We start from the raw sequence: 57,671 nt of genomic DNA on the forward strand, positions 1-57,671 counted from the left end.
CGCTTGGACATACGTGGCGGGAACATTGCAGGCGGTACTCACGCTGCTCTATTACATCATGCGATTCTCCGGCAGCCGAGATTGATCGCCTCGTTTCGGAATCTGCTTGCATGGCAATTTGCGTCTCCCTCAGATCGGCAAGCACCATACCGATAGATTTCACCGGGCTTACACCTAAGTGGACGCAAGACAAATCACTTGGCGAAATCGAGAAGCGTAAAGTCCTCCACGGTCGGCACCAAATACGGCTTGCAGAAATCTGCAGAGTCTCTGGCGATCCGAGCGATGGTCGGATGGAATTCGACGGAGATTTTTCCCTCGCGCATGGCATCGGCGCTGCCATGACTCTTGGCAGCATCCATGTATCCAGTAATGCAGGATGCAATGTCGGACTCGGGATGCAAGGTGGCAAAATCCATGTGAAAGGTGCCGTCGGCGACTTCCTGGGCAGTGAAATGCGCGGTGGAACCATTCGTGTTGACGGCTCTGCGGGAAATTCGGTTGGAGGCGCCCAAAACGGTTCACGTCGCGGCATGACCGGCGGTACGATTCTGATACAGGGAAATGTTGGAGATCACGTCGGCCACCTCATGCGGCGCGGGTTGATTGCCGTCCGTGGCAATGCAGGCAAGTTCTTGGGATACAACATGCTCGCCGGCACGATCGTCGTGCTCGGGACATGTAATTCCTATGCCGGGGCAGGCATGAAGCGAGGCACCCTGATCCTACTGGGCAAGTCGCAACCGGTACTCCTCCCAACATTTCGCCTTGCAGGCAAAACCGCTTCGCCCGTGCTTCCACTTACTGGTCGTCATCTTAAGTCGGTTGGCTTCATCGAAAATACGGCACGGTTTGCCGAGCCATGCGAACTCCTGCACGGCGATTTTCTCGCCCTCGGCAAGGGAGAACTTTTTCTTTCAAATTAGCCATCGGCTAGCGTACGATATACTGATCGTTTGATTCCACTCGGTTCAACCTCGCGAGATTTGTGTGGCGAAAAAGTTCGACAACGTGACTTGTATTGCATGTGGCTGTCTGTGCGATGATTTGGTGTTGCACGTTGCCGATGACAAGATCATCGAAGCTGAACGGGCCTGTTCGCTGAGTGAACCGCTGTTCCGGGGGATCCCAAAAAAGGAATCAGGTGTTCCGGAAATCGAGGGCGAGGAAGTTTCCCTCGAAGCGGCCATCGAACGAGCCTCTGAGATTTTGGGAAGCAGTTCCGCTCCGCTCATCTGGGGTCTGGCGGACAGTACCATCCAAGCACAGAGATCTGCCATCAATCTGGCCGACCGTCTGGGAGCCACACTCGACCCGGCTTTGTCTCCCTTTCATCGCGATGCGCTCGTGGCCCTGCAATCGGTAGGAATATCCACCTGCACTCTGGGAGAGGTGAAACAACGGGCTGACTTGATTGTGTTTTGGGGCTGCGACCCAGTTACTACCCACCCACGTTTTTTTGAGCGATTTATCGATCCCCCTGGTCGTTTTGTGAGAGGGAATAGAAAGGTAATCGTTGTCTCTGGCGAACAGAATGCGACGGCCGAGATCGCGAACGAGTTTTTGCAGGTTCAACCAGGGTGCGATTTCGACGTCCTCTCCGCCCTGCGGGCATTGGTGCAAGAAGTTGCGATCGAAGGCAAATCGTTCGGTGGCATTTCATTGGATCAGCTCCAGAAATTGGCTGTTCAACTACAATCCGCCAACTATTGCGTCATTTGTTTCGGACCTGAAGTGACGTCACACGGTTCTACAATAGCAATGCTTGAGTCCCTCTTCTTGCTGGCAAGAAGTCTCAATGGCAATTCGCGATGCAGTGCGATTGGTCTGGGAGGGCCAATTGCCGAAAATGTCCTAACTTGGCAGACAGGCTATCCTTGTGGAGTAAATTTCGCCTCAGGCTATCCCCGCTACGACGCGGAGGGCTACTCGGCAAACCGATTGTTGAAAAACTGCGAGGTGGATGCCGTGCTGATGGTTGGCACAGTTGGACTTAAGTACTTATCAAAGTCAGCACGATATCGTCTCGGAGAATTACCTGTCGTACTCCTGGAATCAATTCAACGAGTCTCAAGCGACGAAACGCGATTATCCCCTACCGTGCAAATCCCCATATCCCAATCTGGTATGCACACCGGGGGTACTGTGTTTAGAATGGATGGCGTGCCATTGCCGCTTCGGCCTGTGATCGATTCCCAGCTACCCAGCGAGGAGAGTATCCTGGCTGCAATAATGGAAGGTGTACTAGCACAATGCTCTTGCTGAAGCATCCTGAAAGATTTTTCCTGATTCTCATCTGGGCTGCACTCAGTCCGCAGCAGTCGCTGCAAGCAGATGGCAAGCGAGGTTTGGCCAGCGAAGATCCTGGGGAAGCCATGCAATCAGTAAGCATCGAAGAGGGCTTCATGGTTCCCTATGCGTGTTCGATCCCTGGGACTGAAGCCACATTTACGATGATGCCCATCCCAGGTGGAGAGTTTCTGCTGGGCAGTCCTACGAACGAAGCCGACCGCAAAGAGGATGAAGGCCCCCAAGTGATCGTGAAAGTTGCTCCATTCTGGATGGGCAAGTGCGAAGTCAGCTGGGCTGAATACCGCGCGTTTATGGCGCAGTATGAAGCCTTTAAAAAGCTTGATAGCCTTCGCTTCGCAAGATCTCGAATGGAATCGGCTAAGAAAGAAGTCGAGGCTCTGCCGGAATTGAAAGAATACTTTGACAAACAGGCAACAGACGTAGACGCGGTGACCTGCCCCACTCCGCTCTACGACTCCAGTTTCACCTATGCCCCCGGCGAAGAACCAGAGCAACCAGCAGTGACCATGACCCAGTTCGCTGCCAAGCAATACACGAAGTGGCTCAGCGGCATTAGTGGCGAACAATATCGGCTCCCCACCGAAGCAGAGTGGGAGTACGCTGCTCGTGCAGGGACTACGTCGGCATATTCATTTGGAGACGACCCTGATTTGATCGAAGAGTTCGGCTGGTACGATGACAACTCTGACTACGAAACGCATGCCGTCGGATCCAAGCAGCCCAATGCCTGGGGACTTTATGACATGCACGGCAATGCTGCCGAATGGGTACTCGATGGCTACGAACCTGAGCAATACTCTCAACTTCAACCGAACGTCTTGGCCAACAATGCTATCGCCTGGCCAACCAAATTATTTCCGCGCGTGATTCGTGGAGGAAGTTGGCTCAGCCCTGCAAGTGATTGCCGCAGTGCGGCCCGTCAGCAGTCTCAGGATTCTGAGTGGAACCTCTCCGACCCCAACCTGCCCAAGAGTCCGTGGTGGTTTACCGAGGAGCAAGCCACTGGAGTCGGTTTCCGAATTATGAGACCGCTTGAACCGATGGATACCGCAATGCAGAAAAAGGTTTGGGATGCCGATATCAAGCGGATTCAGCAAGATGTCGCCGATCGGCTCGATGAGGGCCGGGGGGCACAAACGGCTGCCGATGAGCGTTTACCAGGGGCCGTCAGCGCGTTGAAATCATCCGGCAAGGTCGAATAACTCTCTAAAAAAACCTCGACTGGTTGGCAGTTTTAGCGATGTATGCGATAATTCTCAAGATAGCATTCGTCTTGTCCCTTATGCCTACTCTTGAATGGAGAATCCAGAAATGCCGTCCCCCAATTCTTCCGAATTCGGCCACTCGCGCCGTGAGTTCGTTAAGCAATCAACCGCTGCGGTTGCCGGTGGCATTGCGCTGTCGACTGGCTTGAGCAAGGTGCAGGCAGGGACTCCACTTGGTGATAAGCAAATCAAGATTGCACTCATTGGGTGTGGCGGACGGGGAACCCAGGCAGCCGCTCAAGCCCTTTCGACCAATGGCAAGGTGACCCTGTGGGCCATGGCTGATGCGTTTGACAAGCGAATTGAAGAATCACTCTCCAAGTTAAATCGTGCTTTGCAACAGAATTTGGGTGACGATGCGGAGGACCAAATCGCCGAGCGAATTCAAGTTCCCTTGGAACGGCAATTCGCCGGACTCGACGCCTATCAAAATGCTATCGATAGCGGCATCGATCTCGTGATTCTTGCCACTCCTCCAGGCTTTCGTCCCCCACAATTCGAAGCCGCGATCGAAGCCGGCAAACACGTCTTCACAGAGAAGCCACTCGCGGTGGATGCTCCGGGTGTTCGGCGAGTAATCGCCGCCGGCAAAAAAGCCGATGAGAAAGGGCTCTGCGTCGGAGTCGGCTTGCAGCGCCATCACGATCCTGGCTACCGGGAAACCGTCAAGCGATTACAGGACGGTGCCATCGGCGACATCCTACTCACCCGCGTCTATTGGAATAGCGGTCCCCTCTGGCTGCGAACCAAGACTGATTTCTACCAAAGCTATGGCCACGAGCCCACCGAGATGGAGTATCAAGTAAATAATTGGTACTACTTCAACTGGCTTTGCGGCGATCATATCGTCGAACAACACATTCACAATCTCGATGTGAGCAATTGGGTCAAACAAGCCCACCCTGTAATGGCTAAAGGAATGGGAGGTCGAGAGCGCCGAACAGGACCTGATTATGGGCAGATATTTGACCACCATGCTGTGGAATTCACCTATCCCGATGGGTCCACGATGCTCAGCGAATGCCGCCATATGGATGGCTGCTGGAATCAGGTCGCCGAGTTTGCCGCTGGTACCCAGGGAACGGCTGATATTAGCCGGGGTATGATTGTCACCCCCTCCGACAAATGGAAGTTCTCCGGGAAGCCTGCTGATCCCTACCAGCAAGAACACGACGATTTATTTGCTGCGATCCGTAGCGGGCAGCCCTATAACGAGATTCCCTACGGTGCTGATAGCACGATGACCGCCATTCTAGGCCGCATGGCCACTTACTCAGGCAAGCTTCTGGAATGGGATGAAGCGATCAATTCCGATATCGATCTGTCGCCGGCCGAGTACAGTTTCTCTGCTGCACCTCCTGTCGTGCCCGACAATAACGGGAACTACCCAGTGCCCGTCCCCGGTGTGACGAAGGTCGTGTGAGCATGATTCAGACGATCGACCATGTAAATCTGGTAGTTCGAGATCTGACAGGCATGACAGCGTTTTACCGCGACGTATTAGGATGCCAATTAACTAAAGAAGTCAGCATCTCTGGCCCATGGATCGACGAGGTGGTGGGACTCTCGGGCGTGGAGGGGGACGTTGTCTATCTCGATCTCCCCGAAGGCCCTCGGATCGAACTCATTGCTTATCGTAAACCACCCGGTGTCGAGCCTTCAGAGGAGAATGCACCCAACCTGTTTGGGCTGCGTCACATGGCGTTTCGAGTCACCGACATCGACAGATTGGTAGCTAAACTCCAAACAGCCGGAGTAAAGTTTCAGAGCGAAGTAAAATCTGTGCCCGACAGTCAGGTCACTTACGTGGGGGGCGTACGAAAACGACTCGTCTATTTTCGTGACCCAGAAGCCAATCTCCTGGAGTTCTGTGAATATCGGTGAACAGTCAATTCACCACATTCTGCGGTTTGCCCGCCAGGAAAGCGGCGACGTTCTCCACGAGGACTTGCATCAATCTTTTGCGGGCACTCAAGGTGGCCCACGCCAAATGGGGTGTGATGAAACAATTTGGAGCAGCCACAAGCGGGTGATCGACTGGTGGGGGTTCCGTAGAAAGCACGTCGAGTCCCGCCCCAGCAATTTCGCCGTTAGCTAATGCCTCAGCTAAGGCCTGTTCATCGATAAGTTGCCCGCGACTGGTGTTGATCAGAAAAGCCGAGCGCTTCATTTCTGCCAATCTCTCTGCGTTGACCAGGCCCTTGGTTTCAGGAGTAAGCGGACAATGCAAGCTCAACACATCTGCGGTGCGGAATAATTCGTCGACATCCACCATCTGCACATAGTCAGGATGCTTGCAGGATGAGCGTGTCGTGGCGATGACAGGCATACCAAATGCGTCTGCCAGTTTTGCCACTGCGCGGCCAATTTCGCCGAAACCCAGTATTCCCATCGTCAGGCCTTTGAGTTCAATGAGCGGTGTATCCCAAAAACACCAATCAGGGGCCTTCGACCAGCGACCCGCGCGAACCGCATCAGCATGATGTCCGACACGTTGAACAAGATTCAATAGATGCGCAATCGTCAGCTGCGCGACCGAGTCTGTCCCATAGCTGGGGACATTTGTAACAATGATGTCGTGTTCGCGAGCTGCGGAAAGATCGACGACATTGGTTCCCGTCGCCGTCACGCCGATGTATTTCAATTGCGGGAGTTTATTGATAGTATCTCCCGAGAATTTCACTTTATTGGTGAGAATGATATCCGCGTCGGCTGACCGAGAGAGTACTTCCGCTTCAGTAGACCTGTCGAAAACGGTACATTGGCCTAGCGATTCGAGAGCATTCCATGTGAGATCGCCGTGCGATAAGGTGTAGCCATCGATTACGACAATTTGAGGTGGTTTGTCCATGCGACTCATTCAAGAATACTCAGCCTGTGATTGCAACTATATTGATTTTTTTACCCGTCGGACTGGAGGAGTATAACATGAAATTATTACGCTATGGTGAGCCAGGGAAGGAACTCCCGGGAGTGTTAGACCCTGATGGCCAAATTCGTTCGCTCGCAAACGTCTTACCAGATCTGTCAGGAGAAGCACTCTGCGACGAATCGCTCCAGAGGCTCCGCAAACAGGATTTCTCCGCCCTTCCGTTGGTCGAACAAGGAATGCGACTGGGACCTTGCGTCGCAGGCACAAGCAAAATCATTGGCATTGGCCTGAATTACGCCGACCACGCAGCTGAAACAGGTGCCAAGGTGCCCACCGAGCCTGTCCTTTTCATGAAAGCCACGACTTCAATTTCTGGGCCGAATGACCCAATCGAAATTCCCCGCGATTCAGAGAAGACCGACTGGGAAGTGGAACTTGGAGTAATCATCGGCAAACGGGCCAAGTATGTGACCGAACAAGATGCGATATCCCATGTGGCTGGGTACTGTGTTGTGAACGACGTTTCCGAGCGTTCTTTCCAAAAAGACCGATGTGGTACCTGGGACAAAGGCAAAGGGTGCGACACATTCGCTCCATTGGGACCGTGGCTAGTTACTCGCGATGAGGTGCCCGATCCACAGGACTTGCTTCTGTGGCTAGAGGTCGATGGCCACCGCTATCAAAACGGTTCGACCAGCACAATGATTTTTGGAGTCAAGAGCCTCGTTAGCTACGTCAGCCAATTTATGACGCTCGTGCCAGGGGACATTATCACCACCGGCACTCCGCCCGGCGTCGGCATGGGTCAGCAGCCGAACGTGTTTCTCAGACCAGGGCAAACAGTACGCCTGGGAGTCGAAAGCCTCGGTGAACAAGATCATCAAACCGTCGCAGCAAAGTAACCTTCTTACAACGCCCGGGCGGTAAAGTAAAGACAGAGCCTATCCCTGGGCGATCAAGCAAAGACGTTGAGTACCCGCGGCAACACTTCCGCGGAAAATGGGGTGGTACCGGTCAATTCTCCGTCGAGATTCAATGTGTCACATGTTTCGGAGTCGATGCCAAAAGATCGCACCTGGTGATACTCTACAAACGGAAGCGACAAATGCGAGCCGTCGAAGATGGCTCGAAACAACTGGCTCATTTGCCACCGTGAGGCCCGGCGCAGTACGACGACATCAATCTTGCCATCGTCGATCTCGGCACGTGGAGCGATCATCATGCCCGTGCCTGTCTTCTTCGTGTTACAGGCAATCACCAGCAGAAACTCATCCTGGCTCATCATTCCATCGAGCGTAAGCTTTGCTTTGCGCAGTCTTGGTCGACAGATCTGACAAAGCGTTGCTGCCGAGTAGCGCAATTTACCCAGCGGTCGGAAACGCTCGGCAAGGCTAGCAATGTCGGAAATCGCTCCCCAACCAACTATGTTCACACAATACACGGGCTCTCCCTGAGTTGTCAGTCGTACGACGTCAATTGCTCTCGTCATGCCGCGAAGGATTGTCTTTGCGGCTTGCTCAGCGTCGCGTAATCCAAGATGATCGTGAAGCGTATTTCCAGTGCCCGCCGGGATGAAACCCAGATCGAATCGCGCCTGGTCTTCTCTGGCGAGTAGCCCATTGGCGACTTCGTGTACTGTGCCGTCGCCGCCGACGATGCAAATTGCGTCATGTGTGAGCGGATCAAGGGTCTGAGCCAGAACCCGCCCATGGCCTTGGTTCTCTGTTGCGTAGACAACTGTCTCTACCCCACTGTTGGCAAACAAGGGTGCAACCTGCTCCCAAACCGCCGAGGCGCGACCGTTCCCCCCATAGGGATTCATGATTACTGCGTATCTCTTGATAGTCATTCGGTCGGGATTCTCCTCATGCCGTTGGCAATAAGCACTGTACACTCATCACGATTGTGGACTCAACAAGATTTTTCTCAACATGTATTCTAGCCAGCAATGATTCTTTCCCACTCAAAGTTTGCTTGTCTGACAGACATTCAGGGCGTATCATCGAGCCATTGGATAGCATACTCTCTTCACAACGCTCGCCAAGAAAGACGCTATGAAAGCATTTGAAGCAGTTCAACATTACTTCGACCGGGCTGCCGACCAACTGGCTCTTACCGATAACATGCGGGTCCTGTTGATGACTCCAAAGCGGGAAGTGCAGGTGCAGATCGCCGTGGAAAGGGATAATGGCCAATTGCAGACCTTCATCGGCTACCGAGTTCAACACGACGATTCTCGCGGCCCTATGAAGGGGGGGCTGCGCTATCACCATGAGGTGGATCTTGACGAGGTCCGGAGCTTGGCATCCCTGATGACCTGGAAAACAGCCGTTGTTAATATTCCCTATGGCGGTGCCAAAGGCGGAATCGCAGTCGATGTCCACACCCTCAGCATGCGCGAGCGGGAACGCATCACTCGGAAATTCGTCGACGAAATTCACGACATCATTGGTCCCGATGTCGACATCCCCGCTCCGGATATGGGAACCGGGCCGGAAGAAATGGCCTGGATCATGAACCAACACAACAAATACCACGGATTCAATCCAGGCGTGGTCACCGGGAAGCCGGTCGAGTACTACGGTATACCGGGGCGAGAAGAGGCCACCGGGCGCGGAGTGGGAATTCTAGCTCTCAAGACACTAGGCCGACTCGGCCATAAAGCCGAAAAAACCCGAGTGGCGATTCAAGGATTTGGCAACGTCGGTTCTCATGCGGCCAAATTCTTGCACGAGTCCGCCTGCAAGGTCGTCGCGATCAGCGATCTGAGCGGCGGATACTATTGCGAGTCAGGCATCGACGTCGCTGCTGCGCTACACCATGCAAAAGTGAACGACCGGTCACTCGCCGGTTTCAGCGCCGCCGAGCACATCACCAACGAAGCACTGCTGGAACTCGACTGCGAAATGCTGATCCCTGCAGCCTTGGGAGGAGTCATCACGGCCGAAAATGCTCCGAATGTTCGTGCTCCACTGATTATCGAAGCGGCCAACGCCCCCGTGCGGCCTGATGCCGATGACATCCTCTCCGAGAGAGGCGTGAAAATCCTGCCCGACATCTTGGCCAATGCTGGTGGGGTGACCGTGAGCTACTTCGAGTGGGCCCAAAACAGACAGTATTACAATTGGAATCTCGACCGCGTACGACAGGAACTCGATCGCGTGTTGTCGGCTGCCTTTGAGGAGGTCTGGGAACTCGCTCACCAGCAAGACGTCAGTCTCCGCACAGCCGCCTTCATGCTGGGAATTAGCCGTGTGGGCCGAGCCACTGTGCTGGCAGGTATTACCTGAGATTGCTCAAATCACATTGCAGGATTACTGAGTTTTTCGTGACTCGGTTCTTGTCGTATAATTCATAAGCATTCAATCCATTTTTCTTGCCAATTTGCTGGCGAACTAGAATCGAGGAATCCTGAGACATGTCACACGACTCTCTCAACGGCTTAAAAATCTTCCAAGACCTTACAGAAACCGAGCGACAGGAGATTATGGCGCTCGCTCATCCTGTCGATGTAAAAAAGGGAGAGCAGATCATGACGCAAGGCCACCGCAAACAAAGCTTGTGGTTCATTCTCGAAGGCCGCTGCCAGATCACGCGTCGCACTGAGTCAGGTTGCCAATTGAATCTTGCCGAACTGGAGCCGTTCACTCATTTTGGTGAAATGTCGTTCTTCCATCCTGCCCCTCACTCGGCGGATGTAGTGGCCCTAACTGACATGAAGCTGCTCCGCCTAACACGTGAGGATTTCGACAAACTTGCTGCTACCGGTTGCGGTTCAGCCCTTAAACTGGTCATCAATTGCGTACAAGTGATGGCCGAAAGACTCCGCCGTACCGATCAATGGATTACCGAACTGGAATGCAAGGAAAATCACAAACCTACTCCGAGCGAATGGACCGTATTCCGTGATCTGATTTTTAAGGGTGGGTGATGCTTTCTATGAGCTGAGCACCTCTGCCACTTCTTCGCATTCCGCCATCGAAACATCCAAGTGCGTCACTGCGCGGACCTTTTGTCGACTGATCGGGTAGAGTCGTACTCCGCGCTCCAGTAGGGAATCGCAGTATTCTTTGGCGGTGCCTAACTCGGCGTCGACTTCAAAGATAACAATGTTCGAGTCGACTTGGTCACATTGCAAGGTAAGTCCCGGTGCCCTCCGGATTGCGTCTGCCAGGACTTGCGCCTTGGCATGATCTTCCGCCAGGCGGTCGATATGGTGCTCAAGAGCATAGAGTACCGCTGCCGCCAGGATGCCAATCTGACGCATTCCACCGCCAAGCATCTTACGGTACCTTCGAGCCCGCTTGACCAAATCTTTCGGTCCACACAACGCCGAACCAACCGGGGCACCCAGGCCCTTGCTGAAACAGACGCTCACCGTGTCAAAATGCCTCGCCCAATCAGCGGCAGAAATTCCAGACGCCACCACGGCATTGAACAGGCGAGCACCGTCCAAGTGGCGGGCTAAGTCCTGCTCTTTAGCCCACGTACAAACTTCAGCGACCGAATCGTAAGGCAAGATGCTCCCCGCCGCACGATTGTGGGTCTGTTCCAAGCATATAAGCCGCGTACGAGGTAAATGGTCATTGTCAGGGCGGACCATCTCCTGCAGTTGATCGACACGGATCAGACCTCGTTCGCCGGGGATGGGGCGAACGGCAATTCCTCCCACTTGGGCGTAACCGGCCTGCTCGTTGTTGAAAATGTGGCAGCCTGCCTCGCAGATGTATTCATCTCCCTTGCCACAATGTACCAACAGACCAATGAGGTTGCTCATCGTGCCCGAGGGCATGAACAAGGCGGCTTCTTTGCCCAGCATGGCCGATATGTGCTCCTCCAGGCGATTGACGGTAGGGTCTTCGCCAAATACGTCGTCTCCCACCTCTGCCGCTGACATGGCAGCCCGCATTTCAGGGGTGGGACGCGTGAGCGTATCGCTCAAGAGGTCAATTCGAGGGGGCAACAAGGCTTTCATTTTTCCGCTCTCCACGAAACAATAGTGATCCGCCGGTAATTATGATGTGTCTGTCCCTGATGGGCAATTCAGCCGACTTCACCCTCCACCGCTTGGGAACCCATGTCAGTTAATCTCCGCCGCATCGATACCAGCCAGCCCGGGGCGGCGGCTGAGCTTACCGCCCTACGGAACAAGCTTTCCGTCGACGGTGACATGGTATCAGAGGCCGGACGCCAGAAAACGCTCGAGGTGTTCGGCGAGCCGCTTACGCCCGCTCAAACAGTCGCTCGAATTTGTTCCGAAGTCCGTGAGCAAGGGCTCTCGGCCGTACTGGACTACACCCGCAAGCTCGATGGCAAAGAAATCACCGCAGACACCTTGCGGGTGTCGCCTGAGGAATTGGCCGCAGCACACGCCTTTGCCGATCCCAAGTTATTGGAAACCATCCACTCGATCCGCCAAGGCATCTTGAGTTTTCAACTCGCGATCCTGCATCAGGATACAAGGATCGATCTGGAAGAGGGGGGCTACCTGCGGCAACGCTATTTACCACTCAAGCGTGTGGGCATTTGTGTTCCTGGGGGTGCAGCTGCCTATCCCTCGACCGTCTTGATGACCGCCGTGCCAGCCCAGGCGGCAGGGGTCGAAGAACTCGTCGTGGTCGCGCCGCCGACTCCTTTTGGTTCGTACAACAACGATCTGCTGGCCACCTGCCACGAACTTGGAATTCGAGAGGTGTATCGCGTCGGAGGAGCCCAGGCGGTTGCCGCGATGGCGTATGGAGTAGAGGGACTGCCGCCGGTCGATAAAATCGTCGGGCCAGGAAACCTATTTGTCGCTCTTGCAAAGAAGCACGTTTACGGCACGGTCGACATCGACTCGATAGCCGGACCTAGCGAAGTGGTAGTGATCGCCGACGACACGACTCCAGCCGAGTATGTTGCCCTCGATCTGATTGCTCAGGCTGAGCACGCCCCCGGTTCGAGCATCCTCTTAACCTGGAGTGAAAAACTCTTGGATGAGGTTCAAGATGCCATAGCCCGGCAACTTGGCAGGCTTGAGCGGAGTGAATTGGCCAGCCAGTCACTTGCGGAATTCGGCGCCTTGGTGCTGGTCCGCGATCGAGATGAGGCGATCGAACTAGCCAATCTGCTTGCAACCGAACACCTCCATATCGCTTGCGACGATGCCGAAGAAATGGTCGGTGCGATCCGCTATGCAGGAGCGATTTTTGTTGGTCCCTACAGCCCTGTAGCACTCGGCGACTACGCTGCGGGGCCGTCGCATGTGTTGCCGACTGGCGCTACAGCACGTTTTGCCAGCGGGTTGAGCTCAAATAGTTTCCTCAGGTCGGGAAGTGTGATTTACTTCGATCAAGCAGGACTGGAATCTTTGGCCGAAGAAGTCTTGTTCATGGCAAACTTGGAAGGTCTCACAGCGCATGGTGCCGGCGTGGCCATCCGCCGCCCGCCAGAATTGGATTGACATGACAATGACCTACGTTCGAACAAACATTCAAGCGATGGAAGGTTACACCCCCGGTGAGCAACCGCAGGGAGGTAAGTTCATCAAGCTCAACACGAATGAGAATCCCTACCCTTGTTCTCCCAAGGTGAAGGCGGCGATTGGCCGTGTCTGCCAATCGGGACTGCAACGCTATCCCGATCCAACGGCTACAGCCTTTCGCATGCAACTCAGCGAAATGCTCTCAGATGAGCTCCCAGTTATCACTCCCGACTGGATACTCTGTGGTAACGGCAGCGACGATATTCTGACAATCATTACCCGTGTATTCGTCGATGCAGGCGACCTCATCCGGTACCCGAACCCCAGCTATGTGCTCTACAAATCGCTGGCGGAGATTCAAGGCGCCCGGGTCGATGTAGTTAATTTTCAGCCCGACTGGTCGCTGCCAAATGAGTTTTCCACACCCCAGGATCGACTAAAACTTGCCTTTCTTGCCAACCCTAACAGCCCCTCGGGGACCATTGTGCCATCAGCAGCAGTTGCGGAAATTGCTGCTGCACTCCCCTGCCCTTTAGTTGTTGACGAGGCCTATGTCGATTTTTCGGAAACCAATTGCCTCTCTCTGGTAGCCGAGAACGAGAAAATCCTGGTCACTCGGACTTTGAGCAAATCCTACGCCTTGGCCGGCCTCCGCTTTGGTTATGTGGTCGCCCAACCTCTGGTCATCCGCGAACTAGCCAAAGTGAAGGATTCCTACAACTGCGACGCACTCTCCATAGCGGGAGCCACCGCCGCCATCGAGGATCAGACTTGGCGCACAGAGAATTGCGCGACGATCCTTGCCACACGGAAACGACTCGTCAATGAACTCCGCGGGATGGGATTCGAGTGTGTCGATTCGCAGGCAAATTTCGTGTGGTGCAAACATCCCCGTCATGAGAGCGCAGAACTATATCGAGATCTGAAATCGGTCGGCGTACTGGTCCGCTACATGAACTACCCCAACTGGGGCGACGGTATACGTGTCACTGTGGGAACCGACGACCAAATAGAAGCCTTCTTGACGATCTTAAACCCCATGTTGCAATGAATCGCTAATATCTACTGGATGGAACCATGGAAGAACTGTTTACTACCCACTCGATGTTGTCGCTGGCAACTCTTACGATTTTAGAAATCGTACTGGGGATCGATAACATCGTGTTTCTGGCGATTTTGACGGGCAAGCTCCCTGAAAAGGAGCAGCCCCGCGCCCGCACGATCGGGCTCATGCTCGCTGCTTTGGGTAGAATCGCTCTGTTGTTTGCCATCACTTGGATCATCACGCTGGACAAGACCGTGCTGTTTGACTTGCCGTTCAATCTGAATTCAACGGACTCATCGCACGCGGGAGAATTGGGAGCAATGGCCGAAACCACTCCAATCACGATCAAGAGTCTCGTGCTGCTCTTAGGTGGGTTGTTCCTCGTCGGAAAAGCGACTTGGGAAATTGGTCACCAATTGGATCCACACGATGAACAATCTGGCCCCAAAGCCGCCTCGAGCCTTACTGCCGTGTTGGTGCAAATCTTCCTCATCGATCTGGTTTTTTCTCTCGACTCGGTTTTGACCGCCGTGGGAATGGTCCGCCCGGAAGATTACTCGGAGCATTGGGTACCGATGACAATCATGGTCACCGCGGTACTCGTCTCTATCGGGGTCATGTTGGCATTCAGCGGCCCCGTCTCACGCTTTGTCAATCAACACCCCAGCATAAAGATGCTAGCCTTGGCGTTCCTGATCTTGATCGGCGTAGTCCTAATAGCCGAAGGCTTGAACACGCACATTCCACGTGGCTACATCTATTCGCCAATGGCGTTCTCGCTCTTTGTGGAAATGCTCAACCTGCGTGCTTCGCGCCGAAGCAAGGAGCATTCAGTAGCCTGAATGTTTTAGCCACCTGTTCGAAAAAACAATTGCGCAGTGTGATATCATTGAAATCGCCAAAGAAAATGGCGCCGCTGCTATTCCTCCCGGGATTTTGAGACTGATTCAAGATACTCACCAGGAGTCATGTTGGTCATCCGTTTGAAAACCCTGTAGAAATGTGTGATATCGCTAAATCCTGCCGCCAAAGCAGCATACATAATCTGCCCCGTTTGCTTGAGCCTTTCTTGAGCATAAGTAATGCGACGTTCGCTCAGATATTGCACCACCGTCTTGCCAGTACGTTGTTTGAATAAGTCTGAGTAGCGACGGCTAGAAATCCCGCACATTTCTGCTAAGTCGTTTACAGCGATTGTTGTATGGAAAAAATGCTCGATGTAATCAAGAGTTCCATCGAGCGCTTGTTCACGAGAGATGCTTGCTGCCTTTCCCAATGGTTCGCTGCGCAAAAGATGCACGAGTAAATCAATGAGTCCTGCATGCAGGATTGCTTCAGCTTCGGCCCCACCGTGTGTTTGTTCTAGAAGCATGCGTTTGAAAATGTCACGCACCGCGCCTCGTCGATAACTATGCATTTGCACAATCGGATATGGCGATTGAAAACGAGACTTGAATTCAGGCATCAACAATTGTAAAGCCTTATTCTCATTGACAACTTTTTGAGAGAAAAAAGCGAACACGAGGGTCAGTGGAGCTGAATGATTGTCGACAAAACGGTGCTCATCCTCTGCCGGAATTAGTAGCAGCTCATCCTTACCTAATGGCAAGCGTGACGAACCGAACTCAAGAGCGCCTCGACCAACAGGGATCCAGCAAAGCTTGTAAAAGGGAAATCGTTTAAAATCCATCGAAAAAGTCGTCGAATGATGGCTTTCAAAGACAAGAATGCCACTTTCCGGCAGCGCAGGATAGGCGGGGCTGCTTCGACGCAGAACTGGTTCACGTCCTTTTTGATCGAGATTCATCCTAGATCTTCTTGTGAGAAGCGGTTGCGTGTTGTTGGATCAACATTGGAAATCCTGGTTTGGCAAAAGAATTCCGGATTAGCGAACGAGTGTCCATCGGGGCTATTCGAGCCAAGCACTTAGTTATATACCACGATTTAAGTAGCATTGGTAGCACAGGAAAACTGCTGGCGAGTTGAGCGAAGAGCAAGTTTCCGAAAATGCCAATATTGTCCGGCACTATTGGATTAAACTCCACGGTTAGTTCTTCGCAGGAGACAAGTGCAATTGGGTGGACAAGGATTCATGCGAGATTGCCGAGCGCCTTGGTTTCAAGCTGGGGCGAGAAATGTCATGAAATACCTTGTCGCATTATTAGTCCTCGTTTCGGCCACATATGGAAGGGCGGAAACAACAGCTTTGTGGCTCTTTGACGAGCCTACCAGTGCCTATCCGAGCAGCGTACTCGATTCATCCTCAATGAATGATTATCCCTTGGTGCTTGGGCAAGGTGCGAGACTTGTCTCGGGAAAGTTTGGCAATGCCCTGGCAATCATTGAACCACCCCCCCTCGATTATCCGACGGGAACTAATGCTTACGGCTTGAAAAGTCTCTGGCAAATGTTCTCTGGCGAAGATGATCGTATGTTCTGGCATAACAGCTTCTTTTCAGCATTGATGACCGCTGGCGAGAATCATTTACGAAAAGAAGTAGGTTTTTGTAATCCGGTTGATACGCGACTTAATCTAGGAGATTTCGATTGGACCGTTGAGTTCTGGTACCGAGCGGCTGAAGCAACCGAAGAGATGGGAATTGTATTCGAGCTTGGCTTACTTCCCAATTCTGGAAAGCATGCCACGACAAGTTTGGCACTTTCAGCAGATCGCCGGAATTTCATTTTCCGTAATGATCCTAGCGAGACGAAGCTAAGCTTGGCTACGGAGTTCTCGGATGAAACATGGCACCACTTTGCATTCGTGTTTTCTGCCAATGAAAGTCAAATGACGCACTATGTTGACGGAAAATTGCAACCCCTACCTGCAAAGTGCCAGCTAGAAAGTTTACCCGCCGAAACCCCCTCCTATCTTTCTCTTGGCCGAAATAATGACTGGCAGCAACCGCTTCCCGGATGCATGGATGAATTGCGATTCTCTGTCGGTCAAATCTATCGAGGATCTTTTCGCCCCCCAGCGAGCTTTGCTCCGCAACGCTTAAAGTTTAATTTGCAATCTGGTCCAGCTTTGCTGTTCGATAACAAAGTGGAATCCCAGGAACCAATTCGTCTAGGCAACCGAAAACATCTCTTCATCGACGATAGCCTATTGACTGAACTTGATAATGTCAAATTTGTCGTCAATCCGCCACGGCGAGCTGAATTGGTAATTGGGGATATCCGGGGCAGTTTCCGTAAACACTTGACGGTAGTAGACGATCCCCAAAAGTTGATTCGCATCTACAACAGTGTAGAGAAGGACCATCTGGCGGTGCGAGTCTCGCAGGATGGGATTCATTTTTCTGCTCCAGGCACTATGAATTCTCGCGAAGATTCAAGCAACCAGGCAAAGTCAAGCATCGTCATTGCTGAAATGGTTGGTGGCATGGGAAACCCTTTCATCGATCCAAATGGTCCGGCTGAAGAGCGCTGGAAGTATTTCAGCGATTACCATCGCCGCGGCATTTATCTCTATACATCCCCCGACGGTTATCAATGGCGGAGAAACAAAACCGCGACGTTGCCGTTCCGCTCGGGTACGCAATCTTGCACTTTTTATGATGATCAACGTCAGGTCTACGTTTCTTATCATCGATCGGGTATTCACCAGACGCCTGCAGGTGATACGGAGCGGAGTTCCGTGATGACCGAACACAAAGATTTGGCAGAACCTGTTGAATTCACTCCACTCTCCCAGGGAGAGTATCGGGAGCGGCAAGCCGAAGAAAGAATCCGCAATCCTCTTCCTTGGTACCTAGATAATGGCCCACTGACTCCAGGTGATTTTGGATTGGAGTTTCCCCATGCATTTCGACCAATAGCCGAGGATCCACCGGGCACTGACATCTATGTGACCAAGGCGCAAAAATACCCTTGGGCTCCAGATACCTATCTAGCATTTCCAATCGTCTATTTTCACTATTGGCCGGATGGACCAACTGCACGGCATGCCCTCGTCGACCCACTGCGAGGGCGAGGTTCGGGTTGCGTGGAGACCCAGCTTGCAGTGAGTCGCAATGGGACCGATTGGCAGCGCTATCCGCGACCTGCCTACGTAGGAATTGGTCGGCACGCTGACCGTAATGTGGTGAATGCCTATATCGCTCATGGAATGGTGCGCCGTGGTGATGAGATTTGGCAGTACTATTTCGGCGAGACTCAATATCATTCAGCTTACCGGCATGATCCTGCGGGGCGCGGTGTGTATCGACTCGTCCAAAGGTTAGATGGTTTCGTTTCGCTTGACAGCCCTTATGAAGGAGAGTCTATGGTCGTCACGAAACCATTGACTTTTGATGGAAATCGATTGACACTAAATATCGATACCGACGCCACTGGCTACGCGCAAATCGGACTCCTCGACTCACATGGTGCTCCAATCCCTGGTTTTTCCGTTGATGAATGCATCTATGTCAACGGCGACTTCATCGACACAGAAGTTGCCTGGCTGGAAAAGGGAAATGATCTTTCAGATCTCCAAGGCAAGACAATTCAACTCGTAATGCGGATGCGTGGAAGCAAACTTTTCGCCATGCAATTCGTGGACCGCTAATACATGTCTACTTGATACAAGTGGACCTTGTGAGAATCAACCGAAGGCTCTGATGAAACAATCGATACATTGGCTGGCAGTTATTGGATGTTCTTTCTCGTTTTGGTGTACCTCGGATTGGGTGGTGGCAGAGGAGCAGGCTATCGGCCCTCAGAGCACTCCCGTAGCAAGAGAAGACTTCGCTCACATCTGGTACGTGGCTCAGTCCACCGGGTCAGACTCTCAGGGGGATGGCTCTCAGTCAAAGCCTTGGAAATCTATCGAAAAGGCGTTGGCCGAGATGCCCAAAGCCTCTGCTGAGAAACGTTCGGCGGTTCTAGTAGCGGAAGGAAAATACCTTTGCAATGCACTTCAATTGCGTGAATACGTCGAACTTTTTGGAGGCTTCGACTCTGCTAACTGGGATCGAGACATCTTTCTATTTCAGACGATTCTAGTTTCAAAAGATCAGTGCCGGATCCTTCTCGGATCTAATCATGCCAGACTCGATGGCTTTGTGCTCAAAGGATCCCAACTGCGTGGTGAAGGAGCAGCGCTGTACTGCAAGGGAACCTCACCCATCGTGACAAACAACCGTTTTCAGAATAACCAAACTCTAGCTCCTCTGAGTTGGCAACCGAATTATCTCCATGAAAAGGCCCACGACGGGGGTGCGATCTGTGCCCTCGCTGGAGCGTCTCCCCTCATTTCGAACAACCTTTTTATAGAGAATCGTACCGAAATCGGGCGTGGCGCCGCCATTGCCTTTTACTCTCATTGCGGAGGGGTCATTAGCAATAACGTGTTTCTAGGAAACAGAACCGGTTTATCTGACCAGCATCGCAGCAGCGACGGGGGCGCTGTATCCATCTTTGAGTGGTCGAAGCCGCGAATTGAAAATAATCTCTTCATCGAGAACCAGGCACTGGCTGTAAACGATGGGGGTGCCTTGTTTGTTGCTTTGTGGAGTTCGCCGTCAATCGAGAGGAACGTTTTCGTGGGAAACAAGTCCTCGGACGACGGAGGGGCTCTATTTATTGGGGGGCAGGAACATCGCTACGACAGACCGCTCGATCCACTACCCGATGCTGAGGATTTTTCCATTCTTTTGTCGAACAACCTTTTTTTCGGAAATGCGAATCCTAAGAGCAACTCGGGGGGGATCCGCATGACGATGCAGTCGCGCGCCAGGCTTGTCAACAATATCTTGGGAGAGAAGGACCAGCTCTACGTCCAATCGAGCGAAGTCCATCTGACCAACAATACGTTTTTGGATACCATGACCTTGATCCAATTCAATGCCCAACTTGCTCCACGTCTTTTAGCGAATAACATAATGTGGGGTAAACTGAAATACGAAGGGGAAACACCGATTATCTCTTCTAATGTCCTCGGCGGATTTCCGGGCAAAGGAAATATGAATACTGAGCCCTTCTTGGACCAGGACTTGAAGAAACTGACTGTTCTCTCTGCAGATTTCGATTCTTGCAGGTTTGTGACCAACTTACAGATTGCAGACGCAGATTGGGAACCGAATTCTTTGGTCGGGCGAGTTATCGAATCTGACAGGCGTTGGAGCGTTGTCAAGTCAAACCATGCGAATCAGGTCGTGGTCTGGGGCAACCAGTCTCACGTTGCAAAAGTTAATCTGCTGCCGACTTATCGTCTCCAATCGCAATCTCCCTGCATCGATCGCGGATCCGACCAGCATGCGCCACTGACAGATATCGATGGGGACCGACGACCAGTTGGTCGCAGCGCTGACATAGGAGCTGATGAGTTCGTTCCTCAATAGACTGCCAACCAGAAACCTTTTTCAGGGCCAGCGATATTGATTGCTTGACCTAATAATTATTTTCTCTATCTCTAATGAGTTGGATTCATGACAATCATTTACCGTATGAGATTGACAATTCTCGTTCTACTATTGATCGCTGGGCATCGGCTATCTGCCGAGGAACGGGGTTCCGCCTCTCAACCGCTCCGAGTGAACAAATGCATTGAGTTACTCAAACAGAATCAACCCATCTACTACGATGATGTTTACGGCGGTTTCACTGAAGGGAAAGCAGCCGCGCAAACCTGGGCTGACTATATTATTTACAATATGGAGCATCAGCCACTTGATTTTGCGTTGCTGCGAGAATTCATGCGCGGTCTTGTTGCAGGAGGTCCGACTCCCAGTGGTCACCGAACACCCACGGTGATCGTCTCGCTACCGATGCTGGGTCTCGATGAAGAGGCCGTGAAAGTAAACGGTTGGATGGTTCAACAGGCACTTGCCCAGGGTGTACATGGAGTGCATCTGGCTCGGGCACGTGACCCTGAGGCGGTGAAAAGATTTGTGCAAGCGGCCCGCTATCCCCACCATAAAAAGGGCAGTGATGTATTGGACGAGGGACTTCGAGGCTGGGGAAGCCAGAAGTTTGCTGCTTCGATATGGGGTATCAGCCCAGAAGATTATCTCGCCAAGGCCGACGTTTGGCCGCTCAATCCTGACGGGGAAATCATGCTTGGCGTCAAAATTGAAGATCAAGAAGCGTTGGCAAACTGTGAGACTACTCTGGCAGTCCCCGGACTAGCATTTGCAGAACATGGTCCGCGTGATTTAGGTTTGTCGTTTGGTTATCTGGAAGGTCGCGCAGATCCGCCAGTGCCGCCCGAGGTCGATGCCGCGGGCCGTAAAGTTTTGGCAGCGTGCAAGAAGAACGGTCTCTTCTTTCTTGACAATGTGTTGCCCGACAACGTCGCTGCGAAGATCGACTCTGGCGTAATGATCGGTGCCGGTCGACGCGAGGATTCGGCTGAGGCGGGGCGAAAACACACGAATCGTGAAATGCCATGGTAAGTGAACACTGGCTCTTCAGTATCAGGTCCACAGCCTTTTTGTGGTTCTGCCTAACAGGCACTAACGCAATGGCCTATGAAGTAGAAGGTCCAATTTGGGCTGCTCATATTATCGATACTTCCTCCGACGGCGCGGATGGCGTCAAGTTGTGCGACGTGAATGGGGATGGCCTGCCCGATGTGGTCACCGGTTGGGAAGAAGGTGGCCTTACACGGATTTGCTTCCATCCCGGTAAGGAAACAGTCCGTGAGCCATGGCCAAGTGTTACCGTGGGAACCACGCCCAACGTAGAAGATGCTGTCGCGGTAGATCTGGACGAGGACGGCACGCTGGATGTCGTTAGTTGCTGCGAAGGGAAGCAGCGAAAGATGTTCGTGCATTGGGGACCCCAAGACAGCATGCAGCGTCTGAATCCGCGAGAATGGAAACAAGCCATGCTTCCTGCTTCAGAAGACCGCATGCAATGGATGTTTGCCTGGGGGATGCAGGTGGACGGCAAACATGGCATCGACATCATCGCGGGAGGGAAGAACGAGAACGCCCAATTGGGTTGGTTTGAGGCCCCGCCATCCCCACGCAATTTGGAAGGGTTTCAATGGCATGTGATCTCTCCTGTAGGGTGGCTGATGTCACTTTGGCAGCGCGATATGAATCAGGACGGTCACACCGATCTGGTTATCTCCGACCGCTATGGCGAGCTGCGTGCCTGTCGTTGGCTGCAAAATCCAGGACCAGGGCTTCCCCAGCAGCAACCTTGGCAGAACCACTTCATGGGAGGTCGTGACAAGGAGGTGCTCAGTATGTGTTTGGTCGATCTGGATCGAGACGGACTCGAAGATGCCATCGTCGCCGAAGTGGCGCCTCGACTGCTCTATCTTCGCCGCTTGGAAGCAACTGGAGACCGTTGGGAGTCGTACGAGATTCACGTTCGCGGCAATGTGGGTGATAGCCGGGCAGTAGCCGTTGGTGATATCAATAGCGATGGCCGCCAAGACTTAGCCTTGACTACCGCAAACAGCTCCGGGAAGCACGCGGTAGTTTGGCTCGAATACGAAGACTCACCTCTGAAAGACCAATGGCGCACTCACGCGATCAGCGGCAACGATGCAGGCGAGAAATATGATCGCCTCGAATTACTCGACCTGGATTTCGACGGCGATCTTGACCTCCTCACCTGCGAAGAACGTCAAGGAGGGCATGGCTTGGGCGTGGTGTGGTATGAGAATCCCCACAAGAGTGGCAACACCTACAAATGATCATAAAAATGTACTTTTCCTGCTCCGAGATGTCGAAATTTGAAGATTATCAGTCACTCATCTAGCGGCAACTTGTCAATCCGCTGTACTTAGCCTGAGCTGCCGCAAGTAGCGGCGGTCGATAAATCCTCTGTACATGGGGTGGTAGTGTGACAAAGCACCATTTAGAGTGAGGAAGCGGGGATGGGCTATCGCAGCTGAATTACCCCGTACCTTTGTGACACCATCCACGTTATTGACAATTCCTCGGTTGAAATGCTATGTTCGGGTGCTGAGCGTCGTGATCCAGTCTTTTCGGCATTTGATGTGGGAGTGTAGGCTAGCCCATGGCGTTGCATGTTTTCTATATCTGGTTCTGCTTCCAGCTTGCGGCGTTTATCTATCTGGGAATCGTCGTTTTTTTCTATCACGTTTTCGGCATGGAACCTGCTCACGGTTTGGCGTCCATGGGGATATTTTGCCTGTGGGGATTGTTGTACGCGTTGAGCTTTTTGCTTCCCGGCTGGCTCCGTGGACATGCCGGCGGAATAGACTCACGTTCGTCGAAAAGTAATGTTCTGCGTCTAGTAATTGTATTCGGAGTATTTGCCAGCCTACTAAGTATGCTTTGGCTCTTGGGAGGGGCGGGGATATACGGCTCTCCTGTAGGCACGGCTTTTAAATACGGCTCGACTAACAGCTTGAGTTCTGAGACTTGGTTGTTTCTGTACGTTACTTCTGGACCGATGGCTATCCTGCCATTGTCGTGTCTGGAATTGCATAAGCCTGGCTGGGGTGCGAGGGCAATGATTGCCGTGTCAATCGTTGGTCCGCTCGTTGCTGTGATTGTCACATCTCCTAATCCGTTTCAAAACCCAATACTCCTACCTGCATTCTGGTTCGTCCTTGCTTGCTTATTTGGGCCGCTTGCAGGCGTCGGTTTATTTCTTCTGCTCAGACGCCACCTGATAGCATGAGATTAGGATTGCAATTTCGGCCCAACAGAACACTCGGTAGAGTGCTTTGGAAATACAATCTCGCCCTGGCGAGATTAATGATGTTGCAGAATATCTAGCGACCGCTAGCGGCGGCGTGCCAAACCTCGGAACTTAGGAAAGGCCGCCGTTAGAAGCAGCGGACGATAAAAGCTAGGAAGCTTGAGGGCATCTCTCTTGAGAGGACAAATGGAAAGGAGTAATCATGCGATGAAGTGATCTGTTGTCTTCTCCTGTTCTACCTCAATAGCAATGACGATCACTCGAACGTTCATCGTCGACTATTTCACCGCTATTCCATACGCCTTCAATGCTCTGCAACCTGTAAGGCTGGCTCGCGTCGTAGTATTCCTTTTCAACGTCAACGCTGTTGACCATGACACCGGGCTTATCTGTCTCAAGGCGTTCGCGAATCAAGCCATCGGGGGTGATGAACATGCTGGCCCAACTGTGCTTTACACAGGAATTGTTCATAGACAGGAACATCCCATTCGTTGCAGCGCGCGCCTGGGCAGTAGGTGGCATGATCTTCGGGTGGATCGCATCGGGCTTCTGGCGAGCATTGTGAAAAGAGTGAAACATCAATCGCACACCACGTTTGCTATATTCGCGATAGAGCTCAGGGAACCGAATGTCATAGCAAATGAGTAGTCCGCAACGCACGCCACGAACCTCGAACGTTACAAAATGATCGCCAGGTGAAAAGTGGCGGAGATCACCTGACGTACAAAATCTCTTGTCGTAGCGGTCAATCACTTCGCCCTGGTCGTTAATTACATACAGTGAATTATGCGGCTTGTGACCTTCGCTCAGGCGATGCACGCTACCCAACACGACCCACACCTTAAGCTTCCTCGCCAATTCTAGAATGGATTTAAGTTCGATGGCGTGCAAATTCCAGTCGTAGTCACTCATGTCCGGTTGGTCCACGCCGGCGTAGCCTGAGAGTGCAGTTTCGGAAAAATGGATAATTTGGGCGTCTTGCTCAGCGGCCTCGCGCAGTTGTTTTCGGATCCAGGTCGCGTTTTCCGAGATATCGCTCGATACTGGGAACTGACATGTCGCTACATTCAATTGACCGGATTCACCGACGCTTGAAACATCTGTTCTTACCTCCCCCCAGACCATTCCAGGCGACCACGAGCAACCAAACAACACAAGTTGCATGGCTAGCAAGTTAATCTGGTATTGCTGACTTTGCATCAATGTCCCTTTCTTGATTTACAAACTTGAATTGTCGATCGAGCCATTGGAAGGCTTTGTCTTGCATTTCCACGTTGAAAACATGCGGCACGTCCCACAGCCGAGTCTCCAGAAGTTCCTCATGTCGTTGCGAACTCCACACGGAATGTAGCTTCCTATAAGCTTCCTCGACACTTGGCACTGGAAACAGGGAGTCTTGACGGCCATTGTAAAACAGCATCGGTTTGGGGCAGGCCAAGCTAGCGATATCCGGATAGTCTAACAGGTTCAACAATCCAGGATGCAACATCGTGTAAGCAGAGTGGCCCTTCGTCTGATTGTTGCCTGGCTGCATGAGTCCTTTGACGGTTGCCATCCAGCAAATCGCAACACCAGCGGCGATATGGTCCGACATTGCCGCCACCTGCCAGGCACGAAAGGAACCCATCGAGAGCCCGAGCGAAGCAACTCTGGCTGAATCGACCTCTGGCAGAGATGCGAGGAATTCAGCGGCGCGTAAGTCTTCGTGCGCAATCAAGCCTGCTAGCGACATGCCCATGTGCATCAAGTTACTTGCGAGCGCTTGCTGCCCTTCAAATCCTCCACCTCCCCGATCGGACCAATTGAGTGCATCAGTGGCCAGGCAAACATAACCCTGCTTGGCGAGTTCATCTCCCAGATATCGCCCGCCATAGTATTTTTCAACCCACTGCTCAGCGACACGCTGCTTCTCAGCAGAAATATCCCAAGCGTGAACAAGTTTTTCCTTGCCGATCCGGAATTCAGCACCATGATCATGCAGCAGCAACACTGCGGGAAAAGGCCCTTTTCCGTCAGGAATCAGCAAATAGGCGAGGACACGACTTTCGCCGCTCAGGTTGAATTCGATTTTTTGGGACGTGTAACCATCTTGTTTCTGGCTATCGAGCACCTTGGGATCAAAGTCAACAACTGACGGGGGGGTAAGAAATGCCTCGCGAACTCGGCGTCTCGCTTTTGTTTTCCATTCATCAAAGGTAGTCTTGGTGGCATTTTCCCAAGCAGAGGGAAACTCCAAAGAACTTTTCAAGTCCTGATAGAAGACTGGCAGTAGTTCATGAACTCCCTTTGTCTGGGTCTCAGTGGGGCTTTCCTTATCATTTGCCTGGAAATCGAACTTGGTATTCGCAGCAAGTAATTGACCCAAGGGGGTCTCCGCGCGGGGCGGTTCAAGCAATCGAACAACAGAGCGATGTGCCAGATAATATCTCAGGACTTTGGGGAAGTAGACCAGTGCTTCGGGTGAGGCAGACCCAAGTCGCAGATCGCCTTCTCGATAGTCACGCTTCGAATCGCGATCACCGGGAAATTGATAAAGATTGTAAATCTCTTTGGGATTGCCAATGGAACCGGTAGCCGTTTCCCAGCCCACGAGATTGTTTGCTATCGTGCCAGTTGCTTCCATGATCCAGACACGCTGCCTTAAAACACGCTCGATGGCGTCAAGATACTTTTCTTCAGGGCCAAGTAGCTGACAAGTTTCGACAAGTTGATTGGCATGTTCCATTGCCTGCCCCAATATTGTTCTGGATGATGCAGGATGTGGGTATCTCCATCCTCCCAGGGGGTCCTGGCTTTCGGTTAAAAAGTCGGCTATCGCTCGCACCATTTCTTGCAGGCCGGGTTCGTCGGGAAAATGCTTCGCTAGTCGCGGACACCCTGCCAACCCATAGCCAATGATATAGGGTTTTGAAAACCCAATCTTGAGCCCACGATCATCTTCGTCGATATACGGCGGGTTTTCTTCGAGGGGTTTGCCACCTTGGTCGAACAGATAATTCTGCGAGAGAAGGGGGCGAAGCTCGCGAAAAAGGCGCAAGCCATGCTCCAAGTATCGCTGCTCACCCGTTAATTCATACAGCCTGACGAAATCCGCCACGTCGCCAATATTGCGACATTCACCGTTATTTGTGTGGACCTCAGCGGTGGCATACGCCAACTGTGCGTCGAGTGCCTCGCGCATGCGGGGATCACCGGTCAGTTCATAGGCCAGCAAAAAAGAATCGTAGCCCTTCGTGCAAAAGTGATTGGATTCGTCTCCTCGCCACATGAAAGTGGTATCGTCGTCAGGTGTAGGATTGTCACCCGCTCGAAGATTGTTGTATCTTGTGCCACCGAACTTTTCAGGTCCCCACCAGATCGAGAGATCGTGAAAATTGTCGCACCAGGCTAGGGCAGTCTTCGTCAATTGGCGGTCTTGAGTCCGCATGGCCTCGAAGAATATTTCCGGTGCATGGTTCAAGCGATTCATGCCAAACATGTCCCCACGCTTAGCACCATCGGTAAATGAGGTTACATTTCCCCAATCGTTTCCAAGGGCGGCTGAACAAAGGATCGCCTGGCGATGATAATCAAGTGCCCGCGTGAGTATGGACAAACCTTTTACTTTGACAGGGGACCCCGAGTGGTAGTTCGCGTCCCAGTAGCGCGGATTGATCGACACTTGATGAGGAGAGCTTAAAAGAGAATTTGCAGGAGCAATTCCTACTGGAGAAAGAACGAATTCGGCTCGTCGCCAAGCGTACTCCTGCATCGGCACGCGCTCACCCGGAGTGGAACGCAAGTATTGAAAAGCGGCTGCACCTGAATCCAACCGTCTGCTAAAAACTGCGCCACGCTCTTTGCACGAAGCTGCCGGATGGGTAAGGCGAATTCGCCCCGGATCAATCAAGGTATCAAACGTACCCCCGGCAGCAAAGGAATGGATCAGTTTCCACAAGCGATCGTTTTTGCTGACAGAGGGGGAAACTTCTTTTACCTCGTCGGGGTCCTCCAATGGAGAGATCTCCCAACCAAATCTTGGAGCCCAGTCATTACTGTCGTCTTGACGCTGGAGATGGGCGACAGCTATGACTTGCCCGAGGTGGTTCCAGCGAAATTCAACGATTCGTTGCCAAATGCCACACTGTTGTCTCCAACGGTGCCAATTGAAATAGGCGTTCTGCTCGACGATCTCATGCTCCCAGGCCGAGATGGGTTCGGAATCTGGCCAAATGGGGTCTGCATGGAACGACTTTCCAATCAAATATTCAATGTCCCATCCACCGTGTCCGTTTAGCTTCACTTGGACTACTGGATCTAAACGTGGTAGTTGCAAATCTTTGTTCTCATCTATTCTAAATACGATTGGTGCAAGCGATTCGAACTCGCAGGAAAAAGTTACCATCGCTTGTCGCACAGTTTTTCGACCAGAAGTATCCATGTGCAAGCCCAGTGGCCTCATCGCAATGGGTATCTTCTGCGCTCCATCGTCCACAACAAGTTCAGTGTACGGCGACACATGACCCGCTTGAAAGGGAACCGACGTTCGTACCAACTGGCGACCGATTGAGGCGGGTGCAACGGAAAACTCCAGTTTAAGAGCGCTCTCCTCAACGGCAAAAGCAGCTTTGCTCAGTGAACCAATGGCGATCAGTGTGGTACCTAGTGCCATCAGAAGAACTGAGAGGTAACGATAAGATGCGGCCATCGAGTGGACTTTCCAATCAGGATAAATGCTTGCTTCGTCAGCGAGTAGTACCATAAGTGTGAACCTACAAAGAATTGATTGCAAGATTATGGCGATATCGTCAGTTGCGGCACGTGAAATTTCCTAATGCACAAATGCGATGTGCCGATTTCAGGAATCAAGATTCACGATCTTGGGCACAAACAGGGCATCACGGAGCGAATTCTGTTTGCGATCATACCAGTAATGGGGCACAATAGATCTACAATGCATTCTTGGTAGGACAAGTAGTTATATCAGGATGGATCTTGCAGATTTTAGGAGATCGCAATGGAAAAAGTTTTGTTAGTCATTGGTGATGGTGCCGAAGTGATCGATACGATGGTACCGCTTTACCGACTGGGTGAAGATTTTCAGGTCGTGAAGGCGGCTCCTGAAGTGCGCACCTACCATCTCGTGCAGCATCATCACGACCCGAGCTGGGATGTTACGATCGAAACGCCCGGTTATGAGTTGAACTCAGATATTGCGTTTCGCGATGTGGATCCAAGCGAATATCTCGCACTGGTGCTTCCCGGAGGCCGAGCGCCGGAATTCTTGCGCTACGACCAGGAGCTGTTGGGAATCACACGGCACTTCTTCGAACATGCCAAGCCGGTGGCTTCGATCTGCCATGGCATTGAAATCCTGGCGGCGGCCGACGTCATTCGTGGGCGGCAAGTAACGACGATTCCCCGCTGTCGTTTGGATGCCGAGTTCTCTGGTGCGACTTATGTCGCGGAGCCATTGGTCGTAGATGGCAATCTCTACTGCTGTCGGTACAAGCGAGAATGCTCTGGCTGGATGAAAGCCTTTGTAACGGAACTCACTTCGAGAACTCATCAGTGCACTTGAAGATGCTTCTCTTTATCGAGTCCGGTGCATCTGCAGTTTAATGGACCATCCACAGGAAGCTCACAACAAGCCCGGCAACTGCCAACCAACCGGCAAGAAAACCTGCGACAGAAGTCTTGGAGGGCATAGGAATCTCCAGTCCCCAGGCGGTACAGAGCATCTGACGATCTGCGGGTTTCACGTTATGAGGCAGAGTACACGGCTCTTCGATGACTTCACCCGGCACGATGGGAGTCCGTGTAAGGGTGTAGAAAGTATCTAGCTTTTGTGAGTCGACCGGCTTTGTAAGCAAACTGACGACAATGCATGCCACGCCTGCGGCGAGTGTATAACACAAGATTACCCAAGGCTCGTAGATTGCCGGCGGCTTGCCCTCAGTTTGCACCACCATGCGAAGCGTGTCTGCCATGGGCAACCGGCTGGCCCAACCAATAACAGCTTCTTGCGTCATGAGCCACCAGACTCCAAATCCGGCTATCGTCGTAGCCCAAGCTCCGGCCGCCGTCGCCCGTCGCCAGAATAAACCGATCCAAAAGGCAATTCCAACCATTGGAGCGATTCGAAACCAGATATTTAACGCACTAACGACATTCGGAACCCAGTAGGCAAAAAACAGCCCTCCCGCGACGACAAAAAGCGATGTTCCCCTACCGACCGTCAGATAATGTTTATCTGACTTGCCGGGAACTAGAGGCTTGTAAATGTTCTTGGTAAACAGCGCGGAGGAAGAAACCATAAAAGCATCACACGAACTCATCACTGATGCTAACAGCGAAGCAAGGAACACTCCCAGCAAACCGGGCATGATCGCGGGCAGGAACGCCCTGGCCACGTCGCCATAGACGTGATCTGGCTTTACGTCAGCAAGATCGACTCCGCGCTGGATGTACCATGCAATTGCTGCCAGGGAGGTAATACACCATGCCATTGTGCAAAACCGCTTGACGATATTTCCGACCATGAAACCAACGCGGCCGTCCATCTCGGTCCTGCCTGCCGAACAAACGCCCATGATAAAAGGCTGGCCTACGATTCCCGCTAGAGCCTGCAAGGAAAACATGATGATGAAGAACACACCGATTTCGCCTGGATTGACCAACTGCAATAGTGCAGGGTCATTGATGGTTTCTCGGACACCTGACATGCCTCCGACTTCATGAAGAACAAAGGGAAGCAACGCGAAGGAAAAAATGATCGTTAGAATGCCTTGGAAAAAATCTGTCATAATGGCCGCTGACAACCCCCCGGCCATTCCATAAAGCACAAAGAGAACAGTAATTAAAGGTATCGCCAATTCGGCTTGCAGCCCCCCAGCAGTAGAGGCTTCGATCAACTCACCAGCCCCTTTGAGCATCAAGCCGATTTTGACGGACAGACCGACGATACCCACCACAGCAAACAAGGATGCCACGCTGGAATCGTATCGAAGCTTATACACATCGGCAGTAGTAATCGCTCGTAGTCTTCTCATGATCGGAGCAAGCAACCAATAGAAGGGGGTTACAGGCAGCCAGATCCATTGCCACCAAATACCGGACAACCCGTTGCGAAAGGTTGCTGCCGCAACAATCACTGCTTGGTCCGAGGCCGTGCCCGTACCAAAGGCATTTGTGATCATCATTGCCTTACCAAAATGGCGTGGCATGAAATAATCATTCATGTTCTTGATACCGCGGGCAGTCCAGACACCCAAGATCGTAATCCCTATCAAGTAGGCAATGACAACTGCAATATCGAGGGGATGCAATCCGACCATGAATTTCCTTAAGAAGAGGGTGCACTAAGAGAACAGCGGGCGCAATACCAGACCAACCAAATTGGCTAATCCGCTACCTCGACATAGTTGGCGTATTCTTCGGCCAGGTTAGGAGACTCGCCTTCAGGCGACGCGTGGACGAATACACCATAGCGCAGGCGTAACTTTTCTCCTGGCTTAACATCCACTTGGCTCTTCTCCCCTTTGCCAAACGCCTCTCGGCCAAACGGGTTTGCCTCTAAGAGTCCATAATCGCGGGCATGAAACCAACTGGGGCGGAAATTGTCGGGATGACAAAACAAGGTCATTCCGACCTGCTGTCCATCGAGCGTGCCACTGTAGTCGCACCAATCGGCGGTGTTGCCCCAGATTTCGTCACCATTGACGTGGCCTTCGGAGTCGACCATTTTCCCGTTTCCAGGCGGTATATTCCCTGCCGCTTCCGTCTCCACACGGATTGGTGTGGCTACGCGAAAACCGATACCCATCTCTTCTTGATCGCCGAAATAAAATTCTTTGTCAGAAGAAAATGTACTGTCCCAGAGTAGTAAATAACCCTCTGGCCGAGGGATTACGGTATAAGTGCACTCCTCATCGCAAACCGCCTGGCTGGGATCATCTTGATCCAAATAGCGATTGTTGACCGTGAATGAATTCTTCTCTGGAGCTGCTTTCATGGCTATTTGCTTAACCGGCGCTGCGAGTCGCCAGTAATCGTTTCCACTAATGTCGCCAAACGACATCCACAACCCCGGATGAAAGGTGCCATGGTCCGCCCGATCCTTGCCTTCGATAGGCGGATAATTGCGCGAAATCTGCGGCGAATCCGGGGTTCGCAGATGTGCAAAATAGGGCCGCGAGATATCATCGTCTTGATAGACGTATTGAGCGACTTGCTCACCATCAATCTTGACAACTACCTTGCCGTCTTTGCTCGTGTCGAATTCAACATTCCCCTCAGAAGCCTGAGTAGTCGCATGAATTCCGCAACTAACGAGAAACGCAACATAGAATAATGGCAACAAACGTTTCAAGGACATCGTGTATTATACTCCCGTAGGTTTTGCCCAATGGCCTCCATCACGATACTGGCGTGATAGCAAACCGTTGGCTGAATTGTCATTGGTAATCTGCTCAGTTGTCGAATCGAAATCCAACGAGTGGCCCGTTCGCAAGGCAATGTTTGCCAGGTGGATCAGGGCTACACTGCGAAATCCTTCCAAGATATCGGCGCTCGGCTTGCGGCCTGAACGAATAGCATCGACAAAGTTCTCGAAATGCAACAAGGGAGGTTCTTTTTCGCCTCGTTTCTCTTCAACTACTTTGTTTTGCTCATCATAAATAAGCATTTTGCCGCGTTTGCTCAAGAACATCTTCCCAGCAGTTCCAAAATATTCGACTCCACTGTCGCAATTGAGTGGATAATTCTTCGTCCAGAGAAGCATCTCGAAAACAATCTGGCGAGGAGTGCGGCCATCTTCGCCAGCGTACTCAAAGATACAGGTTGCTGTGTCGGGAAACTGTTGGGCGTCGTCGTAAAAGTATTTACCTCCTAAGGCAACAACCTTCGAGGGCAAAGCATCGATACCCAATCCCCAGCGTGCATAGTCTATATCGTGGGCACCATCGTTTCCAATGTCTCCCGTGCCGAAGTTATACCACCAATGCCAATCACTGTGGAAGCGGTTCGTTTGAAAGGGGATCATCTCGGCGGGACCCACCCACATATCATAGTCAACCTCCGCAGGGACCGGAGTAGGCTCAGCGAACCCAATGTTATCACGATGCTGGATATTCCACGCCTTAGCAACCAAGACGTCGCCGATCACCCCTTCGTGTAGTTTCTGGATGGCCTCGATCGTAAAGGGTGTGCTCCGCTGCTGGGTGCCGTGTTGCACGACGACGTTGTTTTCTCGAGCTGCTTTCAGGAGCAATTGGGCCTCGCGGAAATTGTGGCTGCACGGTTTCTCGACATAGACATGCTTACCCGCCTCACATGCCAGAATTGCTGCCGGGGCATGCCAATGATCGGGAGTCGCAATCACTACTGCATCGATTGCCGGGTCGTCGAGGATGCGACGCAGATCGGTGACGGCATGCGCCGCGTCGACACCCGATTTTTCGGCGGCAACTGCAAGCCGACTCTTGTCGGGATCGCAAACATAGTCAGCACCCTCGAAAAACCAACGGCCACGCTGTCCACAGCCGATGAGTCCCCACCTAACTCGTTCATTGGCCCCAGCTGCCTGAAGTCGAGGAGTCAAACCGGCCACGGCAGCGCCGACGCCCATTTTTTTAAGAAAAGACCTGCGAGTAGTATTTGGCACGATTGCTCCTTCGAGATTTGGGAAAAGATGGCGGCTTGCCGGAACTCATGTGACTCGTTCCGACCTGCAATCACTCAACTCGTAATTTCTGCCTGCAGACGAACCGCCTCTTCGATCGCCTTGATGATGATACAGTTGTCACGATCACCGAATCCGAGAGCCTCGGCTTGCTCCAGCAGCTGCAAATGTAAATTCGACAAAGGGAGCGTGATTCCTGCGCGTTCAGATTCAGTCAACATCAGCCGCACATCCTTGGTATGCTGCGAGAGTTTGGCCTGGGTCGAGAAATCGCTATCGACCATCTTTTGTCCTTTTACGTCCATGACGATGGAATAGGCATTGCCATCTTTTAACACGTCCAACGCATTTTGCATGGGTACGCCGATAGCCTCTGCGAAGAGCAAGCCCTCGGCCAGTGCCACCCGATTGAGACCTAATACCAGGTTATTGACCAATTTCATTTTGGCAGCAGAACCCCACGGCCCCACAAAGTGTGACTTGCCAGCCAGACAATCGAAGAGATCGCGGCAGGCATGGTAGGCTTCTTCGGGCCCAGCAACAATTGCCAAGGCTTCCCCTTGCCGGGTTTGTTCGCTCGAGGCGGCAATCGGAGATTCAAGGTAGTGGACATCGCTTTTCGCCAGTCGCTTGCCCAATGCCAAGGTCTCAGTTGGATCGCCGGTGGTGGTGTCAATAATTATCTGTCCGGCTCGCAACCCAGGTTCCAGTTTGTCGAGCACCGCATCGACGATGTCTGAGGTATACAGACTGACTACCACTCGATCACACTCAATAAATGGATTGTCTGACCAATGGGCTCCAAGTTCGATCAGCGGAATCGCTTTCTCTTGGGTACGGTTATAGACAAACACCGGGTAGCCAGCAGCTAGCAGCCGCTCGCAGAGAGCCGTGCCGAGCAATCCTAGACCGATCACACCGACTGGCTCTAATGGGGAACCATTGCGCGAATTGACAATTCGAAGTGAATCTGCGTTTCGAGTCATGATAGGTCTTGTGGGTAGGCGTCTACGAAAAGGCAACAGACAAAAGCAGTCTCTCAGTCTAATGCAAAATACCGGCTCGATCAGCAGCCAATCCTTAAGATTCCCTGGAACGTCTGAGAATGCCAAGCGCGAACTGCCATTTCCTAATATGCAAATATGATTCATGCAGAATCAACCAAGGCGGAGAGCGTTTTCTAAATTTTTTACTTGCAATCGCTAGAGAATCGCTACAACATAGAACATAGTGAAGCTGAGTGACTCAAGTTGCATTGGCAATCGACAACTGAAACTCTTCCATGTTATCTAATTTCAAACTCTTTTAGGAAAGATCGAAACGACTGTGTGATTTTTACTGGCTTCAATCCAATCTTGATTTGAAGCAAGCTACTGTGTTGTGACTAACCCTTTTCGAAACTCTGGAGGAATGACTAATGACGAAGAAATTTTGGTTCGCACTTTTTGCGGCAGGACTGCTGGTTGCCCCTGTTGCTCGGGCAACAACGAGCATTTCTTATTTTCAGGCACAAGATCCTGCTGTGGCGACGCACATCGACAAGACGGACTACAGCGCTGCTGGCTTGAATATCGGACAAGATGGCTACCTATTCTTTAATTTTGGAGCGACAACTCCTAATACGAATAGTCCGGTCGGCCAAGACGCCGCTAATACTTTGCCATCGTGGCTTTCTGTAGACTTCGATCCTCTTAGTCCAGACTATTCATTCGGCGATGACCCTGGATTTGAAGCGTTTTCTGAAGGCGGTAATACCCCGTGGAATTTTCTGACGCTACCGGATGGTCTCAATGGCCTCTCTGGCGCGTTAGTTGACCCCAAAGCAGCGAACAACTCCAATAATGCGATTAAGAATATCGGTGTTGTGGGGAATCCCCCTCCTGCATTTTGGTTGCACGTTGTCGCAGATAACACGAATGGGCAGTACAACTCTCAGGATCGAATCCGTGCCCGCGAGGACGTAAGTGGGGCAAGTGTCAATCTACGCAATCTTACCTTCAATGGAATTGCGGATGTTTACTCTTATTACTATCAAGGAGTTGCAGCTGGAGACATAATTAAATTGCAGCTCAATTCAGGTGTTGCAGGTGTCAACGCTTCGATCGCTGGCATCATGGTTGACGCAGTCCCCGAACCATCCAGCATCGCTCTGCTTGGGTTGGCTATGGGCCTGGCTTGCCTCCGGCGGAGGTAGGCGAACGTCCCTTCGAAATTAACGAGACCTTAACAGACACCTCGGCTACGCGATGTAGTCGAGGTGTTCTTGTTTGCGCATTCGGCAAATGTTGCGTTGCCGAAAACGTATAGCGAAATAGTGGGGTTCGGAGTTTCGGCAACTGCTGGTAGTCTCTTAAGCAATCGTCGCAATAGCCGTTACGAAAACTTGACTGGCAACTTTCAAATGGTTAACTTATAAGTGGGGCGTAGATGCCCACTTATCAGTTCATAGGAGGGTCTCGGGGAAGCTTACCAATTCTTCTCTCGGCCCGCGATTGAGCCTTATCACTCTACTAAATCGGGGAGGTTGTGCCGTGGCCAGACACACAAAACGTGGATTTACGTTGGTTGAGTTGTTAGTGGTAATTGCCATCATTGGGGTCCTGGTGGCCCTTCTGCTGCCAGCGATTCAGGCGGCCCGTGAATCGGCCCGCCGGGCACAGTGCACCAATCATTTGAAGAATATCGGGTTGGCAATTCAAAACCATCACGATACCTACAAGCGGATACCCAACTCGCGGAGGCAGTTCGACTATATCACTTGGGCGGCTGAGTTGTGGCCATTCTTAGAGGCGGGGAACATCTCTCAAACTTGGAATCGAACAAAGACTTATTACCATCAGACCGATGCGGCTCGTACGGCTCAGGTGTCAGTCTATTTTTGTCCCTCTCGGCGAGCACCTCCCCAGGTAAGCATTACGGGGGACAATGATGAAGGGAACGCGGGCGGTACCAACGTCCCAGGTGGCTTAGCTGATTTTGCTTGTAACACGGGTGATACCTCTCCAGATGCCTCGGACAACGACAATACCTACGAAAGAAGTGATGGATCCTTGAAAGAACCCACAGGGCCTTTTCGCTTCTCAGGCCACGGGGGTGATGCTGAAGGAGCCAGCAAGAATGATAACAATGATGTCGATCTCAGCAAAATTAGCTTGGAATACAAGGTTACATTTGCCCAGATCACGGATGGACTTTCTAATACAGTATTTGTCGGTGAAAAACATGTCCCCACGGATGGACCCAATGGAAGTTGGTTTGGACACATAGCAGCCAAGGACAACTCAATTTACAACCCCGACTTCTGGAGCAGCATTGGTCGCAAGGGAGGGCACTTGGCTCCGATTGCCAGTCCCAATGATGGCTCGGAGGGAGGTCAAGCAATGTCAGAATGGAATAAGAATTTTGGCAGTTGGCACCCAGGCATCTGCCAGTTTGTCTTTGGTGATGGAAGCGTCCGTTCAGTCAATGTTGACATCGACCTCTATATGCTGGGTCAGATATGCAATAAGTCGGACGGAAAGATTGTGGACCTCTATGGAAAGGGAGAACCTTTTCCAGAAACACAATATTGATAGTGGTTTTGCTTATTTATCCGTAAGAGTTTGATCCTCTTACTCTGAGGTTCTTAGGAATTGGGAGAACGCAAAGTTTGTCAAAGAGGCATTGTCTGTCAACGTTTTACTTCGGAATGGTTCTTAGCGGAACTTGCTTCCTCATGAGCTGTGGAAAGTCCCATGTGGCTACTTACCCAGTCAGAGGCGATGTCGTATTCAAAGATGGATCAACCCTTGAAAGGGGAGGCCGTGTCGTATTTCAACTTGTCGGATCAGATCCGATGATTACTGCCAAAGGCTACTTTGAATCAGACGGCAAGTTTGAACTAACAACCTATTCGAAAGGCGACGGCGCTCCGGCGGGTGAATATGAGGTAATGGTCGTTCCAACGGTTCCTGATGACAAAGGAGAAATGTCTGAACGCGAATACCTGAAAGCAATGAATCCAATTGATATCCGTTTCAAGAACGCAAAGAGTTCTGGCCTCAAGTTTACCGTTTCCCCCGAGACTTCTCCTCACGAGTTTCGTATCGAAGTAACTCGCCCTAGGAAACGTTAAAGCTACTTTAGTTGTTATCAATCCCTTCGACGCTTTTCCATGATTTTGTTTTGTATCGACCTCAGCAGTACTATTCACCATAGAGGCAACATTTGAAATGACTCGGCAACAATCTTTGATTACATACGCAAGTTCGATCGCAATCTGTTTTGCATGGGCTATTCCTGGGGTTTTCGCAGGGGTTAGCTATCTCAACCCTGCAGGGGGTTGGCGATACACCTACGATGGAACTTTCAATCCAGGTGTGACAGACGGAGTAGCAGGGACCGGTGACGACAAGTTCATTGGCGATTTCGGTCCGGCTGGCTTCGGTGGAAAGGATTTTTCAACGAATCCGTCCGGGGAAGATGTGTATGGTCTCGACGGTACTTGGTATCACGATCAGGGTGACAAGTGGGACGGCACGGCTCCCGGGGATCCGCTGTCAGATCCCTCCGTCTCTGCCAGCCCGCCTGTTTCACTCACTGGCAAGCAAGGAACTTCACCCGGTGGAGCAGGATCATTTACCGAAGGCTCCACCAATTACATCCGAGTTCAAGATGCCGGTAACCCTGAACCCCATGGCTGGATTCAAGGTCTCTCGGATCCCAATTTGACCTACCCCACAGATCCTACCCCTCCCCACGAGCCGATCAACAGCAACCGCCGGGTCTATTTCGGCCACGACATGACTCAGGATTCTCAAGATCCCATGAATGAGTTGGTCTTAACCGCCACAGGAATCACTGTCTCATTCCGCATGAGGATTCCCAATAGCGGGCCACTGGATGACATCTATTTGGAGGTCGATGGCGATGATCCAGATACCGATCCCGATGTAGTACCCTGGTTTCAGGATGCTCCTAATGGGCATGGCACCCCAATGACAAATGGGAGAGGAACGCTTAATATCTCACAGAATTCCCCCACGAATGAGGATACTTCGGTGGGGTTTTCATTGGTAAACAGTACTGATATCACGACATTCTGTGGAGCAAATACTGGCTCCCTCTGCACTGGAACTGGCAGTGGCGGTTTGATCATGAATAATCTCAATGGAGACGCCCCATCCAATTTTATCGATTCCGAAAGTGGCGGCGCGCTTAATATTTTGGAAATCGATGACAATCAACTCAATGAATGGAATGAATTCTGGATCACCATGGAGAACAATGCTGGGCTCCCTGGAAACATTCAAGTCAAGGTTTACATGAATGGTTCTTTGACGCCTAGCACTTTTCAAGTGACATTGGCGGCGAATAACAACTCCGTATATGCCCAAGAAGACAATCCATTTCTTGAATTCGGAATCAGCACCAACGACGGCTTTGGTTCCCTTGACATGGATTTTCTGTCCTACCAAATCGGCGTGATTGCTCCCTTGGCTGCACCGGTCGAGAACGCAGACTTCGATGGCGACGGCGACGTTGATGGGAGAGACTTCTTGATCTGGCAGCGCGGCTATAACATTGGAACGACTGCTGCTCAAGGCGATGCTAATGGCGACAATATGGTAAACGCCGCCGATCTAGCAATCTGGAAAACCCAATACGGCACCCCACCCTTGAGCGCTACATTTGCCAGCGTACCGGAGCCTAGCGCGATGGTGCTTGTTTTCGTCTCGGCGTTCTCGTGTGCTTTCTCTCGGCGACGGCGTCCATAATTAGCGGTATTGTGGGCATTGCTCACGCTACTACTTTACAGGTACTTCGACCTCATACACCTGGGCGAAGCCCTGTTGATCCGATGTGAATATTACGCGCCGTCCCTCCGGCGAGAAGTTCGGGTGGGGATGAGTATGCTGCGGGGCATAAGCCTCGACGGGGCCGTCGTCGTAGGGGCAGTGGTCGTTTCGCCAATGGTCGCCCACATTACTAGCATTCGACGCGCATAAGCTCTCGATGGGGCCACATTCTTGGCGAGGATCGCAGAGAATCAAGCCGACATCCGGGTTGGTTGTGTCGGCCACCAACTGGGTGCCCGCACGGTTGACCATCGGATGCCAGGCATTCGTGCGGACAATCCAGCGAACGTCGCCACTGTCGATGTTGATGGCCATGACTCCGTGGGGCCAGTTGGTCGTGACTATTTCGCGCGTGCCTGTGAGCCAAGTCTCGTGGACGATCCATTCCTTGCGAGCAGCATCGCGATGATAGACGAGCCGATTCTCGCTGCCATCGCGGCGGATAGTCCAGATACGCTCTTCATGGGGACCGGCATAGCGTAAGAGGGACGCGTCATCGGGATGGAACTGAGGATGAGCAATTGTGGCGCGTTCCAGTATCACCGTGTCTTCACCAGTTTGAACGTCGATAACATGCAGCCGAAACTTGTTCTCAACCTTGACGTACACACACCACCAGCGGTTGTCGGTGCTAAGGCTAGTGGTTCCCATGGAGGCGCCGACCATGCCTGGCTGTCGAATTGGTGTTTCTCCTAAGGTGGCGACCTGTTCTTCTCGCATAGCTTCCAGGTCGACTCGCCAAGCGGCATTGCCTGCGGTGTAGTAGGCGTGTCGACCGTTCCACGCGGGATGGCAGGACCACTCGTTGAGGTCAGGACGATCTGAGATCTGAACGATTGCACCTCCTGGACGATCCTCAAAGTATAGCTGTGGTAATCCTGTACGATGTGAGACAAAAAAAAGCCGCTCCCCTGAGTCGTCGTAGGCAGGAATATAATAGAAGGGATGATGGTGGATCGCTGAAAAGGAAGTGACCTGCCTGATCGCGACCCCCGTGCGAGAATCGCGAACCATGTGACTTTCACTAGGATAGGTGGAACCTAGGGGCATCGTTCAGCACTCAGTTGTCATTCAATTGGAACAGGCGTTGGGCATTTTCCACAAGGATCGACCGTCGTTCGGCCGCTGTGAGCGGCATGGCGTCGATTGCGGCGAGTGTCGAGCGGATGTAGTCAGGCCCTCCTCCTGGATCAAAGGGCATATCGCTGGCAAACAAGAGTCGCTCAGCTCCGAAAAAAGCCTTTCCACATTCGAGGGCTGCCATTGAGCCGAACGAGGCCGTATCCGCGTAGAAACGCGCACATGCATTAAGCACAGGCTCCTGAAGGGTCGTCTTGACATACTCCTCTGTGCCCGGCGGATTGCGTGTACCAAGTAGCTCCATTCCGGGACCAAGTCGGCCAGCCAACATGGGAAGATACCCCCCCACATGGTGGGCGATGATTTTCAAATCCGGCAGCCGATCAAAAATTCCCGATAGCGCTAGTCGGGTAAGAGCCAAGGTCGTTTCATAAGGCCAACCGATTGCCCACCATAGATCGAACTTCGAGAATTTTTCGCCTGGATAGTCAGATACGGACATCGAGCGCGTCGGATGTAAGAGAATCGGCAGGTCTCGTGCGGCCATGAACTCAAAGAGCGGCTGAAATTGAGGAAGGTCCAACGGTTGGCCCAGCACACTCGTGAAAACCTGTACGCCTACTGCGCCGTATTCGTCGATGGCTCGCTGGGCTTCGTGGATGCATGCGCTGACATCGTTGAGCGGAAGTGACGCGGCGAATCCGCGAATCCACTTCCCGCCGGCATCGACGGCGCCGGCTAATTCGTCATTGGCTAGCCGGGAAAGTTCGACCGATTTGTGCGGAGCTAACACCTCAATGGGCGGTGACGAGAGGCTGATGATTTGGCTATATCCGGGAAACTCTTCGAGAATCTCTAGCCTGGCTTTCAAATCAACTATGGCACGTATCTGCTGCGCCCGTTCGAACATCTTCAACGGCTTGTCAGATGCTTCTTGTACCGCCGCAATGTACTTGCGAGGTAAGAAATGGCAGAAAACGTCAATGCTTTCCATGGGAATCGCGAGGAGGAAGGAGGTTAAGAGTTTGATCGGTGCGGGTAGTTTCAAAGGGAAGGGTTGATTTTGGCAAGCTCCCTGCGAATCTTTTCTACTTCAGTTGCGGGTAAAGGGTTCACTGGACGACGAAAATGAGGACTAGGGAACTTGCCCAGCAGCCAACGTGCAACTTTCATCCGCTGATGGGCTCCACACCCCGGCTCTCCGAAATCGTAGATCAAGTGAGCCAATGGAGCGACCGTTCGCTGAGCATTCTTGGCCCTTTGAAAATCTCCGTCAAGCGCTGCGTGGACGAGTTCCACCATCAAATGCGGTGCAAAGCCAGCGAACCCTATCAGAGCCCCATCCGCCGCTTCGAAAAGCGTTGGCAAGAGAAATTCGTCGTGGCACGTGACCACCGTTGTGTCGGGTGAGGATTCCTTTAGACTCTCAAAGTCGTAAAGCCATCGGGACATGTCTCGGGTGCCCATTTTGATCATCACAACACGGGGATGTTTGGCAATTCTGAGCATTTCGTCGAGCGAGTAGCCCGCCTTCGTCCACGCCGGATATTGGTGGAGGATGACGTCGATCCCCGCTGCATCGGCAACGTCGGTGCAGAAATCAATTGCGGTTGCCGTGGTGCGTCCGAAACGGAGCCAGTGGTGCGGCGGCATGAGTAGAATTGCATGCGCTCCCGCTTCCTTGGCTGCGATTGCGTGTTCCGTGGCTTCCAGCGTACCCTCAGCCATTACTCCTGAGGCGACTTTCACATCCCGTGTGGATTTCGCGACAGACTTTGCGAGAATCGCAGTTACTTGCGCTCGTTCTCGGGGCAGCAGCGACATGACTTCGCCCGTATGGCCGTTGCACACCACGCCTTGAATCCCGTCCACCGAGGCAAGGTCGTAGATGTATTCGCCGAGCCCCTCTTCGTCGATCGATTGATCTTCTCGAAAAGCACAGAGCGTCGCGGCAAAGACACCGGTCCATGGCTTATGGTTCCAAGTCATAGTATTTTGCACCCAAAGATAAAGCGCTGAAGCGACATCTGAATCAGTTCCTCAAAAGAGACCGGATTATTCTACCATGACCGAAGTGAAAAAAAATGTATCCCTAAGTCGCGAGTGGCGATTTCCGAAATCACTAATAATTGGTGTGAAACTGTACTAAGGGCATGGCAACAGTCAACTCAGCCAAAAAGATGCCGCCTCAACTGGTCAATTATTGAATATGGCGTGATAATGGGCGCATATTCGGGAAGTCGAAGCACAAATTTCACTCGAGCTAGATGCATGGAAAGAACTCAAAATATGATGCAAAGCAATTCAGTCTTCTTGTTGGTTTGTTTTGGCTGCCTGCCACTAAGAGTTCATGCGTGTGAGGATGAGCATCCCCCGGCAGTAGTTCAACCCGTTGTTGAGCGCACACTCTTGGACAGTGATGGTCAAGCAGTGGTGGAAATGAAATTTGACCCTCGAGGATTGAGTGGCTTACATACCTCGGACGCACCGACACAGTCTTGGATGCGCGGCGGGGATGACGATTCGCGGGTCTGGGACTATCGCGAGTGGCAGTGGTGGAAAGGGCATCCCTGGGGTGATAGTTGTCGTCCCAGGTATTGGACGACTGCCGATTTTTCTCCGGGCGAGCGGCAGCTCGATATTCATTTTGAAATCGATGGCTTTGATTGCATCCAGAAGTTCCTCCTCCCAGAAGTTGTGGACAAGGCTCGACCGCATTGGGATGTTGTCACATCGATCCGCAATATTTCTGGTTCTGATGTGAAAGAGTACGGACAGTTTTTCGCATGCTACACAAAATTTAACGAGCCGAATTCCTGTTGGTTTTGGGAGGCAGGCAATCGGCTGACCAGATTTTTAGAACACGGAGTCGATCATCTCGATGGTTACGTCGTTCACCCCGACGCCTACTTTGCCGCCAGCGGTGCTATCCCGCATTGCCCGCGTGGCGGGGGAAAGATTGTCTCCACTTGGCATCGGCCGGTGCTTGTCTCTCACCCTTCACCTGCCGGTTGGCGGTCGGTTATTCTTATCGAAGCCGAGTACGCCGCCGCACTGGCACAAGGAATTCGCGGAGCGGCCATGGATTACATCGTGTTTCCTGGTCCCAACATGGAAGTATTCGAAGATCAAGCGTTATTCTCTGTGCAAATTCGACACTATTTGATCAAGTCTCCAGAGTTGCCCACAACCGACACCTTGGAGAACTTGTGGACACAATTCGAAGCGTCTCACGAGGCTATTCATAAGTTGGCCAGTGGAAACAATTAGTACAGGAACTTTCTTCATGGGAAATCGTAGCAACGTGCGCGTTTTGGACTCGCTTACTGCTCTCACTACATTATTCCTCGCATTACAATGGCCCACCTCTGTTGTAGCAGCCAAGCCAGTGAGTTTCGAATCAACAGGGCCTGAAATATTGGACGAATATTTGGCAAAGCCCGAGCCAGAGTATTCCTGGCAAATCGTTCGCAACGTTGAAACCGAACAGGTTAGCTCGTATGTCATCGATCTCACTTCTCTTGAATGGCTTAATCCAGAAGAGGTTGACCGCACCGAGTGGCACCATTGGCTGATCGTGACCAAGCCCAAGGACTTGCATCACGCAACGGCGATCATGATCGTCGGCGGCGGGAATAACGGAGAAGATGCACCACGGGGTCCAAGTCAGCGAGCGATGAAACTTGCGAAGCAACTTTGCGCAGTCGTCGTCGAATTGCAGCAGGTCCCCAACGAACCCCTAAAATTTCGCCAAGATGGGAAGAAGCGAAAAGAGGACGACTTGTTGGCATACGCTGGTGACCAATTCCTGAAAACTGGGGATACTCGCTGGATTGCTCGCTTGCCAATGGTCAAATCAGTCGTGAAGGCCATGGATACTGTGCAAGAACTTGCCGAGGAAAAGTTTCCTGAAACTGAGCCGATTTCAAATTTTATCGTTGTGGGTGCCTCAAAGCGTGGATGGACCTCTTGGTTGGTCGCAGGTGCCGATCCGCGTGTGATTGCGGTAGCCCCCTTGGTGATTGATTGTTTGAACATCCAAAAATCGATGCTCCACCATATTGCCGCTTACGGCTTCTGGGCTCCTGCCGTAGGCGACTACGAACGTCATGGTTTGCTCAACCATTTGAAACAACCCGAGTACCAAAGACTCATCCAGATCGACGATCCTTACTTCCACCGCCAGCGCGTGACAATGCCGAAATTCATCGTCAACTCTGCCGGCGATCAGTATTTCTTGCCTGATTCGTCGCAGTTCTATTTCGATTCACTCGTGGGTGAAAAACACTTGCGCTACGTACCGAACAGCGATCACTCGCTAAAAGACTCTGATGCCGAGGAAAGCATCGCTGCGTTTTGCAATTCGATCTTGTTAGAAAAAGAGCGACCCAGGTATGACTGGAATTTTTCCCCGGACGGATCTATTGAGGTGACTTGTGAGACGAAGCCGACAGCAGTCAGATTGTGGCAAGCAAACAATCCAGACGCGCGAGACTTTCGCCTCGAAACGCTTGGCCCCGCGTACCGCTCGGAAGAGCTAAATGCGACGGCTGATGGCAAGTATGTCGTGACTGCTCCGAAAGTCGAGCGAGGGTGGACAGCTTATTTCGTCGAGATGGAGTTCCCTACTTCGATGGGTCCTCCTATGAAATTTACTACGGGGGTGAGGGTCGCGCCGGACGTGCTTCCGCACTTGGATCTGATCAACCCTCAGCCTGAGTCGGTGGGGGCTGCTGCCGATTGATTTGGTCCCCTATCAGCAACATTGCTTTAGCCCCCGGGTTCATGGATCAACGGAAGATCCGGTCGCTATCGCGAAGTAGCTGAAGAACTACTACTCTTGCTATCCAAGCGTCGTTGCTGTTCCAGCCAGTGCAGTGCGGCCTGCGGAATCAACTCATGGGCGCCATCAAATAAGGTGACCCGTACATTCTGGGACTGACGACGAAAGAGAGGCTGCTTGTCGCCATAACTGGAATCAGAAACTTCACGCACAAGGAGAGAGGGAACCTTGGCTTCATTGACGAAATATTTTATTTCATCTTCCGAGAGTCGATCCTGCAGGTCGGCGATCTTGTTGAAGGCACGCAGCGAGTGGCTCACTGGCACACTTCCTTCATGTCCGTCTCGAATACCAGCGTTGATGTCGACGTTGATGCCTCGAGCTCCTTCTAACCAGGTAATCGGTGATCTGAGTTCATACTGGCGGTCTACTACTTCACTGGTCCCAGGTGGGCCTCCGCACGAGTTCGCGATTTCACGCCAGTGCTTGTCGCCATCTCCTTTGTTCTCGTGATACCAATGTTCTAGATCCACGATTGGTACCCAGGCAGAGACACCAGCCCATATCTCGGGTCGTCGGCCCGCCATCAAAAGTGCAGTATATCCACCACCAGAGGTTCCTACCAAATAGATTCGCGATGGGTCTACCTCGGCATGGTGGGAAGCAAACTCAACCGCATCCACGATGTCTTGCACAACCAAATCGGAGCCAGTCGCTTCCGGATTACGATTGGGGCCACGAAAATTCGGATGAATATAAACCCACCCCTTCTGTTGGCACCATTCGGCACAAGCCTGATGATCATCCTGCTGGTAGTCGCCTGACCAAGTGTGCAGTGCGACTAACAAGGGTGCGGGCTTATCACTTATAGGAGCGTAGAACATGGCGGGTTGCACGGTGTCGTCAGCCGAACTGCGATACTGAATTTCCCGCTGTTTAGAGCCGGGAACACCCGTCTCCTCAAGAAAGTCTAGATACACGCGATTCACCTTGGCAGATTTGTTATCTCCTTGATGAAAATACATGCCATAACGTAATTGGAGTGAGGCTTCAGCTGGTAGCGTCACCGGCTGAGCGGGCAGTCGTCCCTTGGTATAGTCACGCTCGCCGAAGGGGTTTATCGTAAACAGCCCATAGTCTCGCACATGGTAGCGACCGCGACGGAAATTGAGCGGACGGTCGAAAATCGCGACGCCAAATGTTCTTCCTTCGACTTCGCCTGAGTAATCTACCCAATCACTTTGCCTGCCCCAACAGCCTTTGGCAGAATGCAGGCCGTCAGCATTGGTGACTTCGCCCGTGTTTTCCTCACACATCGAATCGGCCATGCGAAATGCAAAAAAGCCTTCTTCTGTATCGCCAAAGGTGACTGGTTTTTCTCCTGCGGTGAAACGGATGTCGTAAATCAGCAGTCTGTTTTCGTAGATGCTTATCTTAGTGCGCTCTCTCAGTACAACTTTGCCATCTTGATCGAGCCATTCGTTCTTAACTTTAAGGATCGCAGGATTCGAGCCGGTTCGCACGACTTCTACTGATCGATTCTTAATGCGTCCCTGCTGGTGCCAAAAAGCTATATCGTTAACTTTGTCGATGGCAATCCAGATGCCAGTGTGATGCGGATGGTCACCGCCTGGAGGAGAAATTGGGCGAGATAGAATTGTGCCATCTGCAGCTCTTACTTCGCGAAAGAATGGGCGGGAATGTTCTTTTCCTGTCTCGTATTCAGCAAATTCCTGGTCGTCAATCGTGACAAGAAAGTTATCACCACGTTCGTTGATCTCGACCGCCATCAACAATTGCGAAAACCTGACGATCAAGATAAAAGTTGAGAAAAAGACCGTTTGAATTCGCAAAGTGATGCTCACTACTTTCTGTGTTGTGCCTTGGTCAAGATTTCAATAAGCCATGCATTACATTGCCGGCGACATCCGTCAAACGATGTCGGCGTCCTTGGTACTTGAATGTCAACCGCTCGTGGTCGATTCCCAGGCAATGGAGCATCGTGGCGTGCAGGTCATGCACATGCACCGGCTTGTCGACAATGTTGTAGCTGTAGTCGTCCGTCTCGCCGTAGGTGATCCCAGGGCGGAAGCCGCCGCCGGCCATCCACATCGTGAAGCAACGGGGGTGGTGATCACGTCCGTAGTCTGTGGGAGTAAGCTTGCCTTGGCAATACACCGTACGCCCGAACTCGCCGCCCCAAACGACAAGGGTTTCGTCCAGCATGCCGCGCTGCTTGAGGTCAGTAATTAGCGCTGCCGCCGCCTGATCGGTCGATTTACAGAACCTTGGCAATTCGGCGGGTAGTTTATTGTGGTGGTCCCAACCTCGTTGAAAAAGCTCGATGAAACGCACTCCCCGTTCTGCCATTCGGCGAGCTAACAGGCAATTGTGGGCGAAGGTTCCAGGCTGCTGGCATTCAGGACCATACAGATCAAGAACATGCTGTGGTTCGCTGGACAGGTCGGTTAGCTCGGGCACCGAAGTCTGCATCCGGAAGGCCATCTCATACTGGTCGATCCTCGTCGCTATTTCTTCGTCGGCGTACTCAGCTAGCTGCATTTCGTTGAGTTGCGCTAGCCCATCAAGTACACCTCGCCGAGTACTGCGATCCATGCCGGGGGGATCAGAGAGGTACAGCACAGGATCACCAACCGACCGAAACTTAACCCCCTGGTATGTCGAGGGCAAGAAACCGCTACTCCACAAGCGATCATACAAGGGCTGACCTTCTCTGCCTGATAACAGGACGACAAAAGCCGGTAGATCTTCCGCATCGTTTCCTAACCCATAAGCTAACCAGGCCCCCATACTTGGCCGACCGGGCTGTTGCGAACCCGTTTGAAGAAATGTGATAGCCGGGTCGTGATTGATCGCATCGGTGTGCATCGAGCGCACAATACACAAGTCCTCAACTACCTTGGCAGTGTGAGGCAAGAGTTCACTTACCCAGGTTCCGTTCTGACCATGTTGAGCAAAAGAAAACTGCGATGGAACAATGGGGAGTCCGCCCTGCCCCGAGCTCATTGTGGTAATGCGCTGGCCTTGGCGAATCGATTCCGGAAGTTCGGTGGCACGCAAGCGAGCCAAGTTTGGCTTGTGGTCAAATAGCTCAATCTGGGACGGACCACCCGACTGAAACAAGTAAATGACTCGTTTGGCGGTGGGTGCAAAATTCGGAAAATCAAACGCAGAGCTACTTTGCTGAGTAGCAGACACCGGAGTATTGCCCAGGGTGGACAAAGCTGCGGAAGCCAGCCCAAAGCCAGCACGCCCCAAGAAATTGCGGCGATTGAAGGAACATTTAATTTGTTGAAGAGTGTCCATGACGTTTTGTACGACTCTATACACTGTCCTAAATAATTGCCAAGACAGGTGCAGGCGGCGATCATAAAAGGTCAGTACTCATCATACAACCGAATAGCTATTCTACCAATTCTTTTTGGGAAGTCCTGGCGGAATATCAAGACTACAAATTCACTCTAATACTTTTCACAAACCCCATAGTTGGATCTTAGCGAGTTGAATTGTTCGATAGATTTCTGGATTGACCAACATCTCTTTTCTGCTTTGGCGCCGCATTACTTTCGCTCTAACAAAGCCAGTTCTTGCTAGTGACTCCGTTCATGTGTACTTTGAATACAGTCGCAGTCCATGATTTGACATAACGCTCATCAGGTTGAATATGACGCCACCACAGAAAATGACCTGGCTGGACCTGCCTATGCTGGTTATTCTCGCCACGTGTCATTTCACTGTGGGGTCTAGCCCTTATTTATTTGCTGAGGATAATTTGCCGAGTTTCACTGTCGCGGCAATGCGTGTACAACCTGAGCGTTGGAATAAAGAGCATAATTGTCGTCTCCTTGAGCAGTACGCTGCTGAGGCTGCTAAGCGAGATGCCAAACTGGTCGTGACTTGCGAGGGTTTTCTCGATGGCTATACCAGCAATGCAAAATTGACTCCCGGACTTACTCGCGAACAATTATTGCAAATCGGTGAAGCCTTAGACGGCCCTTTTATGAGTCGCATCGCGGCACTAGCTAGGAAGCTGAAGATTTATCTCTCTGTTGGGTTTGCCGAGCGTCGTGGCCAACAGATGTTTAACTCGGTTGCAGTCTATTCTCCACTAGGCGAGTTGGTGCTGCACTACAGCAAGACCCACACCAAGGGCGAAGTCTTCAACACCCCCGGCACAAACTTCCCAGTGGCGAAAACCGATGTTGGTACGCTGGGGGCACTCATCTGTTACGATCGCCGCTTTCCCGAAGTGTCGCGAATTCTCGCACTGAAAGGCGCCCAAATACTCATCTTGCCAGCATACGGCACCGACGGCGAGCGAAACGAAGCCTTGTTACGCACTCGTGCCTGGGAAAACAGCGTCTGGGTGGTCTATGCGAAACAGAATCAGGCATTAATTATTAACCCGAGCGGCAAGATAGTTGCCCGTGATGAGGGCGACCACGATCAGTTGGTATTTGCAAAAATCTCAATCGATGACCAGGTAGGGACCGGTGATATTCTGGAGCGCCGTTCGCCTGAATTCTATCATGAAATCATAGAACTACAGCTTCAAGGAGAATAGAAAATGGGTTTCAGAGGTATGAGACATTGTGAGCGACGAATTCTTGCATTCTTCATAAGTGTCCTGACTCTGGTCGATATAACTTCTTTTGTCATAGCGAGGGAAGATACTCAACCGAATATCCTTCTGATTTTGGCCGACGACGTCGGATCGGAAGTTCCTCAATGCTACGGCGGAGAGAGTTATGCAACCCCTCGCATCGACCAGTTGGCGCAAGAGGGCATGCGATTCGAGCACGCATATGCCATGGCCGTATGTCATCCGACTCGAATCTGTCTCCTCAGCGGACAGTATCCGTTTCGGATGGGCAATCCAAAGTGGGGAAGTTATCCGGAATCAGCTGAAGCCAATACGATTGCCCAGGTGCTCAAGAACGCTGGTTACGCAACGGCCGTCGCAGGTAAGTGGCAGATCGGCATGCTAGGCGAGGATCTATCGCAGCCGAACCGACTCGGATTTGACGAATACTGTTTGTTTGGATGGCATGAGGGACCGCGGTATTACCAGCCGCTGATCTGGCAAAATGGGAAGAATCGAGAAGATGTAAAGGAAAAGTATGGTCCCGATGTCTATTGTGATTTTCTCATCGACTTTATCCAGCGCCACCGTGAAAAACCGTTTTTTGCCTACTACCCCATGGCACTATGCCATGCAGTGACCAATGATTTGGACAAACCTGTTCCAGTTGGCCCTAATGGCCGCTATCAGACCTTCGGCGAAATGGTCGAAGCCATGGACGAACGCGTCGGACGAATGGTCGATGCCGTTGATCAGGCAGGACTTCGAGATAACACTCTAGTTGTCTTTCTCACCGATAATGGTTCACCAGCCAAAAACATTGATGGCGTCCGTAATGGAGAACTCATATATACTCCAGTGTCTTCGATTCGAAATGGGACTGTGATTCCAGGAGGAAAGGCCCAGTTGACTGATGCTGGCACCCGTGTGCCAATGATCGTGCGTTGGCCAGGAAAAATCCCAGCCGACTCAAAGTGCGATGACCTGATAGATGTGAGCGACTTTCTTCCTACACTAGCAGAAGTTGCCGGCGGGGAATTGCCCAGTGGGATTACACTCGATGGACGTTCCTTTGCAAATCGACTCGAGGGAGAAGGATCTGGACCAAGAGAGTGGGTGTTTGCCGAGCATAAGGAAAACGCCTTCGTAAAAGATCGCCGCTGGAAGCTCTTTAGCGACGGTCGACTCTACGATGTCCAGGAGGACTCAAATGAACAATCTCCTCTGAAAATAGGTGACGTTCCACACGCCGATTCACGAGCCGCAAGTCAACTTAATGAAGCGATACATGAGCTATTTGCTGCGGGCCTGCCGCGCCGAGACTCGCAATTGCAAGAATAACTTTTAGAATGCGTTTAGAAATTCAGTTTTCGTGCCTTGCCAACCTTTGGGACATCAGCTTGATCATTGCGATGTAGCTGACCTCCTCAGTTGAGGCCTCTGTTTTTTCACCGTCTTTTCCGTGTCGACGAGGTCTCTAACCAAAAGATATGTTCTATGAGGTGAGAAAAAAGCGGCGTATCCTGCTGATGTCAATCAAAACCTCAGCGGCCCAGAGCGAGCATCAGGAGTAAGCCATGCGTCAGTCGACGCAAAAGTCGCGGTCTGACGTACGGCAAGAGGAGTCTTGTCGTGTCCATTTTGCCGAAAACTTTTTTTCAAAAACAAAACCCTCTCTTTTTCTGCTAGTCCCGATCGCTTCAACTCATTTGCAGGCCGACACTTACGTTGCATCCGACTCTTTAGATTGTTATGAGTTTTGTAAAACAAAACTCGACTTCCCCGCGACGAAAGCCATGTGCATCAAGTCCTCAAAGTTCTGGCGGCAATCGACGGATCTCAAGCCCGGACTACCCATCAGCCGTCCCGGCCCGCCAGGACGGCTGATTGAACAGACTGCTGTTTCAAGATTCAGTTTCCAAAGATCCGCGCAGCACAACGACGCACAACAAAGAGAGTTTGTACCACAAGCCTCATTTTCACAAATCGTGTGGCCAAAATCCACAATGATTTTTTGGGCCAGACAGTCTTAAATGCAGCAGCCATCCTGGCTGTCGCAATTGAATACAGGCTAAAAGCATTCGCCAATGAATCTGACGGTTGAGTGATCCCACGCATTTTCGATATTGCGTCACTTCAACTTGAGTAAGGACGATTCTAATCAATCGCGCGACCAAGAGCTTGCGCAAAGTTACGACAAACTGCCGGAGCAGAAAAAACCGGCAAAAACTCACGAAGTCGAGCACTTTGTTCGGAAGACCGTTGTCGAAGCCGCATGGCCACCCAGAATGCGATTCCTGACCAGAAATTTTTCTCGTCTTGGCCTAAAGGCGGAATTCCCATCAGATCGTCTGCCTCTGCCTAGTCGAAATCACGTTGTGGGCAACCAGATGTCTAGCCTCCGATGAAACGCTAATAAACTTCGTCATGTGTCCCAATGGTTTGCAGCAAGATCGCTTCGCCCGATTCTTGCTGCAAAAACTTGAATACGATTCTCAGATCATAGCCAGCACTACACGCCCAAGATTCTGCCAATTCTCCTTTTAGTTTGTGAGTTTTCAGAGATGGCTGAAAAGCATCCTCGGCTAGAGATTCCAATGTTCTTTGGAGAGACCTCACAATCTCAGGGTGCTTTTTAACAAATCGTCTTGCTGAGCGCAAGAAAGCACTTGAGCGGAGAAGCTCTCGGTTCATTTCTGAATCTCACGCATCAATTCAGCCGGTGTCACAACCCGACATTCTCCGGCAGTGAACTCTGCGTCGGCTTCCTTAACATCGTTTACGATATTTTGCCGTGCAGCTTGAGTTAAGCGATTATTCAATATGACAATGAGTTGTTGCTGTTCATCAGGTGAGAGGTGATCAGCGGCTTCGAGAACCTCTCCGAATTGCATACCCTGGGACATGACAGCCTTCTCCTGTAAAAAAGTGACTCCCGTTAACTCCATTCTACTCTGTCGCATGCCGAAAACCAAGCCGAGGCGTGACAACTGCACCAAGCTACGAGTAGACAGCCATGGTGTAGTCGGTTTTTTCATCCCTTTACGTTTTCCTCCTTCCTTTCTGCCAACTTGAGTGACAGTGATTTCAAAGAACAGATGTGTGCCCCCAATGGTTCGGCTCCCCGCTGACAAGACCCCAACTACTTTGCGTAACCGATGGCCCGGCAACAAACCGACGGATCTCAAGCCCGGACCATCCGCCAGCCGTCCCAAACGCGTCGGGACGGCTGATTCTGGAAGTATGTTTCTTCAGTGTTCAATTTCCAAAGATCGGCGCAGCACAACCACCCGAAATACCGAGAGATAGGACCGCGATCCTCATTTTCAAAAATCGAGTGGCCACATTCTACCATGATTTTTGGGCCAACGATTCTCCCCCGGTGTGGAGGTATCCGGCCTGGTGCTCAGAGACATCGAGCGACTCCTATCCAGGGAGCAAGTGACGGTGGCCTGCTATTGAAAATCTGCTCCATGTGATGATGTAAGTCGTTACTTTGGCTAGTGTTGCCTCGCCTGAATAGACGAGTGCCCCCAATCTCTGCCCGGTAGAGCAGCCAAGCTACAAGAGGCTCGTAAATCTACTATGTTACTCCAGGCTGTGGGGTCCCAGTCTTCCCCTAGGCAAAAACCCTGCCAGAATTAAAGCCCCAATCAAAAATGTGCTTGGCTCAGGGATACTTGCTACTCGAAATCCACCCCTTGAACTTTCGATAGATGGAACACCGCCGTGGTCTCCGGTCGTAGATTTCAGTACTCTGTATACACTCGCCCAACTCCCTCCCCTCACATGGTGAACATTCGCGAAAAATCTAGTCTCAGTCCATTCCCATACGTTGCCACCCTGGTCAAACGTGCCGTAAGGGCTACTAGAAAGTTCGTATGCACCGACGTCAGTCATCGAATAACTAGAATCGCCGGTGGCGTACTTGTAGCCATTATAGTTTGCAGAAGTGCCGGTGTCGGCAGAGGGCAGGCTTGAGTAAGGTATGGTGTCCGTTGACATCGGATAGTCGTAATAAATGTCTCTTTGATCGTAGTAGGCAGCTTTATACCATTCATCGGTAGTCGGAATGAAGAATCTAGCGTTGGAGTTGCGCACCTCGCTTGCTCCGTCACTGATGGTATATACCCCATCTTCAGTGGTTCCTAGATCCTGCACACCGCTGGGTTGTCCGTTCTCAAGCCAGTTGACAAATCGCATAGCGTCAAAGTAAGAGATGTAAATAACTGGCTTATTAGCGTATGTGTAGTCAGAACCGTCCGCTCCGCCGGGCCCCTCGCCAACCGCAGCTGGTTTCACTGAATAGATGTAACTGCCGGGTGAGCCGCTCCGCGTGATCCCTCCAAGTGTGTCTTGCTCCATTGCAATGTTATACAGTTCGTTGTCATCAGTAGCTGCAACTGCGTTAAGGAATTCAACGTACTGGACGTTAGTCACCTCATGCTTGCTAAGACGGTAAGTGAAATCAACGGCACCATAGCCAGTTTCCGGGTCTGAAGAGTTGCCAGGATTGCCAACGATTGCCCATTCGAATGTCGTTGCCTGCAAGTTTGATACAGTTAAGAACAAGATTACAAAGACGCTGAAGTCTGCGGTAAACCTCACTATTCAAATCCTTTCAAAAAATTGCTTCCATTGGGAGTGTGGCGATTGGAACATATTGTTACTGCTACCTCTCCGACTACCCAGATCACTTTACTTTGAATCATTAACGTTGTTTTAAATGGGCAACCGTCGAAAAGGAGGGGTATTGGATGACCACCGCTTGATCCAAGGGTGCTATAAGACCAACAAAAAAAACCCCGCTCGGGACGGATCCCGGCGGGGTCTTGTTTCGCTAAGCCAACGAGCGGCTTAAGGAAATAAAAATTGGCGATACCTACTTTCGCGGGTACACCCACTATCATCGGCCCGGGGTGCTTAACTACTGTGTTCGGAATGGGAACAGGTGTGACCACCACGGTATGGTCGCCAAAAAAGTACGTGGCACTGGTAAGCACCACGCACTTAATGACTTTTTGGTGAAATATTGCAAGAGTGCTCTGAATGCGGAGTTTGGACTGCGGATTGCGGAATGTCCAAAGACAGATCGCAACACACGATTCGAAACTCACAACTCCTTCGCTCGATTGATTTGTTCAAGCACATTGCTTGAGCGGGAATCACAAGAGCGTTTGATAAATGTGGCCAAGCGTTCGTCCATTAGTACCGGTTAGCTGAATACATTACTGCACTTACACATCCGGCCTATCAACCTGATCGTCTTTCAGGGGACTCTCGGCTATTAGCCCACGAAACCTGATCTTGGAGCGGGCTTCACGCTTATATGCTTTCAGCGTTTATCCGTTCCGACCTTAGCTACCCTGCCGTGCCGCTAGCGCGACAACAGGAACACCAGAGGGTCGTCCTTCTAAATCCTCTCGTACTAAAGAAGAACCTCCTCAAGTTTCGTACGCCCACAGTAGATAGGGACCGACCTGTCTCTCGACGGTCTGAACCCAGCTCACGTACCACTTTCATTGGCGAACAGCCAAACCCTTGGGAGCTTCTCCACCCCCAGGATGTGATGAGCCGACATCGAGGTGCCAAACCGCTCCGCCGCTATGGACGCTCGGGAGCGATAAGCCTGTTATCCCCGGAGTACCTTTTATCTGTTGAGCGATGGCCCTTCCATACGGGACCACCGGATCACTAAGCCCTACTTTCGTACCTGCTCGACTGATGAGTCTCGCAGTTTAGCACACTTCTACCTTTACGCTCGATGCCTGATTGCCAACCAGGCTGAGTGTACCAATTGGGCTCCTCCGTTACTCTTTAGGAGGAGACCGCCCCAGTCAAACTGCCCAACTGACACTGTCCGTTGCCCGGTTTCACGGGAATCAACGTTAGAACTTATGCATTAAAAGGGTGGTATTTCACCAATGACTCCCTCCGATCTGGCGACCGGAGTTCAAAGTCTCCCACCTATCCTACACAGTCAATACACGAGCCCAATATCAGCCTACAGTAAAGGTTCACGGGGTCTTTCCGTCTAGCTGCGGGAACGTGGCATCTTCACCACGACTACAATTTCACCGGGTCACTGGTTGAGACAGTATTCCTCTCGTTACGCCTTTCATGCACGTCGGAACTTACCCGACAAGGAACTTCGCTACCTTAGGACCGTCATAGTTACGGCCGCCGTTTATTGGGGCTTCGGTCGTGAGCTTCACAATATAAATACTGCTAACCCTCTTCCTTAACCTACCAACACCGGGCAGGCGTCAGTCTCTATACATCCACTTGCGTGTTAGCAGAGACCTGTGTTTTTGATAAACAGTCGGAGGAATCGATTTACTGTGGCCCCGAGCAGCTTGCACCACCCAGGGCACCCCTTATTGCGAACGTACGGGGTCATTTTGCAGAGTTCCTTAACCAGTGTTCTCCCGAGCGCCTTAGACTACTCGTCTCGCCTACCTGTGTCAGTTTTAGTACGGTTATCGAAGCTTCAACCCTGAGAAGCTTTTCTTGGATATCCTGCCAATGACTTCGCGAACATAAATGCGCTCGGTCCCCCCGCTTGGTTTACGTAGACGGATTTACCTATCTACCACCTTGCGAGGATCCACGGACGTTTCTAATCGTACCGCTCACTTTTCGGATACCGTCCCTCCATCGGTCCACTTCGATAGCGCAGGAATATTGACCTGCTGTCCATCGGCTACGCCTTTCGGCCTCGCCTTAGGAACCGGCTAACCCTGGGCGGAATTACCTTCCCCAGGAAACCTTAGGCTTTCGGCGGGCAGGATTCTCACCTGCCTTATCGTTACTCATTCCGGCATAAGCACCTGTAGACCCCGACACGGCTCCTTACGGTACCGCTTGTATCTGGTCTACAGCGCTCTCCTACCAATCATTTCATCCGTAGAATCCATGATTCTACTGCTTCGGTGTAATACTTACTCCCGTTCATTATCGGCGCAGAATTGCTCGACCAGTAAGCTGTTACGCACTTTTTAAATGGTGGCTGCTTCTAAGCCAACATCCTGGCTGTCACTGCAATTCAACTTCCTTAGTGACTGAGTATTACTTCGGGACCTTAGCAGATAGTCTGGGTTGTTTCCCTCTCGACCGCGAAGCTTATCCCTCGCGGACTGACTCCTGATATAGTCGCAGTGGTATTCGGAGTTTGGTTCAGCAGGGTACCCCGGGAAGGGCCCCAAACCAAATCAGTATCTCTACCCCCACTGCGTAGTGGATCAAGGCTAGCCCTAAAGCTATTTCGGAGAGAACGAGCTATCTCCAGGTTTGATTAGACTTTCACTCCTCCCCACAAGTCATCCCCTCGGTTTTCAACCCAAGTGGGTTCGGTCCTCCAAGCGGTTTAACCCGCTCTTCAACCTGCTCATGGGTAGTTCACCTGGCTTCGCGTCTACCGCCCGCGACATATGTCGCCCTATTCAGACTTGGTTTCCCTGAGGCTTCGGCCCGGAAGGCCTTAACCAAGCCGCAAACGGTAACTCGCCGGATCATTATGCAAAAGGCACGCCGTCACCCATTGCCTCGAAAGGCCATAGGGCTCCGACCGCTTGTAAGCGTATGGTTTCAGGTTCACATTCCTCCCCTAAAAGGGGTTCTTCTCATCTTTCAGTCGCCATACTGAGTTCACTATCGGTCATCAGGGAGTATTTAGCCTTACGGGATGGTCCCCGTAGATTCAGTCGGAGTTTCACGTGATCCGACCTACTCAGGTACCCTTCGAGAGATCGCTCGCTTTCGTGTACGGGACTGTCACCCTCTACGGTTCCTCTTTCCAAAGGATTCTACTAGCAAGCAATTTTGTGACTCTCATTTGAAAGGCCCTACAACCCCGCAAGGGAAACCCTCGCGGTTTGGGCTGTTTCGCGTTCGCTCGCCGCTACTGACGAAATCGATTTTTCTTTCTACTCCTGTGGGTACTTAGATGTTTCAGTTCCCCACGTTCGCCACGTGTAGCTATGAATTCACTACACGCCAATTCGGGAATCCCGGGATCAACATTTGTTTGTCAACTCCCCCGAGCTTTTCGCAGACTTCCACGCCCTTCATCGCCTCCTGATGCCAAGACATCCCCCATACGCCCTTAATAGCTTGGCCACATTTATCTAACGCTCTT

At 51.8% G+C, this 57,671-nt stretch carries 45 protein-coding genes and 2 rRNA genes (1 of these 47 cut by a window edge); 27 read left to right on the forward strand and 20 right to left on the reverse strand.

All coding sequences use genetic code 11. The features are described from left to right. The 6 genes from Pla144_RS12530 to Pla144_RS12555 all read left to right on the forward strand — a co-directional run. A protein-coding gene (locus tag Pla144_RS12530; RefSeq protein WP_146451005.1) for a zinc metallopeptidase crosses the window boundary here: on the forward strand, positions 1–85 show its final stretch. 593 nt of this gene lie to the left of the window's left edge; only the last 85 of its 678 coding nucleotides appear in the window; its start codon lies beyond the left edge, outside the window; it ends in the stop codon at positions 83–85. Between the two features lie 25 nt (positions 86–110). Next, a complete protein-coding gene (locus Pla144_RS12535; RefSeq protein WP_197530635.1) occupies positions 111–926 on the forward strand; it encodes a formylmethanofuran dehydrogenase subunit C in 816 nt (271 codons plus the stop codon). Positions 927–990: 64 nt separating this feature from the next. Next, the gene (locus Pla144_RS12540) at positions 991–2,265 is read left to right on the forward strand and encodes a formylmethanofuran dehydrogenase subunit B (protein WP_197530636.1); all 1,275 of its coding nucleotides are present in this window, start codon (positions 991–993) and stop codon (positions 2,263–2,265) included. Then, the gene (locus Pla144_RS12545) at positions 2,253–3,515 is read left to right on the forward strand and encodes a formylglycine-generating enzyme family protein (protein ID WP_146451008.1); all 1,263 of its coding nucleotides are present in this window, start codon (positions 2,253–2,255) and stop codon (positions 3,513–3,515) included. Before Pla144_RS12540 ends, Pla144_RS12545 begins: the two co-directional genes overlap by 13 nt. 109 nt (positions 3,516–3,624) lie before the next feature. Continuing rightward, positions 3,625–5,001: a Gfo/Idh/MocA family protein gene (locus Pla144_RS12550; protein ID WP_146451009.1), complete on the forward strand. Its 1,377-nt coding sequence runs from the start codon at positions 3,625–3,627 to the stop codon at positions 4,999–5,001. Positions 5,002–5,003: 2 nt separating this feature from the next. Beyond that, the gene (locus Pla144_RS12555; protein ID WP_146451010.1) at positions 5,004–5,462 is read left to right on the forward strand and encodes a VOC family protein; all 459 of its coding nucleotides are present in this window, start codon (positions 5,004–5,006) and stop codon (positions 5,460–5,462) included. 4 nt (positions 5,463–5,466) lie between these two features. Here the strand turns inward: Pla144_RS12555 and Pla144_RS12560 are convergent, their stop codons facing one another. Further along, positions 5,467–6,429 carry a D-2-hydroxyacid dehydrogenase gene (locus Pla144_RS12560; protein WP_146451011.1) on the reverse strand — a complete coding sequence of 321 codons (963 nt, stop codon included), beginning with the start codon at positions 6,427–6,429 and terminating at the stop codon, positions 5,467–5,469. 77 nt (positions 6,430–6,506) lie between these two features. Between Pla144_RS12560 and Pla144_RS12565 the strand changes: the two genes are divergently transcribed. Then, complete coding sequence (locus Pla144_RS12565; RefSeq protein ID WP_146451012.1) at positions 6,507–7,352, forward strand: fumarylacetoacetate hydrolase family protein; 846 nt, start codon at positions 6,507–6,509, stop codon at positions 7,350–7,352. A gap of 53 nt (positions 7,353–7,405) precedes the next feature. On the opposite strand, the gene Pla144_RS12570 is transcribed toward Pla144_RS12565, so the two are convergent. Next, positions 7,406–8,299, reverse strand: a complete 894-nt coding sequence (locus tag Pla144_RS12570) for a diacylglycerol/lipid kinase family protein (RefSeq protein WP_146451013.1) — start codon at positions 8,297–8,299, stop codon at positions 7,406–7,408. Positions 8,300–8,504: 205 nt separating this feature from the next. Between Pla144_RS12570 and Pla144_RS12575 the strand changes: the two genes are divergently transcribed. Both Pla144_RS12575 and Pla144_RS12580 read left to right on the forward strand, forming a co-directional pair. Next, on the forward strand, positions 8,505–9,740 hold the full coding sequence (locus tag Pla144_RS12575; protein ID WP_146451014.1) for a Glu/Leu/Phe/Val family dehydrogenase: 1,236 nt from the start codon (positions 8,505–8,507) through the stop codon (positions 9,738–9,740). A 128-nt stretch (positions 9,741–9,868) separates the two neighbouring features. Beyond that, positions 9,869–10,381 carry a Crp/Fnr family transcriptional regulator gene (locus Pla144_RS12580; RefSeq protein ID WP_146451015.1) on the forward strand — a complete coding sequence of 171 codons (513 nt, stop codon included), beginning with the start codon at positions 9,869–9,871 and terminating at the stop codon, positions 10,379–10,381. Between the two features lie 6 nt (positions 10,382–10,387). Here Pla144_RS12580 and ltaE read toward each other — a convergent pair whose 3' ends face one another. Further along, the gene (ltaE, locus tag Pla144_RS12585; protein WP_197530637.1) at positions 10,388–11,425 is read right to left on the reverse strand and encodes a low-specificity L-threonine aldolase; all 1,038 of its coding nucleotides are present in this window, start codon (positions 11,423–11,425) and stop codon (positions 10,388–10,390) included. A 102-nt stretch (positions 11,426–11,527) separates the two neighbouring features. Between ltaE and hisD the strand changes: the two genes are divergently transcribed. From hisD to Pla144_RS12600, 3 genes are read left to right on the forward strand one after another with little or no spacing between them, the layout of a single operon-like run. Further along, a complete protein-coding gene (gene hisD / locus Pla144_RS12590) occupies positions 11,528–12,892 on the forward strand; it encodes a histidinol dehydrogenase (protein WP_146451016.1) in 1,365 nt (454 codons plus the stop codon). Positions 12,893–12,899: 7 nt separating this feature from the next. After that, positions 12,900–13,964: a histidinol-phosphate transaminase gene (gene hisC / locus Pla144_RS12595; RefSeq protein WP_197530638.1), complete on the forward strand. Its 1,065-nt coding sequence runs from the start codon at positions 12,900–12,902 to the stop codon at positions 13,962–13,964. Positions 13,965–13,990: 26 nt separating this feature from the next. Next, complete coding sequence (locus tag Pla144_RS12600; RefSeq protein WP_146451018.1) at positions 13,991–14,800, forward strand: TerC family protein; 810 nt, start codon at positions 13,991–13,993, stop codon at positions 14,798–14,800. Positions 14,801–14,877: 77 nt separating this feature from the next. On the opposite strand, the gene Pla144_RS12605 is transcribed toward Pla144_RS12600, so the two are convergent. Further along, complete coding sequence (locus Pla144_RS12605; protein WP_146451019.1) at positions 14,878–15,765, reverse strand: helix-turn-helix domain-containing protein; 888 nt, start codon at positions 15,763–15,765, stop codon at positions 14,878–14,880. 333 nt (positions 15,766–16,098) lie between these two features. Here Pla144_RS12605 and Pla144_RS12610 point away from each other — a divergent pair, with 333 nt between their 5' ends. The 5 genes from Pla144_RS12610 to Pla144_RS12630 all read left to right on the forward strand — a co-directional run bounded on the left by Pla144_RS12610 (position 16,099) and on the right by Pla144_RS12630 (position 23,549). Continuing rightward, positions 16,099–18,510 (forward strand): LamG domain-containing protein, encoded by a 2,412-nt coding sequence (locus Pla144_RS12610; RefSeq protein ID WP_197530639.1) that lies wholly within the window; start codon positions 16,099–16,101, stop codon positions 18,508–18,510. Between the two features lie 52 nt (positions 18,511–18,562). Next, a complete protein-coding gene (locus tag Pla144_RS12615; protein ID WP_146451021.1) occupies positions 18,563–20,284 on the forward strand; it encodes a right-handed parallel beta-helix repeat-containing protein in 1,722 nt (573 codons plus the stop codon). 87 nt (positions 20,285–20,371) lie between these two features. Next, the gene (locus Pla144_RS12620; protein WP_197530640.1) at positions 20,372–21,337 is read left to right on the forward strand and encodes an aldolase/citrate lyase family protein; all 966 of its coding nucleotides are present in this window, start codon (positions 20,372–20,374) and stop codon (positions 21,335–21,337) included. Between the two features lie 68 nt (positions 21,338–21,405). Then, positions 21,406–22,593, forward strand: a complete 1,188-nt coding sequence (locus Pla144_RS12625; RefSeq protein WP_197530641.1) for an FG-GAP repeat domain-containing protein — start codon at positions 21,406–21,408, stop codon at positions 22,591–22,593. A gap of 326 nt (positions 22,594–22,919) precedes the next feature. Next, complete coding sequence (locus Pla144_RS12630; RefSeq protein WP_146451023.1) at positions 22,920–23,549, forward strand: hypothetical protein; 630 nt, start codon at positions 22,920–22,922, stop codon at positions 23,547–23,549. A 261-nt stretch (positions 23,550–23,810) separates the two neighbouring features. Here Pla144_RS12630 and Pla144_RS12635 read toward each other — a convergent pair whose 3' ends face one another. Continuing rightward, positions 23,811–24,770: a carbon-nitrogen hydrolase family protein gene (locus Pla144_RS12635; RefSeq protein WP_146451024.1), complete on the reverse strand. Its 960-nt coding sequence runs from the start codon at positions 24,768–24,770 to the stop codon at positions 23,811–23,813. Continuing rightward, positions 24,745–28,311, reverse strand: a complete 3,567-nt coding sequence (locus Pla144_RS24605; protein ID WP_197530642.1) for an alpha/beta hydrolase family protein — start codon at positions 28,309–28,311, stop codon at positions 24,745–24,747. The genes Pla144_RS12635 and Pla144_RS24605 overlap by 26 nt, the downstream gene beginning before the upstream one ends. A gap of 255 nt (positions 28,312–28,566) precedes the next feature. Here Pla144_RS24605 and Pla144_RS12645 point away from each other — a divergent pair, with 255 nt between their 5' ends. After that, positions 28,567–29,130: a DJ-1/PfpI family protein gene (locus Pla144_RS12645; RefSeq protein WP_146451025.1), complete on the forward strand. Its 564-nt coding sequence runs from the start codon at positions 28,567–28,569 to the stop codon at positions 29,128–29,130. Positions 29,131–29,167: 37 nt separating this feature from the next. Here the strand turns inward: Pla144_RS12645 and Pla144_RS12650 are convergent, their stop codons facing one another. From Pla144_RS12650 to Pla144_RS12665, 4 genes are all read right to left on the reverse strand, one after another. Beyond that, positions 29,168–30,886 carry a sodium:solute symporter family protein gene (locus tag Pla144_RS12650; RefSeq protein WP_146451026.1) on the reverse strand — a complete coding sequence of 573 codons (1,719 nt, stop codon included), beginning with the start codon at positions 30,884–30,886 and terminating at the stop codon, positions 29,168–29,170. A gap of 65 nt (positions 30,887–30,951) precedes the next feature. Next, positions 30,952–31,926: a DUF6807 family protein gene (locus Pla144_RS12655; protein WP_146451027.1), complete on the reverse strand. Its 975-nt coding sequence runs from the start codon at positions 31,924–31,926 to the stop codon at positions 30,952–30,954. A gap of 6 nt (positions 31,927–31,932) precedes the next feature. Next, positions 31,933–33,213 carry a Gfo/Idh/MocA family protein gene (locus tag Pla144_RS12660; RefSeq protein WP_197530643.1) on the reverse strand — a complete coding sequence of 427 codons (1,281 nt, stop codon included), beginning with the start codon at positions 33,211–33,213 and terminating at the stop codon, positions 31,933–31,935. A gap of 74 nt (positions 33,214–33,287) precedes the next feature. Beyond that, positions 33,288–34,217, reverse strand: coding sequence for an NAD(P)-dependent oxidoreductase (locus Pla144_RS12665; protein ID WP_197530644.1), 930 nt, complete (start codon positions 34,215–34,217; stop codon positions 33,288–33,290). Between the two features lie 431 nt (positions 34,218–34,648). On the opposite strand from Pla144_RS12665, the gene Pla144_RS12670 reads away from it, so the two are divergent. The 4 genes from Pla144_RS12670 to Pla144_RS12685 all read left to right on the forward strand — a co-directional run bounded on the left by Pla144_RS12670 (position 34,649) and on the right by Pla144_RS12685 (position 38,987). Beyond that, positions 34,649–35,425 (forward strand): PEP-CTERM sorting domain-containing protein, encoded by a 777-nt coding sequence (locus tag Pla144_RS12670; RefSeq protein WP_146451029.1) that lies wholly within the window; start codon positions 34,649–34,651, stop codon positions 35,423–35,425. Between the two features lie 337 nt (positions 35,426–35,762). Beyond that, entirely contained in the window at positions 35,763–36,803 is a 1,041-nt protein-coding gene (locus Pla144_RS12675; protein ID WP_197530645.1) for a DUF1559 family PulG-like putative transporter, read from the forward strand. A 164-nt stretch (positions 36,804–36,967) separates the two neighbouring features. Continuing rightward, positions 36,968–37,345, forward strand: coding sequence for a hypothetical protein (locus Pla144_RS12680; protein WP_146451031.1), 378 nt, complete (start codon positions 36,968–36,970; stop codon positions 37,343–37,345). Between the two features lie 97 nt (positions 37,346–37,442). After that, positions 37,443–38,987 carry a PEP-CTERM sorting domain-containing protein gene (locus Pla144_RS12685; protein ID WP_146451032.1) on the forward strand — a complete coding sequence of 515 codons (1,545 nt, stop codon included), beginning with the start codon at positions 37,443–37,445 and terminating at the stop codon, positions 38,985–38,987. A 30-nt stretch (positions 38,988–39,017) separates the two neighbouring features. Here the strand turns inward: Pla144_RS12685 and Pla144_RS12690 are convergent, their stop codons facing one another. Genes Pla144_RS12690 through Pla144_RS12700 form a run of 3 tightly spaced genes read right to left on the reverse strand, consistent with a single transcriptional unit; the run spans position 39,018 to position 42,137 of the window. Beyond that, positions 39,018–40,118, reverse strand: coding sequence for an oligogalacturonate lyase family protein (locus Pla144_RS12690; RefSeq protein WP_146451033.1), 1,101 nt, complete (start codon positions 40,116–40,118; stop codon positions 39,018–39,020). 10 nt (positions 40,119–40,128) lie between these two features. Further along, positions 40,129–41,142, reverse strand: coding sequence for an amidohydrolase family protein (locus tag Pla144_RS12695; RefSeq protein ID WP_146451034.1), 1,014 nt, complete (start codon positions 41,140–41,142; stop codon positions 40,129–40,131). 50 nt (positions 41,143–41,192) lie between these two features. Then, positions 41,193–42,137: a dihydrodipicolinate synthase family protein gene (locus Pla144_RS12700; RefSeq protein ID WP_146451035.1), complete on the reverse strand. Its 945-nt coding sequence runs from the start codon at positions 42,135–42,137 to the stop codon at positions 41,193–41,195. A 282-nt stretch (positions 42,138–42,419) separates the two neighbouring features. On the opposite strand from Pla144_RS12700, the gene Pla144_RS12705 reads away from it, so the two are divergent. Further along, positions 42,420–43,418: a hypothetical protein gene (locus tag Pla144_RS12705; protein ID WP_146451036.1), complete on the forward strand. Its 999-nt coding sequence runs from the start codon at positions 42,420–42,422 to the stop codon at positions 43,416–43,418. 16 nt (positions 43,419–43,434) lie between these two features. Further along, positions 43,435–44,892, forward strand: a complete 1,458-nt coding sequence (locus Pla144_RS12710; protein ID WP_146451037.1) for a PhoPQ-activated protein PqaA family protein — start codon at positions 43,435–43,437, stop codon at positions 44,890–44,892. A 65-nt stretch (positions 44,893–44,957) separates the two neighbouring features. Here the strand turns inward: Pla144_RS12710 and Pla144_RS12715 are convergent, their stop codons facing one another. Beyond that, a complete protein-coding gene (locus Pla144_RS12715; protein WP_146451038.1) occupies positions 44,958–46,784 on the reverse strand; it encodes a DUF6807 family protein in 1,827 nt (608 codons plus the stop codon). A 34-nt stretch (positions 46,785–46,818) separates the two neighbouring features. Continuing rightward, the gene (locus Pla144_RS12720) at positions 46,819–48,258 is read right to left on the reverse strand and encodes a DUF1501 domain-containing protein (protein ID WP_146451039.1); all 1,440 of its coding nucleotides are present in this window, start codon (positions 48,256–48,258) and stop codon (positions 46,819–46,821) included. A 358-nt stretch (positions 48,259–48,616) separates the two neighbouring features. Between Pla144_RS12720 and Pla144_RS12725 the strand changes: the two genes are divergently transcribed. From Pla144_RS12725 to Pla144_RS12735, 3 genes are all read left to right on the forward strand, one after another. Then, positions 48,617–49,516 (forward strand): carbon-nitrogen hydrolase family protein, encoded by a 900-nt coding sequence (locus Pla144_RS12725; protein ID WP_146451040.1) that lies wholly within the window; start codon positions 48,617–48,619, stop codon positions 49,514–49,516. Positions 49,517–49,519: 3 nt separating this feature from the next. Then, positions 49,520–50,875 (forward strand): sulfatase-like hydrolase/transferase, encoded by a 1,356-nt coding sequence (locus Pla144_RS12730; protein ID WP_146451041.1) that lies wholly within the window; start codon positions 49,520–49,522, stop codon positions 50,873–50,875. A 236-nt stretch (positions 50,876–51,111) separates the two neighbouring features. Further along, the gene (locus Pla144_RS12735; RefSeq protein ID WP_146451042.1) at positions 51,112–51,567 is read left to right on the forward strand and encodes a hypothetical protein; all 456 of its coding nucleotides are present in this window, start codon (positions 51,112–51,114) and stop codon (positions 51,565–51,567) included. Positions 51,568–51,946: 379 nt separating this feature from the next. Here Pla144_RS12735 and Pla144_RS25560 read toward each other — a convergent pair whose 3' ends face one another. The 5 genes from Pla144_RS25560 to Pla144_RS12760 form a co-directional block, all read right to left on the reverse strand. Beyond that, the gene (locus Pla144_RS25560) at positions 51,947–52,228 is read right to left on the reverse strand and encodes a type II toxin-antitoxin system RelE/ParE family toxin (protein WP_146451043.1); all 282 of its coding nucleotides are present in this window, start codon (positions 52,226–52,228) and stop codon (positions 51,947–51,949) included. Continuing rightward, complete coding sequence (locus Pla144_RS24610) at positions 52,225–52,572, reverse strand: hypothetical protein (RefSeq protein ID WP_197530647.1); 348 nt, start codon at positions 52,570–52,572, stop codon at positions 52,225–52,227. The genes Pla144_RS25560 and Pla144_RS24610 overlap by 4 nt, the downstream gene beginning before the upstream one ends. Before the next feature lie 550 nt (positions 52,573–53,122). Then, on the reverse strand, positions 53,123–54,142 hold the full coding sequence (locus tag Pla144_RS12750; RefSeq protein WP_197530648.1) for a formylglycine-generating enzyme family protein: 1,020 nt from the start codon (positions 54,140–54,142) through the stop codon (positions 53,123–53,125). 262 nt (positions 54,143–54,404) lie between these two features. Further along, positions 54,405–54,513, reverse strand: a 5S ribosomal RNA gene (gene rrf, locus Pla144_RS12755). Between the two features lie 207 nt (positions 54,514–54,720). Continuing rightward, positions 54,721–57,652 (reverse strand): 23S ribosomal RNA (locus Pla144_RS12760). Positions 57,653–57,671: the final 19 nt, after the last annotated feature.

Source organism: Bythopirellula polymerisocia, from assembly GCF_007860015.1.
In the GTDB taxonomy this organism is placed as follows: domain Bacteria; phylum Planctomycetota; class Planctomycetia; order Pirellulales; family Lacipirellulaceae; genus Bythopirellula; species Bythopirellula polymerisocia.

Excerpts from the sequence above, each read along its gene's own strand:
- Pla144_RS12610 (WP_197530639.1), top strand. The coding sequence starts at position 16,099 with ATGAAATACCTTGTCGCATTATTAGTCCTCGTTTCGGCCACATATGGA.
- Pla144_RS24610 (WP_197530647.1), bottom strand. The coding sequence starts at position 52,572 with ATGAAAAAACCGACTACACCATGGCTGTCTACTCGTAGCTTGGTGCAG.
- Pla144_RS12695 (WP_146451034.1), bottom strand. The coding sequence starts at position 41,142 with ATGGAAAGCATTGACGTTTTCTGCCATTTCTTACCTCGCAAGTACATT.
- Pla144_RS12635 (WP_146451024.1), bottom strand. The coding sequence starts at position 24,770 with ATGCAAAGTCAGCAATACCAGATTAACTTGCTAGCCATGCAACTTGTG.
- ltaE (WP_197530637.1), bottom strand. The coding sequence starts at position 11,425 with ATGAAAGCCTTGTTGCCCCCTCGAATTGACCTCTTGAGCGATACGCTC.
- Pla144_RS12710 (WP_146451037.1), top strand. The coding sequence starts at position 43,435 with ATGGGAAATCGTAGCAACGTGCGCGTTTTGGACTCGCTTACTGCTCTC.
- Pla144_RS12565 (WP_146451012.1), top strand. The coding sequence starts at position 6,507 with ATGAAATTATTACGCTATGGTGAGCCAGGGAAGGAACTCCCGGGAGTG.
- Pla144_RS12685 (WP_146451032.1), top strand. The coding sequence starts at position 37,443 with ATGACTCGGCAACAATCTTTGATTACATACGCAAGTTCGATCGCAATC.
- Pla144_RS12630 (WP_146451023.1), top strand. The coding sequence starts at position 22,920 with ATGGCGTTGCATGTTTTCTATATCTGGTTCTGCTTCCAGCTTGCGGCG.
- Pla144_RS12535 (WP_197530635.1), top strand. The coding sequence starts at position 111 with ATGGCAATTTGCGTCTCCCTCAGATCGGCAAGCACCATACCGATAGAT.
- Pla144_RS12570 (WP_146451013.1), bottom strand. The coding sequence starts at position 8,299 with ATGACTATCAAGAGATACGCAGTAATCATGAATCCCTATGGGGGGAAC.
- Pla144_RS12650 (WP_146451026.1), bottom strand. The coding sequence starts at position 30,886 with ATGGTCGGATTGCATCCCCTCGATATTGCAGTTGTCATTGCCTACTTG.
- Pla144_RS12700 (WP_146451035.1), bottom strand. The coding sequence starts at position 42,137 with ATGACTTGGAACCATAAGCCATGGACCGGTGTCTTTGCCGCGACGCTC.
- Pla144_RS12735 (WP_146451042.1), top strand. The coding sequence starts at position 51,112 with ATGCGTCAGTCGACGCAAAAGTCGCGGTCTGACGTACGGCAAGAGGAG.
- Pla144_RS12645 (WP_146451025.1), top strand. The coding sequence starts at position 28,567 with ATGGAAAAAGTTTTGTTAGTCATTGGTGATGGTGCCGAAGTGATCGAT.
- Pla144_RS12580 (WP_146451015.1), top strand. The coding sequence starts at position 9,869 with ATGTCACACGACTCTCTCAACGGCTTAAAAATCTTCCAAGACCTTACA.
- Pla144_RS12555 (WP_146451010.1), top strand. The coding sequence starts at position 5,004 with ATGATTCAGACGATCGACCATGTAAATCTGGTAGTTCGAGATCTGACA.
- Pla144_RS12725 (WP_146451040.1), top strand. The coding sequence starts at position 48,617 with ATGACGCCACCACAGAAAATGACCTGGCTGGACCTGCCTATGCTGGTT.
- Pla144_RS12615 (WP_146451021.1), top strand. The coding sequence starts at position 18,563 with ATGAAACAATCGATACATTGGCTGGCAGTTATTGGATGTTCTTTCTCG.
- Pla144_RS12600 (WP_146451018.1), top strand. The coding sequence starts at position 13,991 with ATGGAAGAACTGTTTACTACCCACTCGATGTTGTCGCTGGCAACTCTT.
- Pla144_RS12605 (WP_146451019.1), bottom strand. The coding sequence starts at position 15,765 with ATGAATCTCGATCAAAAAGGACGTGAACCAGTTCTGCGTCGAAGCAGC.
- Pla144_RS12670 (WP_146451029.1), top strand. The coding sequence starts at position 34,649 with ATGACGAAGAAATTTTGGTTCGCACTTTTTGCGGCAGGACTGCTGGTT.
- Pla144_RS12625 (WP_197530641.1), top strand. The coding sequence starts at position 21,406 with ATGGCCTATGAAGTAGAAGGTCCAATTTGGGCTGCTCATATTATCGAT.
- Pla144_RS12655 (WP_146451027.1), bottom strand. The coding sequence starts at position 31,926 with ATGTCCTTGAAACGTTTGTTGCCATTATTCTATGTTGCGTTTCTCGTT.
- hisD (WP_146451016.1), top strand. The coding sequence starts at position 11,528 with ATGTCAGTTAATCTCCGCCGCATCGATACCAGCCAGCCCGGGGCGGCG.
- Pla144_RS12560 (WP_146451011.1), bottom strand. The coding sequence starts at position 6,429 with ATGGACAAACCACCTCAAATTGTCGTAATCGATGGCTACACCTTATCG.
- Pla144_RS12665 (WP_197530644.1), bottom strand. The coding sequence starts at position 34,217 with ATGACTCGAAACGCAGATTCACTTCGAATTGTCAATTCGCGCAATGGT.
- Pla144_RS12690 (WP_146451033.1), bottom strand. The coding sequence starts at position 40,118 with ATGCCCCTAGGTTCCACCTATCCTAGTGAAAGTCACATGGTTCGCGAT.
- Pla144_RS12705 (WP_146451036.1), top strand. The coding sequence starts at position 42,420 with ATGGAAAGAACTCAAAATATGATGCAAAGCAATTCAGTCTTCTTGTTG.
- Pla144_RS12720 (WP_146451039.1), bottom strand. The coding sequence starts at position 48,258 with ATGGACACTCTTCAACAAATTAAATGTTCCTTCAATCGCCGCAATTTC.
- Pla144_RS25560 (WP_146451043.1), bottom strand. The coding sequence starts at position 52,228 with ATGAACCGAGAGCTTCTCCGCTCAAGTGCTTTCTTGCGCTCAGCAAGA.
- Pla144_RS24605 (WP_197530642.1), bottom strand. The coding sequence starts at position 28,311 with ATGGTACTACTCGCTGACGAAGCAAGCATTTATCCTGATTGGAAAGTC.
- Pla144_RS12545 (WP_146451008.1), top strand. The coding sequence starts at position 2,253 with ATGCTCTTGCTGAAGCATCCTGAAAGATTTTTCCTGATTCTCATCTGG.
- Pla144_RS12730 (WP_146451041.1), top strand. The coding sequence starts at position 49,520 with ATGGGTTTCAGAGGTATGAGACATTGTGAGCGACGAATTCTTGCATTC.
- hisC (WP_197530638.1), top strand. The coding sequence starts at position 12,900 with ATGACCTACGTTCGAACAAACATTCAAGCGATGGAAGGTTACACCCCC.
- Pla144_RS12575 (WP_146451014.1), top strand. The coding sequence starts at position 8,505 with ATGAAAGCATTTGAAGCAGTTCAACATTACTTCGACCGGGCTGCCGAC.
- Pla144_RS12620 (WP_197530640.1), top strand. The coding sequence starts at position 20,372 with ATGACAATCATTTACCGTATGAGATTGACAATTCTCGTTCTACTATTG.
- Pla144_RS12550 (WP_146451009.1), top strand. The coding sequence starts at position 3,625 with ATGCCGTCCCCCAATTCTTCCGAATTCGGCCACTCGCGCCGTGAGTTC.